The 54,411-nt window shown below is 64.9% G+C and carries 55 protein-coding genes and 1 other RNA gene (2 of these 56 running past the window's edge); 17 read left to right on the top strand and 39 right to left on the bottom strand.

Annotated features, from left to right (window positions below):
• Positions 1-618 carry the 3' portion of an AraC family transcriptional regulator gene (locus KVX96_RS15415; RefSeq protein ID WP_261195594.1) on the top strand. It extends 369 nt beyond the left edge of the window, so only the last 618 of its 987 coding nucleotides appear in the window; its start codon lies off the left edge, out of view; its stop codon occupies positions 616-618.
• A 100-nt stretch (positions 619-718) separates the two neighbouring features.
• A complete protein-coding gene (locus tag KVX96_RS15420) occupies positions 719-1,246 on the top strand; it encodes a porin family protein (RefSeq protein WP_261195595.1) in 528 nt (175 codons plus the stop codon).
• Positions 1,247-1,288: 42 nt separating this feature from the next.
• On the opposite strand, the gene KVX96_RS15425 is transcribed toward KVX96_RS15420, so the two are convergent.
• The 12 genes from KVX96_RS15425 to proS form a co-directional block, all read right to left on the bottom strand.
• On the bottom strand, positions 1,289-2,533 hold the full coding sequence (locus KVX96_RS15425; RefSeq protein WP_261195596.1) for an Hsp70 family protein: 1,245 nt from the start codon (positions 2,531-2,533) through the stop codon (positions 1,289-1,291).
• Positions 2,534-2,701: 168 nt separating this feature from the next.
• Positions 2,702-3,115 (bottom strand): 50S ribosomal protein L16, encoded by a 414-nt coding sequence (gene rplP / locus KVX96_RS15430; protein ID WP_261195597.1) that lies wholly within the window; start codon positions 3,113-3,115, stop codon positions 2,702-2,704.
• A 13-nt stretch (positions 3,116-3,128) separates the two neighbouring features.
• The gene (gene rpsC, locus KVX96_RS15435; protein WP_261195598.1) at positions 3,129-3,836 is read right to left on the bottom strand and encodes a 30S ribosomal protein S3; all 708 of its coding nucleotides are present in this window, start codon (positions 3,834-3,836) and stop codon (positions 3,129-3,131) included.
• Positions 3,836-4,216, bottom strand: coding sequence for a 50S ribosomal protein L22 (gene rplV, locus KVX96_RS15440; protein ID WP_261195599.1), 381 nt, complete (start codon positions 4,214-4,216; stop codon positions 3,836-3,838). The genes rpsC and rplV overlap by 1 nt, the downstream gene beginning before the upstream one ends.
• Positions 4,217-4,221: 5 nt before the next feature.
• Complete coding sequence (gene rpsS / locus KVX96_RS15445; RefSeq protein ID WP_261195600.1) at positions 4,222-4,500, bottom strand: 30S ribosomal protein S19; 279 nt, start codon at positions 4,498-4,500, stop codon at positions 4,222-4,224.
• Between the two features lie 3 nt (positions 4,501-4,503).
• A complete protein-coding gene (gene rplB, locus KVX96_RS15450; protein ID WP_261195601.1) occupies positions 4,504-5,346 on the bottom strand; it encodes a 50S ribosomal protein L2 in 843 nt (280 codons plus the stop codon).
• Between the two features lie 289 nt (positions 5,347-5,635).
• Entirely contained in the window at positions 5,636-7,030 is a 1,395-nt protein-coding gene (locus KVX96_RS15455; protein ID WP_261195602.1) for a DUF1214 domain-containing protein, read from the bottom strand.
• 114 nt (positions 7,031-7,144) lie between these two features.
• Entirely contained in the window at positions 7,145-7,441 is a 297-nt protein-coding gene (locus tag KVX96_RS15460; protein ID WP_261195603.1) for a 50S ribosomal protein L23, read from the bottom strand.
• Positions 7,438-8,055 carry a 50S ribosomal protein L4 gene (gene rplD / locus KVX96_RS15465; protein ID WP_261195604.1) on the bottom strand — a complete coding sequence of 206 codons (618 nt, stop codon included), beginning with the start codon at positions 8,053-8,055 and terminating at the stop codon, positions 7,438-7,440. The genes KVX96_RS15460 and rplD overlap by 4 nt, the downstream gene beginning before the upstream one ends.
• Positions 8,055-8,774 carry a 50S ribosomal protein L3 gene (gene rplC / locus KVX96_RS15470; protein ID WP_261195605.1) on the bottom strand — a complete coding sequence of 240 codons (720 nt, stop codon included), beginning with the start codon at positions 8,772-8,774 and terminating at the stop codon, positions 8,055-8,057. Before rplC ends, rplD begins: the two co-directional genes overlap by 1 nt.
• 15 nt (positions 8,775-8,789) lie before the next feature.
• The gene (rpsJ, locus tag KVX96_RS15475; protein ID WP_261195606.1) at positions 8,790-9,098 is read right to left on the bottom strand and encodes a 30S ribosomal protein S10; all 309 of its coding nucleotides are present in this window, start codon (positions 9,096-9,098) and stop codon (positions 8,790-8,792) included.
• Positions 9,099-9,432: 334 nt separating this feature from the next.
• Positions 9,433-10,770, bottom strand: coding sequence for a proline--tRNA ligase (gene proS / locus KVX96_RS15480; RefSeq protein ID WP_261195607.1), 1,338 nt, complete (start codon positions 10,768-10,770; stop codon positions 9,433-9,435).
• Between the two features lie 178 nt (positions 10,771-10,948).
• Here proS and KVX96_RS15485 point away from each other — a divergent pair, with 178 nt between their 5' ends.
• The 4 genes from KVX96_RS15485 to KVX96_RS15500 all read left to right on the top strand — a co-directional run bounded on the left by KVX96_RS15485 (position 10,949) and on the right by KVX96_RS15500 (position 16,529).
• The gene (locus KVX96_RS15485) at positions 10,949-12,016 is read left to right on the top strand and encodes an AI-2E family transporter (RefSeq protein ID WP_261195608.1); all 1,068 of its coding nucleotides are present in this window, start codon (positions 10,949-10,951) and stop codon (positions 12,014-12,016) included.
• A 5-nt stretch (positions 12,017-12,021) separates the two neighbouring features.
• Complete coding sequence (locus KVX96_RS15490; RefSeq protein WP_261195609.1) at positions 12,022-12,717, top strand: DnaA ATPase domain-containing protein; 696 nt, start codon at positions 12,022-12,024, stop codon at positions 12,715-12,717.
• Positions 12,718-12,745: 28 nt separating this feature from the next.
• The gene (locus KVX96_RS15495; protein ID WP_261195772.1) at positions 12,746-14,920 is read left to right on the top strand and encodes an RNA degradosome polyphosphate kinase; all 2,175 of its coding nucleotides are present in this window, start codon (positions 12,746-12,748) and stop codon (positions 14,918-14,920) included.
• A 64-nt stretch (positions 14,921-14,984) separates the two neighbouring features.
• Positions 14,985-16,529 carry a Ppx/GppA family phosphatase gene (locus KVX96_RS15500; protein ID WP_261195610.1) on the top strand — a complete coding sequence of 515 codons (1,545 nt, stop codon included), beginning with the start codon at positions 14,985-14,987 and terminating at the stop codon, positions 16,527-16,529.
• A 157-nt stretch (positions 16,530-16,686) separates the two neighbouring features.
• Here KVX96_RS15500 and KVX96_RS15505 read toward each other — a convergent pair whose 3' ends face one another.
• The 11 genes from KVX96_RS15505 to KVX96_RS15555 all read right to left on the bottom strand — a co-directional run bounded on the left by KVX96_RS15505 (position 16,687) and on the right by KVX96_RS15555 (position 28,345).
• Positions 16,687-17,049: a hypothetical protein gene (locus KVX96_RS15505; RefSeq protein WP_261195611.1), complete on the bottom strand. Its 363-nt coding sequence runs from the start codon at positions 17,047-17,049 to the stop codon at positions 16,687-16,689.
• Positions 17,050-17,094: 45 nt separating this feature from the next.
• Complete coding sequence (locus KVX96_RS15510; RefSeq protein WP_261195612.1) at positions 17,095-18,114, bottom strand: endonuclease/exonuclease/phosphatase family protein; 1,020 nt, start codon at positions 18,112-18,114, stop codon at positions 17,095-17,097.
• A 3-nt stretch (positions 18,115-18,117) separates the two neighbouring features.
• On the bottom strand, positions 18,118-18,798 hold the full coding sequence (locus tag KVX96_RS15515) for a molecular chaperone DjiA (RefSeq protein ID WP_261195613.1): 681 nt from the start codon (positions 18,796-18,798) through the stop codon (positions 18,118-18,120).
• A gap of 52 nt (positions 18,799-18,850) precedes the next feature.
• Positions 18,851-19,342 (bottom strand): GNAT family N-acetyltransferase, encoded by a 492-nt coding sequence (locus tag KVX96_RS15520; protein WP_261195614.1) that lies wholly within the window; start codon positions 19,340-19,342, stop codon positions 18,851-18,853.
• Positions 19,339-19,953, bottom strand: a complete 615-nt coding sequence (locus tag KVX96_RS15525; RefSeq protein WP_261195615.1) for a VOC family protein — start codon at positions 19,951-19,953, stop codon at positions 19,339-19,341. Before KVX96_RS15525 ends, KVX96_RS15520 begins: the two co-directional genes overlap by 4 nt.
• 3 nt (positions 19,954-19,956) lie before the next feature.
• Complete coding sequence (locus KVX96_RS15530; protein ID WP_261195616.1) at positions 19,957-20,700, bottom strand: glutamine amidotransferase; 744 nt, start codon at positions 20,698-20,700, stop codon at positions 19,957-19,959.
• 49 nt (positions 20,701-20,749) lie between these two features.
• Positions 20,750-21,682 (bottom strand): alpha/beta hydrolase, encoded by a 933-nt coding sequence (locus KVX96_RS15535; RefSeq protein WP_261195617.1) that lies wholly within the window; start codon positions 21,680-21,682, stop codon positions 20,750-20,752.
• Between the two features lie 40 nt (positions 21,683-21,722).
• A complete protein-coding gene (locus KVX96_RS15540) occupies positions 21,723-23,372 on the bottom strand; it encodes a GMC family oxidoreductase (protein WP_314733135.1) in 1,650 nt (549 codons plus the stop codon).
• A 355-nt stretch (positions 23,373-23,727) separates the two neighbouring features.
• Entirely contained in the window at positions 23,728-25,710 is a 1,983-nt protein-coding gene (gene rpoD, locus KVX96_RS15545; protein ID WP_261195618.1) for an RNA polymerase sigma factor RpoD, read from the bottom strand.
• Between the two features lie 128 nt (positions 25,711-25,838).
• Complete coding sequence (gene dnaG, locus KVX96_RS15550; RefSeq protein WP_261195619.1) at positions 25,839-27,803, bottom strand: DNA primase; 1,965 nt, start codon at positions 27,801-27,803, stop codon at positions 25,839-25,841.
• A gap of 92 nt (positions 27,804-27,895) precedes the next feature.
• Positions 27,896-28,345, bottom strand: a complete 450-nt coding sequence (locus KVX96_RS15555) for an Lrp/AsnC family transcriptional regulator (protein ID WP_261195620.1) — start codon at positions 28,343-28,345, stop codon at positions 27,896-27,898.
• 136 nt (positions 28,346-28,481) lie between these two features.
• Here KVX96_RS15555 and KVX96_RS15560 point away from each other — a divergent pair, with 136 nt between their 5' ends.
• Positions 28,482-29,564: a Leu/Phe/Val dehydrogenase gene (locus tag KVX96_RS15560; protein WP_409977131.1), complete on the top strand. Its 1,083-nt coding sequence runs from the start codon at positions 28,482-28,484 to the stop codon at positions 29,562-29,564.
• Between the two features lie 139 nt (positions 29,565-29,703).
• Positions 29,704-30,009 (top strand): hypothetical protein, encoded by a 306-nt coding sequence (locus KVX96_RS15565; RefSeq protein WP_261195622.1) that lies wholly within the window; start codon positions 29,704-29,706, stop codon positions 30,007-30,009.
• On the opposite strand, the gene KVX96_RS15570 is transcribed toward KVX96_RS15565, so the two are convergent.
• Positions 29,991-30,449: a low molecular weight protein-tyrosine-phosphatase gene (locus KVX96_RS15570; RefSeq protein ID WP_261195623.1), complete on the bottom strand. Its 459-nt coding sequence runs from the start codon at positions 30,447-30,449 to the stop codon at positions 29,991-29,993. The two genes, KVX96_RS15565 and KVX96_RS15570, sit on opposite strands and share 19 nt — an antisense overlap.
• Before the next feature lie 192 nt (positions 30,450-30,641).
• Here KVX96_RS15570 and KVX96_RS15575 point away from each other — a divergent pair, with 192 nt between their 5' ends.
• On the top strand, positions 30,642-31,340 hold the full coding sequence (locus KVX96_RS15575; protein ID WP_261195624.1) for an NAD-dependent deacylase: 699 nt from the start codon (positions 30,642-30,644) through the stop codon (positions 31,338-31,340).
• Positions 31,341-31,353: 13 nt separating this feature from the next.
• Here KVX96_RS15575 and KVX96_RS15580 read toward each other — a convergent pair whose 3' ends face one another.
• The 5 genes from KVX96_RS15580 to meaB all read right to left on the bottom strand — a co-directional run bounded on the left by KVX96_RS15580 (position 31,354) and on the right by meaB (position 34,264).
• Positions 31,354-31,830, bottom strand: a complete 477-nt coding sequence (locus KVX96_RS15580; RefSeq protein WP_261195625.1) for a GNAT family N-acetyltransferase — start codon at positions 31,828-31,830, stop codon at positions 31,354-31,356.
• Between the two features lie 60 nt (positions 31,831-31,890).
• A complete protein-coding gene (locus tag KVX96_RS15585; RefSeq protein ID WP_261195626.1) occupies positions 31,891-32,361 on the bottom strand; it encodes a copper chaperone PCu(A)C in 471 nt (156 codons plus the stop codon).
• 47 nt (positions 32,362-32,408) lie between these two features.
• Positions 32,409-32,756 (bottom strand): hypothetical protein, encoded by a 348-nt coding sequence (locus KVX96_RS15590; RefSeq protein WP_261195628.1) that lies wholly within the window; start codon positions 32,754-32,756, stop codon positions 32,409-32,411.
• Positions 32,757-32,857: 101 nt separating this feature from the next.
• Entirely contained in the window at positions 32,858-33,148 is a 291-nt protein-coding gene (gene rpmB, locus KVX96_RS15595; RefSeq protein WP_261195629.1) for a 50S ribosomal protein L28, read from the bottom strand.
• Positions 33,149-33,283: 135 nt separating this feature from the next.
• The gene (meaB, locus tag KVX96_RS15600) at positions 33,284-34,264 is read right to left on the bottom strand and encodes a methylmalonyl Co-A mutase-associated GTPase MeaB (protein ID WP_261195631.1); all 981 of its coding nucleotides are present in this window, start codon (positions 34,262-34,264) and stop codon (positions 33,284-33,286) included.
• A gap of 123 nt (positions 34,265-34,387) precedes the next feature.
• Between meaB and KVX96_RS15605 the strand changes: the two genes are divergently transcribed.
• Both KVX96_RS15605 and hrpB read left to right on the top strand, forming a co-directional pair.
• Complete coding sequence (locus tag KVX96_RS15605) at positions 34,388-35,128, top strand: DUF3108 domain-containing protein (protein WP_261195633.1); 741 nt, start codon at positions 34,388-34,390, stop codon at positions 35,126-35,128.
• Between the two features lie 7 nt (positions 35,129-35,135).
• Positions 35,136-37,571: an ATP-dependent helicase HrpB gene (gene hrpB / locus KVX96_RS15610; protein ID WP_261195635.1), complete on the top strand. Its 2,436-nt coding sequence runs from the start codon at positions 35,136-35,138 to the stop codon at positions 37,569-37,571.
• Between the two features lie 117 nt (positions 37,572-37,688).
• On the opposite strand, the gene KVX96_RS15615 is transcribed toward hrpB, so the two are convergent.
• The 5 genes from KVX96_RS15615 to KVX96_RS15635 form a co-directional block, all read right to left on the bottom strand.
• Positions 37,689-39,290 carry an ABC transporter ATP-binding protein gene (locus KVX96_RS15615; RefSeq protein WP_261195637.1) on the bottom strand — a complete coding sequence of 534 codons (1,602 nt, stop codon included), beginning with the start codon at positions 39,288-39,290 and terminating at the stop codon, positions 37,689-37,691.
• The gene (locus tag KVX96_RS15620; RefSeq protein WP_261195639.1) at positions 39,287-40,396 is read right to left on the bottom strand and encodes an ABC transporter permease; all 1,110 of its coding nucleotides are present in this window, start codon (positions 40,394-40,396) and stop codon (positions 39,287-39,289) included. The genes KVX96_RS15615 and KVX96_RS15620 overlap by 4 nt, the downstream gene beginning before the upstream one ends.
• A gap of 3 nt (positions 40,397-40,399) precedes the next feature.
• Positions 40,400-41,488 (bottom strand): microcin C ABC transporter permease YejB, encoded by a 1,089-nt coding sequence (locus tag KVX96_RS15625; RefSeq protein WP_261195640.1) that lies wholly within the window; start codon positions 41,486-41,488, stop codon positions 40,400-40,402.
• Between the two features lie 26 nt (positions 41,489-41,514).
• Positions 41,515-43,425 carry an extracellular solute-binding protein gene (locus KVX96_RS15630; RefSeq protein WP_261195642.1) on the bottom strand — a complete coding sequence of 637 codons (1,911 nt, stop codon included), beginning with the start codon at positions 43,423-43,425 and terminating at the stop codon, positions 41,515-41,517.
• Between the two features lie 305 nt (positions 43,426-43,730).
• Positions 43,731-44,261 carry a c-type cytochrome gene (locus KVX96_RS15635; RefSeq protein ID WP_261195644.1) on the bottom strand — a complete coding sequence of 177 codons (531 nt, stop codon included), beginning with the start codon at positions 44,259-44,261 and terminating at the stop codon, positions 43,731-43,733.
• Between the two features lie 162 nt (positions 44,262-44,423).
• Here KVX96_RS15635 and KVX96_RS15640 point away from each other — a divergent pair, with 162 nt between their 5' ends.
• A complete protein-coding gene (locus tag KVX96_RS15640) occupies positions 44,424-45,257 on the top strand; it encodes a prephenate dehydratase (RefSeq protein WP_261195645.1) in 834 nt (277 codons plus the stop codon).
• A gap of 21 nt (positions 45,258-45,278) precedes the next feature.
• Here the strand turns inward: KVX96_RS15640 and KVX96_RS15645 are convergent, their stop codons facing one another.
• Both KVX96_RS15645 and nudC read right to left on the bottom strand, forming a co-directional pair.
• Positions 45,279-45,743, bottom strand: a complete 465-nt coding sequence (locus KVX96_RS15645) for an SRPBCC family protein (protein ID WP_261195646.1) — start codon at positions 45,741-45,743, stop codon at positions 45,279-45,281.
• Between the two features lie 39 nt (positions 45,744-45,782).
• A complete protein-coding gene (nudC, locus tag KVX96_RS15650) occupies positions 45,783-46,751 on the bottom strand; it encodes an NAD(+) diphosphatase (protein WP_261195647.1) in 969 nt (322 codons plus the stop codon).
• A 164-nt stretch (positions 46,752-46,915) separates the two neighbouring features.
• On the opposite strand from nudC, the gene KVX96_RS15655 reads away from it, so the two are divergent.
• A complete protein-coding gene (locus KVX96_RS15655) occupies positions 46,916-48,889 on the top strand; it encodes a bifunctional 2',3'-cyclic-nucleotide 2'-phosphodiesterase/3'-nucleotidase (RefSeq protein ID WP_261195648.1) in 1,974 nt (657 codons plus the stop codon).
• A 133-nt stretch (positions 48,890-49,022) separates the two neighbouring features.
• Entirely contained in the window at positions 49,023-50,132 is a 1,110-nt protein-coding gene (locus tag KVX96_RS15660; protein WP_261195649.1) for a BamA/TamA family outer membrane protein, read from the top strand.
• An 8-nt stretch (positions 50,133-50,140) separates the two neighbouring features.
• On the opposite strand, the gene KVX96_RS15665 is transcribed toward KVX96_RS15660, so the two are convergent.
• Positions 50,141-51,010, bottom strand: coding sequence for an alpha/beta fold hydrolase (locus tag KVX96_RS15665; protein WP_261195650.1), 870 nt, complete (start codon positions 51,008-51,010; stop codon positions 50,141-50,143).
• 115 nt (positions 51,011-51,125) lie between these two features.
• Between KVX96_RS15665 and KVX96_RS15670 the strand changes: the two genes are divergently transcribed.
• Positions 51,126-51,683 (top strand): TetR/AcrR family transcriptional regulator, encoded by a 558-nt coding sequence (locus tag KVX96_RS15670; RefSeq protein WP_261195651.1) that lies wholly within the window; start codon positions 51,126-51,128, stop codon positions 51,681-51,683.
• Here the strand turns inward: KVX96_RS15670 and KVX96_RS15675 are convergent.
• Together KVX96_RS15675 and KVX96_RS15680 are read right to left on the bottom strand one after the other, a co-directional pair.
• Positions 51,668-52,657, bottom strand: a complete 990-nt coding sequence (locus KVX96_RS15675) for a helix-turn-helix transcriptional regulator (protein ID WP_261195652.1) — start codon at positions 52,655-52,657, stop codon at positions 51,668-51,670. The two genes, KVX96_RS15670 and KVX96_RS15675, sit on opposite strands and share 16 nt — an antisense overlap.
• Entirely contained in the window at positions 52,654-53,349 is a 696-nt protein-coding gene (locus KVX96_RS15680) for an SDR family NAD(P)-dependent oxidoreductase (protein ID WP_261195653.1), read from the bottom strand. The genes KVX96_RS15675 and KVX96_RS15680 overlap by 4 nt, the downstream gene beginning before the upstream one ends.
• Before the next feature lie 126 nt (positions 53,350-53,475).
• On the opposite strand from KVX96_RS15680, the gene ffs reads away from it, so the two are divergent.
• An RNA gene (gene ffs, locus KVX96_RS15685) (signal recognition particle sRNA small type) lies at positions 53,476-53,574 on the top strand.
• Positions 53,575-53,788: 214 nt separating this feature from the next.
• Positions 53,789-54,411, top strand: the 5' portion of a protein-coding gene (gene rsgA, locus KVX96_RS15690) for a ribosome small subunit-dependent GTPase A (protein ID WP_261195654.1). It continues 430 nt past the right edge of the window; only the first 623 of its 1,053 coding nucleotides appear in the window; its start codon is at positions 53,789-53,791; its stop codon lies beyond the right edge, outside the window.

Raw genomic sequence — 54,411 nt, forward strand, 5'->3', positions numbered from 1 at the left:
GACTGCGGGCTGCGCACCGATCGGCTGATTGCCGCCATCGCTGCGATTCTTGGGGTGGATCCCGACCCCAAGCTCCTGCCCGACATGCGCCTGAACGCACCCGAACTTGCCATCTCGGCATTTCGACTCAGGCTCGAGTCGCTGTTGGCGGAGCACCCCCGTGGCCTGCCGACAGACGCGGAGGACAAGCTCTACAGCGGCGTCGCTACCCTCATCGCCCGCTATGGGCCGACGGCGGCGGTGCTCCGGAGCGATGATCTGTCCAACCGCGCCATCCTGCGGGCCGTGGGCGCGATGGCGCGCGAGGGCGGGGCCACGCCCACGATGGCGCAGATCTGCCAGCAGGTTGGCGTCAGCCGGACCCGCCTGTTTGACTGTTTCGCCGCCGAGCTTGGCATCGCGCCGGGGCAGTTCCTGATCCACCAGCGGCTCGGCACAGTGCGGGACGCGCTTTTGCGCCGCGACGGCCCATGCCGCTCCGTGAAAGAGGTGATGCTGGCCCATGGCATCCGCAACGGCGGCCGGTTTGCCGCCACCTACCGGGCACTCTACGGCGAGAACCCGAACGATACGCTTGCGAGGGCAGGCAAAAGCTACAACGCGGCGGGAAACCGCTGAGCCACGCCTGTGCATTGATCCGGTGAGGCCGGTGGGCCGTATGCCCTTTACGTAAGCGGGCCAGCATCCCCAGGCCCTCAAAAACGCAAAGGATCGCAACATGCTACGCAAAACTCCCCTCCTCGCTGCTTTCACGACACTGCTCGCCGCACCGGCCACGGCCCAGTCGCTGGACGACTTCACCGGCTTCTACGCAGGTGCTCAACTCGGCTATGCAAGCGTCGACACAGACATTGGCCTCGACGGCAGCGACTGGATCGGCGGCATCCTTTTCGGCTACGACTACGACTTCGGCGATTGGGTGATTGGCGCCGGGTTTGATTATGATTGGGCGGATGTGGACATCGGCGGCGCAGCAACGCTGGAAGACGTCTGGCGCGTGAAGGTGCGCGGTGGCTACAATTTCGACAACAGCTTGATCTATGCAACGGTCGGCTATGCAGACGCTGGCACGGATACGCTTGGCAGCTCTGACGGCTGGCTGGGCGGGATCGGCTATGAATACCGCATCCGCAGCGACCTGAGCATCGGCGCGGAGTTGCTTCATCATGAGTTCGACAATTTCAACAACACCGGCGTGGACGTGGACGCAACGACCCTTCAGTTCCGCGCATCTTATCGCTTCTGACCATTCGCCCTGCATGTCGTCTCCGATGTGCAGGGCAACGCTTTACGCCAAGCGCGAAGCGGCCAGCGCAAGCCCGTCCACCACAGCCGTGAAGGCTTCCGAGCGCAGGATCTGCGCATTGGGGCTCACCGCCTGCATTTCCTGCCCCACGAAATCCATCAGGCTGGAGCCGCCCACAAGGATCACCCGCCCAAGCGCCTCCGGGGCGATACCGGCCATGGCAAGGGCTTCCCGCGCGGCCTCCCCAAGTGCGGCGCGCGCAGCGGAAAGCTCCGCGTTCATGGCCTCCGCCAGCAGCGGGGCAGACAGGCCCGGCTCGATCATCGCCATGTCGATACGCCCCTGCCCCGCCGCGCCATTGGCCGCGATCTTCCCGGCCTCCACCGCGAAAGCCAGATCGTGGCCCAGTTCCATCTCCAGCACGGTGGCAAATCGAGCGAGTTTCTCAGGCTCCACGGCAAGCCGCACCATCTCGTCGACCATGCGGCGGGTCTGGGCGGTGTAGAGAAAGGGGATCTTGGCCCATGTGGCCAGATCCACATAGGGCGCGCGCGGCACCGGCAGGCGGCCCGCGCCCATCTCCCGGCGCAATTCGCCCCCGAGCCCCAGCGCAGGCATGGCGAAGGCGAGCGAAAGGAGCTGGTCGAAGTCGGTGCCGCCAAGGCGGATGCCGTGATTGGCAAGGATCTCCACGCTGCCCCCCTGCCCCCGGAACACCGAGAAATCCGAGGTACCGCCGCCGATGTCCACGATCAGCGCCGGGGCGTTCGCATCCCCCATCGCCTGCGTCGCATGGGCGGCGGCTTCGGGTTCGGGCAGGAAGGCCACATCGGTGAAACCGGCGGCCTCATAGCAGGCGCGCAGATCGGCCTCGGCCTGCAGATCCTTCTCGGGCGCGCGGCTGTGGAAATGCACCGGGCGGCCCGAGAGCACGCGGTCAAACCGCATCCCCGTCTCGGCCTCGGCGCGGGATTTGACGGTGGCAAGGAAGGCAGTGATCACATCCGCAAGGCTCTGACGTTTGCCACCGAGCAGGCGCGTTTCATGCAGCAGAGGCAGCCCCAGCACGCTTTTCAGCGCCCGCATGTAGCGCCCGTCATCGCCTGCGATCAGGCTCGCACCAGCCGCCGCGCCCACGCGCATCGCGCCGCCGGTGGGGAAGAACACCGCCGTGGGCAGCGTTTCGCGCCCCGCCTCGATCGGCAAGCGCCAGACGCGCCCGCCATGAGCCAGAGCGGCGGCGGAATTGGAGGTGCCGAAATCCACGGCCAATGTTGCGCCTTGCATGATCGCCTCCCGGGGCTTGGGGGAAAGGGCGCCCGTCTAAAGAGGCCTTACGGAGAAAGCAAGAGCCGCAACGAAAAGCCCCCACCAGTTTCCCGGCGGGGGCTTCAAACTCTTAACTGGGCCGCAAGCGCGGCTGTTTGCGAACCGCTGGCGCGGTTCGCAAACCTCTTACCAGTCTTCGCGAACGATGGTGCGGGTTTTCACCGGCAGTTTCATCGCGGCAAGACGCAGAGCTTCGCGTGCGATATCTTCGGCAACGCCGTCGATCTCGAACATCACGCGGCCCGGCTTCACTTTGCAGGCCCAGTAATCCACGGAGCCCTTACCTTTACCCATCCGGACTTCAACCGGCTTGGAGGTCACGGGGGTGTCCGGGAAGATACGGATCCAGACGCGGCCTTGACGTTTCATGTGACGCGTCATGGCACGACGGGCTGCCTCGATCTGGCGTGCGGTGACACGCTCAGGCTCGATGGCTTTCAGGCCGAAGGTGCCGAAGTTGAGGTCGGAGCCGCCTTTGGCTTGACCCTTGATCCGGCCCTTGTGCATCTTGCGGAATTTAGTGCGCTTCGGTTGCAGCATCTCTCAGTTCTCCTTACCGACGGCCGCCGGCGCCACGCGGGGCCGGGCCTTCCTGGAGTTCCTGTGCACGACGATCACGCGCAGACGGATCATGCTCCATGATCTCGCCTTTGAAGATCCACACCTTGATGCCGATGATGCCGTAGGGCGTCATGGCTTCGGAGTGGGCGTAATCGATGTCGGCACGCAGGGTGTGAAGCGGAACGCGGCCTTCGCGGTACCATTCGGTACGAGCGATTTCCGCGCCGCCAAGGCGGCCTGCCACGTTCACGCGGATGCCGAGGGCACCCATGCGCATGGCGTTCTGCACGGCGCGCTTCATGGCACGGCGGAAGGACACACGGCGTTCCAGCTGCTGGGCGATGGACTCGCCAACGAGCTGAGCGTCGAGCTCCGGCTTGCGCACTTCAACGATGTTGAGGTGCAGCTCGGAATCCGTCATCTTGGCGAGCTTCTTGCGCAGGCCTTCGATATCGGCGCCTTTTTTGCCGATGATCACGCCCGGACGCGCAGTGTGCACCGTGACGCGGCACTTCTTGTGCGGGCGCTCGATGATCACGCGGGACACGCCCGCCTGCTTGCACTCTTCCTTGATGAACTCGCGGATCTTGAGATCTTCGAGCAGCAGATTGCCATAATCCTTGGTGTCTGCGTACCAGCGGCTGTCCCAGGTGCGGTTCACCTGGAGACGCATACCGATCGGGTTAACCTTCTGACCCATTATGCTTGCTCCTCGATTTGGCGAACCTTGATGGTCAGCTCGGAAAACGGCTTGATGATCTTGCCATAACGGCCACGGGCCCGGGGGCGACCGCGCTTCATGGTCAGGTTCTTGCCAACATAGGCTTCGGCCACGATGAGTTCATCCACGTCGAGGTTGTGGTTGTTCTCGGCGTTGGCGATGGCGGACTGAAGGCATTTCTTCACGTCGCCAGCGATGCGCTTGTTGGAGAAGGTCAGGTCCGTGAGGGCCTTCTCAACCTTCTTGCCGCGGATCATCTGAGCCACGAGGTTCAGTTTCTGCGGGGACGTGCGAAGCATACGGACTTTGGCCATCGCTTCGTTATCGGCCACGCGGCGGGGATTTTTCTCTTTACCCATGGCGCTTACTTCCGCTTCGCTTTCTTGTCCGCGGCGTGCCCGTAGTAGGTGCGCGTCGGGGAGTATTCACCGAATTTCTGGCCGATCATCTCTTCGGTCACGTTCACGGGGATGTGCTTTTTCCCGTTGTAAACACCGAAGGTCAGACCCACGAACTGGGGCAGGATCGTCGAGCGACGAGACCAGATCTTGATGACTTCGTTACGGCCGCCTTCGCGGACCTTCTCAGCCTTCTTGAGGACGTAAGAGTCGACAAAAGGCCCTTTCCAAACAGAACGTGCCATAGATTAGCGACCCTTCTTCTTGGCGTGACGCGAGCGGATGATGAGCTTCTGCGACGCCTTGTTGGTGTTACGCGTACGCGTACCCTTGGTGTCCTTGCCCCAGGGCGTAACCGGCGTACGGCCACCCGAGGTCCGGCCTTCACCACCACCATGGGGGTGATCGATCGGGTTCATGGCAACACCACGCACGGAGGGGCGGATGCCCTTGTGGCGGTTGCGGCCAGCTTTACCAAGGTTCTGGTTGCTGTTGTCGGGGTTGGACACAGCACCGATGGTGGCCATGCATTCCTGACGCACCATGCGCAGTTCGCCAGAAGAGAGGCGGATCTGGGCGTAGCCGCCGTCGCGGCCCACGAACTGGGCGTAGGTGCCGGCAGCGCGTGCGATCTGGCCGCCCTTGCCGGGCTTCAGCTCGATGTTGTGCACGATGGTACCGATCGGCATGCCGGAGAAGGGCATGGCGTTGCCGGGCTTGATGTCAGCCTTGGCAGCGGAAACCACTTTGTCGCCCACGGCGAGGCGCTGCGGTGCGAGGATGTAGGCTTGCTCGCCGTCTTCGTATTTCACGAGGGCGATGAAGGCCGTGCGGTTGGGGTCGTATTCGATCCGTTCCACGGTGGCCGCGACGTCAAACTTGTTCCGTTTGAAATCGACGATGCGATAGAGACGCTTTGCGCCGCCGCCTTTGCGGCGTTGCGTGATCCGTCCGGTGTTGTTCCGGCCGCCGTTCTTCGTCAGACCCTGCGTGAGGGCTTTGACGGGGCGTCCTTTCCAGAGCTCCGAACGGTCGATCAGTACCAGCCCACGCTGGCCCGGCGTCGTCGGTTTATACGACTTGAGTGCCATGCTTTCTGTCTTCCGTTTGCTGTGCACCCGGAGGTGCAGGTGAAGGCCCCCGAAGGTGCCCGAGTCTCAAGCGGCGGTGCGTGCCCGCCTGTCCCTTATTTTCCTGCCGGATTCCGGCAAAAACGACAGCCCCGGACGAATCCGGGGCTGTGGGATTGCGGCGATGTATCAGGGGTTGGCGGGGCTGTCCAGCCCGCGCCAGGAAAAAAAGGGGCAGCACTTACACGCGCTTCCGTTTACATGCCTGCCCTATCTGACAAGACACCCGGAGCATCCCCCCGAGAGCGTGCTACTGCCTCACCACATCCGGCAACTGCCAGCCGCTTTCGATCCACCCCTCCTTCGGGCCGTAAAGGCGGAAGAGCAGGAAGAAATCTTCCCCCGTCGGGATCCAGTTGCTCTCCAGGCCCTCGGGCGCTTGCGGCGCGAAATAGACATCCGCCGAGCCATCGTCGTTCACCTGCATTTCCGGCAGGTCCGGCGTGGCGAGCCCCACACGTTCGTTTCCAGCCACGAAGCCCTTGGTGTTCATGCTGTAGACGATGACAGACCAGAAATCCTCTGCCGGGGTATCGGCTGGAACGGTCAGCTTGTAGGTATCCTCGCCGTTCAGCGCAGTGCCGTCACTGTCTGTCAGCCCCGTGAGGTAGAACGTCCCGCCGCCCAGCTTCCTGGGCAGATAGGTGATCCACGAATACGAGCCGCCTGCCCGATCATCGATCAAGACCATATCTTCCGTCTCGTAAGGAAAACCGGCTTCGGGCTGGCCTTCGGCAAAGGCCCAGACACCCCACGTCCGATCCTCCCAGAGCGGCACCACGGAGCGCGTGATGAAATGCTCCTGCATCGCATCATAGGCGCATTGCAGGCCAGCGAGCATGGCCTCTTGTGTTTCGGCATCCGGCTCGAAAGCTTCGCCGCGCTTGATGCCCAGCGAAGCCAGCATCCCCATCATGACCTTGTCGCGCTCCAGCACCGGTTCGCGCTGCACCACGGTGTTGAGATCGTGGAAATAGGTCATGTCATAAACCGGCAGCGTATTCACCGGATTGACCTTCACGTCGATGAAGCGGGTTTCAGGCGGGTTTTCCATCTCGGCCAGCGGATACCATTTCAGCGTCTGCGCATAGGCCGCCTGATCGGCGGAACTGCCGCCGTTCTTGGCCACAGGCCGGAACGCGAAATGCACGCCATAGGTATTAGATTGATAGACGCGGAAATCGCCCTCCGGCGCTGCACCCTCAAAATCCGGAGGCAGGATTACGTATTTTCCGCCTTCGCCTGCATCCTCACCCGAGGTGCCCACATCGGCAATCGGCACCTGCCACGCGTTTACGATTGTTCCGAAGAACGCGGCCTTCTCCCCGGCAGGAGGCACATCGATCACGATGGGGCCATCCTTGGTCGAGAGGCCGGTGAAGGTGTAAGGCGTGACGTCATTGGCGGTCAGGAACCCATGGCGGGAGTCCATCGGCTCGGTCATATAGCCAACGACACCGGGCGCGGCCCCGGCATCACGCTGCAACGCCAGTTCGATATCGTAAACGCCCACCGCCGGCATGCCCCAGATCGCCGCTTCGCAGGCGCGCCGCTCGATCATGGCCCGCTGGACCGCGCTCAACTCGGCCGCCGCCGGAAGCGCCGCCCCTGCCATCACAGCCGAAACCGTCAGTATGTGTCGCATTTGGTCCTCCCGTTTTTTGGAAGGCTAGCAACACTGACCAAGCCCAATCAAGGGCACAAAGAAAAAGCCCCCCGCATCGCTGCGGAGGGCTTCAATCTTACCGAAAGGCGGATCTCAGAGACCGGTGGTCACGTCGATCGTGTTGCCTTCCTCAAGGGTCACATAGGCTTTCTTCACGTCTTTACGCTTGCCGAGTTGGCCGCGGAAACGCTTGACCTTGCCCTTGGTGATCGTCGTGTTGACCGCTTTCACCTTCACACCAAAGAGGCCTTCAACGGCTTCCTTGATCTGCGGTTTGTTGGCGTCGATCGCGACTTCAAAAACCACGGCACCGTTTTCGGAGGCCATCGTGGATTTCTCGGTGATGATCGGCTTGCGGATCACGTCGTAGTGTTCTGCCTTCGCGCTCATTTCAGACGAGCCTCCAGTGCTTCGACACCCGCCTTCGTGATCACGAGCGTGTCACGCTTGAGGATGTCATAGACGTTGGCGCCGATGCCGGGCAGGATGTCCAGCCCTTCGATGTTGCGTGCAGCCTTCGCGAAACCTTCGTTCACGGCAGCACCATCGATGATCAGCGCGCGCTTCCAGCCCAGGTTCTTCACCTGTTTGGCCAGAACGCTGGTTTTGCCTTCGGCTTCAGCAGCGTCGATCACGACCAGCTCGCCGGCTTTCGCCTTGGCGGAGAGGGCGTGCTTCAGGCCGAGCTTGCGGAATTTCTTCGGCAGTTCGTGGCCGTGGCTGCGGGGCGTCGGGCCCTTGTAGATACCACCACCGCGGAAGATCGGCGCGTTGCGGTCACCGTGGCGGGCGCCACCGGTGCCTTTTTGGCGGTAGATCTTCTTGGTGGAGTAGCTGGTTTCGGAGCGGGTCTTCACCTTGTGGGTGCCGGCCTGCGCGTTGTTGCGCTGCCAACGGACCACGCGGTGCAGGATGTCCGCACGCGGCTCAAGGCCGAAAAGGGCCTCGTCCAGCTCGATGGACCCGGCCTTGCCGCCGTCCAGTTTGATGATATCAGCCTTCATTATTCTGCTCCCTCAGTCGGAGCCTCGGCAGGTGCGTCTACGGCGGCGGATTTCAGCGCGGCCGGGAACGGAACACCTTCAGGCATTTTCTTCTTCACGGCATCCTTGATGGTGACCCAGCCACCCTTGGAGCCCGGCACGGCGCCTTTGATCATGATCAGGCCACGATCGGCGTCGGTACGAACGACTTCAAGGTTCTGGGTGGTCACGCGGGCAGCGCCCATGTGGCCAGCCATCTTCTTGCCTTTGAACACACGGCCCGGGTCCTGACACTGACCGGTCGAACCGTGGGAACGGTGGGAGATGGACACACCGTGCGAGGCACGCAGACCGCCGAAGTTGTGACGCTTCATGGCGCCGGCAAAGCCTTTACCGATGGAGGTGCCGGACACGTCGACCTTCTGGCCCACGATGTAGTGCTCGGCAGAGATCTCTTCGCCGATGGCGATGAGGTTCTCTTCGGTCACGCGGAACTCGGCAATCTTGCGCTTGGGCGCAACATTGGCCTTGGCGAAGTGGCCGCGCATGGCTTGGCTGGTGCGTTTTGCTTTCGCGGAACCGGCACCCAGTTGAACGGCGGTGTAGCCGTCACGCTCGTTGGTGCGCTGGTCCACGACCTGCAGGTTGTCCAGTTGGAGAACGGTCACAGGGATCTGCTTGCCGTCTTCCATGAAAAGCCGGGTCATGCCGACTTTCTTTGCGATGATTCCAGAGCGCATCTTGGGATACCCTCCTTAAACCGAAATCTGGACGTCGACGCCGGCAGCCAGGTCGAGCTTCATCAGCGCGTCCACGGTCTGCGGGGTCGGATCGACGATGTCGAGCAGACGCTTGTGCGTGCGGATCTCGAACTGGTCGCGGGATTTCTTGTCGATGTGAGGGCCACGCAGAACGGTGAACTTCTCAATCTTGTTCGGAAGCGGGATCGGGCCGCGGACCTGAGCGCCGGTGCGCTTGGCCGTGTTGACGATCTCCTGCGTGGAGGCATCCAGCACGCGGAAATCGAAAGCCTTCAGCCGAATGCGAATGTTTTGGCTTTGCATTTCGTCAGCCTTTATTGGCGTTGGAGTTGAGAGGAGGGCAAGCGCTCATCGCAAACCCTCGTCGAACCCAAACGGCGGGAATCAACCCGCCGCCATGTTCTCAAAGTGAACCCGCGCCCTCTACCGGTGTTCCGGCCGTGACGCAAGGCGTTTTTCCCAAGAAACCGCCCCACTCCGCAAGCGGTGCTTTCGGAGAGGCAAGGAGCGGGGCTGGCTGCCCCGCACCCCGCGGATATTTTCACCAAGATGATGGGGCCCCACTTTGTTCCCCAAATATCTCGGGGGAGGCCCCGCAGGGGCCGGGGGCAGAGCCCCCTTGCTTACCGGAAAGCCTTTACAGGCCTGCGTAGATCTGCGCGACCTTCTCCACGGCGGCCTCGGGTGCGAGTTCCTCGCTTTCACCCGTGCGGCGGCTGGTGAGCTCGACGACGCCGTTCTTCAACCCGCGCGGGCCGACGGTGATGCGCCACGGCAGGCCGATGAGATCCATCGTGGCGAATTTGGCACCGGCGCGCTCGTTGCGGTCGTCGTAAAGCGGCTCGAGGCCCAGCGCGGTGAAGCTCTTGTAGAGCGCCTCGCAGGCGGCATCGGCTTCCTCGTCGCCCTGCTTGAGGTTCACGATGCCCACGTGGAAGGGCGTGACCCCTTCCGGCCAGATGATGCCCTTGTCGTCATGGCTGGCTTCGATGATCGCGCCCAGCAGGCGACTCACCCCGATGCCGTGGCTGCCCATATGCACCGGCACCTGATCCTGCTTTTCGTTCACCACGGTGGCGCCCATCGGCTCGGAGTATTTGGTGCCGAAGTAGAAGATCTGCCCCACTTCGATGCCGCGCGCCACGCGGCGGCGGGCCTCGGGCACTTCGGCGAAGATCGCTTCATCGTGGGTCTCATCGGTGCGGGCGTAGCGGGAGGTGAATTCCTCCAGCACCGCCTGGCACTGCTCGACGCTGTCGTAATCGATGGCGCGGTCGCCGAATTTCAGATCGGTGATCTCGCTGTCGTAGAAGACTTCGCTCTCGCCGGTTTCGGCCAGCACGAGGAACTCATGGGTGTAGTCGCCGCCGATCGGGCCACCGTCGGCGCGCATCGGGATCGCCTGAAGCCCCATGCGCTCGTAGCTGCGCAGGTAGCTCACCAGGTGGCGGTTGTAGGCATGCAGCGCGTCTTCCTTGGTGAGGTCGAAATTGTAGCCGTCCTTCATCAGGAACTCGCGGCCGCGCATCACGCCGAAGCGCGGGCGGATCTCGTCGCGGAATTTCCACTGGATGTGATAGAGCGTCAGCGGCAGATCCTTGTAGCTGCCCACGTGGCTGCGGAAGATATCGGTGATCAGCTCTTCGTTGGTCGGGCCGTAGAGCATGTCGCGGCCGTGGCGGTCGCTGATGCGCAGCATTTCCTGCCCGTAGTCGTCGTAGCGGCCGGATTCGCGCCAGAGGTCTGCCGATTGCAGCGTCGGCATCAGCATCGGGATATGGCCGGCGCGGATCTGCTCTTCGTGCACGATCTTCTCGATGTTCTTCAGAACCCTGTAGCCCAGCGGCAGCCAGGAATAGATGCCGGCGGCGCTTTGCTTGATCATGCCCGCGCGCAGCATGTAGCGGTGCGACACGATCTGGGCTTCGGACGGGTTTTCCTTCAGCACGGGAAGGAAATAGCGGGAAAGGCGCATGGCGGGCCCCTTGTAGGAAGGATGTGGTCGGTGCGGCTGCACCGCGGATCAGCGCTGGGTTTAGGGCAATCGGCGCGCTGCCGCAATGCAGAGCATCGCCGCCGCCCGCCATGGCTTGCGCTTGAACTCCCCCTCCCAATCGGCCAGACAAACAGCAAAGCAGCGAAAGGTGAGGCCCATGGCGCTCAGCGTGAAGGAACAGACGACCTACTGGGGGCTGACAACCCTTGCGATCCTCGCCGTGCTCTGGGCGCTTGGCGACGTGATCCTGCCCTTCGTGATCGGCGCGGCCATCGCCTATTTCCTGGATCCCATCGCCGACCGGCTGGAGCGCTGGGGGCTCTCGCGCGCCGCGGCCACGGCGATCATCACCTTGATGGCAATCCTTGCCTTCGCGCTGATGATCCTGCTGATCCTGCCGACATTGATCGAGCAGACGGTGGCGCTGTTCAACGCCGCGCCGGAGCTTTTTGCCGATCTGCGCAATTTCCTCGTGCTGCATTTCCCGCAAATTCTGGACGAGAACTCCACCATCAGCCAATCGCTCGCCTCCATCGGCGACGCGGTGAAAGCCCATGGCGGCGAGGTGATTTCCACCGCCGTCAGCACGGCGTTTTCGCTGATCAACGTGGTGGTGCTGCTCGTTGTCTCGCCAGTGGTGGCCTTCTACCTGCTTCTTGACTGGGACCGCATGATCGCGCGGATCGACTCGCTGCTGCCGCGCGACCACGCCCCGGTGATCCGCAGGCTGGCCAGCGAGATCGACGCCACGCTGGCCTCTTTCCTGCGCGGGCAAGGCACCGTCTGCCTGCTCCTGGGCATCTACTATGCCGTGGCGCTGATGATTGCTGGGCTGCAGTTCGGCCTCGTGGTGGGCGTCATCGCGGGCGCGCTGACCTTTATCCCCTACGTGGGCGCATTGGTGGGCGGCGCGCTGGCCATCGGGCTTGCGCTGTTTCAGTGGTGGGGCGATTGGGTGCATATCGGCATCGTCGCCGCGATCTTTGCCTCGGGCCAGATGATCGAGGGCAATGTGCTCACACCCAAGCTCGTGGGCTCCTCGGTGGGGCTGCACCCGGTCTGGCTGCTGTTTGCGCTTTCAGCGTTCGGCACGCTCTTCGGCTTCGTCGGCATGCTGATCGCGGTGCCCGTGGCCGCCGCCCTTGGCGTGCTCGCCCGCTTCGTGATTGCGGAGTACAAGGATGGCCGTCTCTACAAGGGGCAGGCCGAGAAGGACGCGGAGTAGCGCCTGTGGCCGAACAGCTTGCCTTTGATCTGCGCAGCAAGCCCGCGCTGGGGCGGGAGGATTTCTATATCTCCCCGGCCAATGCCGTGGCCGTGGCCACGCTTGCCGTGCCGCAAGGCTGGCCCAACGGCAAGATGGCGCTGATCGGCCCGCGTGGCGCGGGCAAGACCCACCTCGCCCATGTGTTCGCCGCCGAGACTGGCGCGCGGATCGTGAAGGCCGCCACACTGGCAACCGCCGATATCGAAGCGCTTGCAAGCAGCCCCGTTGTCGTCGAGGACGTGCCCGCCATCGCCGATGACCCTGACGCGCAGGCGGCGCTCTTTCACCTGCACAACCTGACGCTGGCCTCCGGCAACGCCCTGCTCGTGACGGGCGCACAGGCTCCCAGCCGCTGGCCGCTCACCCTGCCCGATCTCGCAAGCCGCATGCAGGGCACCGCGATCACCCAGATCGAGCCGCCCGACGATGCGCTGCTCTCAGCCGTGCTGCTCAAGCTGTTCAACGACCGCCAGACACCGGTGGATCCCACCGTGATCCCCTACCTCGTCAGCCGCATGGAGCGCGCCCTTGGCAGTGCAGCCGATCTGGTGGCTGCGCTGGACAAAGCGGCGCTGGCGCGCAAGCAGCCGGTAACGCGCCCGCTGGCGGCCCGCGTCCTTGAGGACCGTTGCAGCCCGCCGCCGCCCGCGTCATCATAGCGTCACAGATTGCAGTGATATGACCCAAATGACCCAGGCCGATTTCCTTCGGGCCCCCATGCCCGCGCCCATCACCCTGCCCGAGGAGGAATTCTCCGGGCCCAAACGCTTCATGAATCGCGAGCTGAGCTGGCTCGCCTTCAACTGGCGCGTGCTGGAAGAGGCCGAGAACCCCCGCGTGCCGCTGCTGGAGCGGGTGCGCTTCCTGTCGATCTCGGCCACCAACCTCGATGAGTTCTACACCGTCCGCGTCGCGGGCCTGCGCGAGTTGAACAAGGAAGGCAACACCACGCCCGCCGCCGATGGGCTCTCACCCGCCGAGCAGTTGGAGCTGATCAACGAGAACGCCCGCACATTGATGCAGCGGCAGCAGTCTGTCTGGGGCGCATTGCAGGAAGAGCTGGACGCCAACCAGATCTTCATCCTGCAGACTGATGAGCTGACAAAGGAGGACCGCGCCTACCTGAGCGAATACTTCCTCACACAGGTCTTCCCGATCCTCACGCCGATGGCGATCGACCCGGCGCACCCTTTCCCCTTCATCCCCAACACCGGCTTCGCGCTGGCGCTGATGCTGGAGCGCGCCAAGGACAAGCGCGGGCTGGAAGCGCTGCTGCCGGTGCCGCAGCAGATCGAGCGCTTCGTCGTACTGCCTTCGGAGGCCGGTGAACATCGCGTGCTGCCGCTGGAGGACCTTCTGCTTTTGCATCTGGACAGCCTGTTCCCCGGCTACAAGACGAAGGGACATTGTACCTTCCGCGTGCTGCGCGACAGCGATCTGGAGGTGGAGGAAGAGGCCGAGGATCTGGTGCGCGAGTTCGAAGTGGCGCTCAAGCGCCGCCGCCGGGGGGACGTGATCCGGCTCAAGATGTCCGCCGGTGCGCCCGATGCGCTGCGCGAGATGATCATGGAAGAGCTGGGCGTCGCGCCCGGCGAGGTGGTGGAGATCGAGGGCATGATCGGCGTGGCCGATCTGAAGGAGCTGGTGCTGGATGACCGCCGCGAGCTGCTCTGGCCCTCTTTCGCGCCCCGCGTGCCTGAACGTGTGCAGGATCACGAGGGCGACATGTTCGCCGCGATCAAGCAGAAGGACATGCTGCTGCACCACCCCTACGAAACTTTCGACATGGTGGTGCGCTTCCTTGAGCAGGCCGCGCGCGATCCCAATGTGCTGGCGATCAAGCAAACGCTCTACCGCACCTCGCAGAACTCGCCCATCGTCGCCTCGCTCTGTGAAGCCGCCGAGAACGGCAAATCCGTCACCGCGCTGGTGGAGCTGAAAGCGCGTTTTGACGAGGCGGCCAACATCCACCAGTCCCGGCGGCTGGAACGCTCCGGTGCCCACGTTGTTTACGGCTTCGTCAACTACAAGACCCACGCCAAGATCAGCTGCGTTGTCCGCCGCGAGGGCAACAAGCTTGTCACCTATTCGCACTACGGCACCGGGAACTACCACCCGATCACGGCGCGCATCTATACCGATCTCAGCTTCTTCACCTGCGATGATGCGCTCGGGCGGGACGCGACCAAAGTGTTCAACTACCTGTCGGGCTACGCCCAGCCGGTGGGGCTTGAGAACCTCAACATCGCGCCGCTCACGCTGAAATCCACCCTGATCGAAAACATCGAACGCGAAGCGGCCTTTGCCGCCGAAGGCAAACCGGCCGAGATCTGGGCCAAGATGAACGCCATCATCGAACCCGACGTGATCGACGCGCTCTATGCCGCCAGCCAGGCCGGGGTGAAGATCAACCTCATCGTGCGCGGCATCTGCGGGCTGCGCCCCGGCATCAAGGGGCTCTCGGACAACATCCGGGTGAAATCCATCGTCGGGCGGTTCCTTGAGCATTCGCGCATTGTCTGTTTCGGCAATGGCCACGGGCTGCCCTCGAAGAAGGCGAAGGTCTATTTCTCCTCCGCCGACTGGATGGGCCGCAACCTCAACCGCCGCGTCGAAACGCTGGTGGAGGCCACGAACCCCACCGTGAAAGCCCAGATCGTGAGCCAGATCATGGCGGCCAACCTCGCCGATGTGGCGCAGAGCTGGGTGATGCAGCCTGATGGCAGCTTCCTGCGGCCCGAGGTTTCCGGCGAGGAAACGCCGTTCAACTGCCACCGCTTCTTCATGGAGAACCCCTCGCTTTCGGGCCGTGGTTCCGCAGGGGCAAGCGATGTGCCGGAACTGACCCACTCCGACGACTGAGAGACGATTGACAGAAGCCGCGACTCATTGTCATGGTGCAAGCCGGACTGAAGGGGATGAACGCATGGACGGAGGCTCCGAAGCACCCAGCGAGGACTGGGGGCCATTCGGCAGACCGCTGTTTAACGATCCGTCGTCGCGCGCGCTGTCCCGCGTGGGCGTGGTGGACGTTGGCTCCAACTCGGTCCGCATGGTCGTATTCGACGGAGCCGCACGCAGCCCTGCGTATTTCTTCAACGAAAAGATCATGTGCGGCCTCGGCTCGGGCCTGTCGGAAACCGGCAGGCTGAACCCCGAGGGGCGCGCGCGGGCGCTGGCGGCGATCAAACGCTTCCAGCGGCTGGCTGACGAATTGGAACTCGCACCGCTTTCCGCCGTTGCTACGGCTGCGGTGCGTGAGGCGGAGGACGGTCCCGGCTTCAGGGAGGAGATAGCCCGGGAGACCGGCCTCCGCCTCTACGTTATCGATGGCGAGGAAGAGGCGCGGCTGTCCGCGCAGGGCGTGCTTCTGGGCTGGCCCACGGCGCGCGGGCTTGTCTGCGACATTGGCGGCTCCTCGATGGAACTGGCCGAAGTGGGCAACGGGCAGGTTGGCACGCGCCGCACCTCCAAGCTCGGCCCGCTCAAACTGCGCGACATTCCCGGCGGCAAGAAAGGTCGTGCCGAATACATCCGCGAGATCATCGAAGGGCTGCGCGCCGATTTTCCGGCGGATCAGAAGCGGCTCTTTCTCGTGGGCGGCAGCTGGCGCGCCATCGCCCGGCTCGACATGCAGCGCCGGGGCTACCCGCTGAAGGTGCTGCACGAATACCGCATGCGTCCGAGCGACGTGAAGGCGACGATCAAATGGATCGGCAAACAGGATCTTCAGGTGCTGCGCAGCGAGGCCGGCATTTCCGAGGCCCGGATGAGCCTCGTGCCGCTGGCCTGCGAAGTGCTCAAGCGGCTGCTGATCACCTTCACGCCACAGGAAATCGCCGTCTCCTCCTACGGGATCCGCGAAGGGCTGCTCTATGAGCAGATGCCCGATCAGCTGCGCCACCGCGATCCGCTGATCGAGGCCTGCCGCTTTTCCGAGGCCAAGGACGCCCGCACGCCGGGTTTCGGCAAGGCGCTCTACAATTTCGTAAAGCCCTTGTTCAAGACCGAGAAATACGAAGATCTCCGCCTGCTGCGCGCGGCCTGTCTGCTTCATGACGTGAGCTGGCGCGCGCACCCCGATTACCGCGCCGAGGTCTGTTTCGACAACGCCACCCGCGCCAACATGGGCGGGCTGAAGCATTGGGAGCGCGTCTACCTCGGGTTGGCGCTGCTGCACCGCTACAAGAACAGCCGCGCGGGCAGCAGCTTTGAGCCGCTCTTCTCGCTGATGACGGAGAAGCGGATGCGCGAGGCCGAGGTTCTGGGCAAGGCAATGCGCTTTGGCGCGATGTTCAGCACGACAAACCCGGAGCACCTGGGCAAGCTGAAGTACTACCCGAAGAAACAGGTTCTGGAGCTGCGGCTGTCGCATGAGGCGGAAGATCTGTTCGGCGAAGTCGCGCAGGCGCGCTTTGCCTCGCTCGCGGCGGCGCTGGGGGCCGAGACGGAAGTGATCCACCCGGTCTAAGGCCCTCAGACCTGAAGGAATGGACCAAGATGTGAAACAGTAGCGCCGCCCGTTTTGCCGTAGGCAAACCTCCGGTTTGACGGGGGCGGGACGGCGCGGCCCAACAGTGCCTGTTGGGCAATATCTCTTCGACGTCAGGCTGCGGGCTTAAGGCCACTCAAATCTCGATCTCGCCCTCTTCCAGCGGCCGCTCCAGCTGCAATTCCTCCGGCGTCTTGCGGCGGATCAGGATATCGCCGTTCTCCAGCACTTCCGGCGCGTGGTATTCGCTCAGATCGCCGAGCCGCTGCATCAGCTCTTCCAGCGCCGGGCCCATGTCCTGCTGGAAATCCCGCTGCAGATCCTGCAGATCGCGCAGCGCGGGCTCCATATCCTTCAGAAGCTCTTCAAAGAGCAGCGAAAGCCCCTCCTGCATGAGGGAGAGCCCCTCGTCTTTCCGCGAGTCATCGGCCTCCTGCGCCATAAGCGGCGCGGAGAAAGCAATGAGAGCGGCGAGCAGGCAGGCGGACAGCTGTTTCATACCCCCAATATACGCCTTCCGGCGTGGCGCTGAAAGAGGCCGCGCCTAAAGGTCGATGTCAAGCGTGACGGGGTAGTGATCGGAGGCCGTCAGCAAGGCCTGCCGCAGCTCCGGCGTGCGGTAGCAGGCGGGATCGTCGAACGGATGCCAGATGCGCCAGCGCGGGGCTTTCTCCCGCAGGTCTGGTGAGATCAGGATGTAATCGAGCAAAGCCGAAAGGTAGCGGTTTTCCTCGGCGATGAAGAAGCGCGAGGTGGCCGGCTGCGCGCCCATCTTCTGGGTGGCGGCCTGCCGGGCGTGAGGATCAAACAGCGGCGCGGCATCGGCCTCGCCCATCACGATCTCCACGCCGGAGCGGCCGAAGAGTTTCTCGTATTCATCCAATCCGGGGCCGTCGTTCAGATCGCCCAGCACGATCAGCGGATCGCCCGCTGCCAGATGCGCCTCCACCCGGCGGCGCAGCCAGACGGCCTGCGCGAGCTGCTTGCGGCGGTTGGCGATGGAGATGCGGATCACCTCGTCGCGCGTGCGCGCGCCGTGAGGGGCCTTGGATTTCAGATGCACCCCGATCATGCGGAACTCACCCCCCGCTGCACTGCGAGCGGCCACCTCCAGCGGCGGCTTGGAGAAGCGGATGGTTTCCGGCGCGGCGTCCACGTCCAGATCCAGCGGGAATTCCCCGTCAAAGCGCGGCACCCAGCCCCTCTGCGCCTCTAGCCCGGACTGGGGATCATGCCGCGCGGTGAGCGCGTCGGGATCATAGAGCAGCGCCAGTTCCTGCTGGGTGTCATTGGTGAAACCGGTGAGCGCGGCGCGCGTGCGCAGCCCGTAGAGCTGGGCGAAATTTTCCAGCGCGGCGACAGTGGAGCGGTGGCGGTTGGTGTCCGGCGCCTCAATGATCATCACCGCATCGGCATCCATCGCGGTGAAGACGATGCCCAGCGCCTCAAGCTGCTGTTCGCGCGTCACATCGCGGCGGCCCGACCAGCCGCCATCAGGCTGTGGCCTGTCCTTCTCATCGAAAAGATTGGTGAACCACTCGACGTTATAGGTGGCGATGCGCATGGCTCAGGCCGCCGACTGGCTGATCTCTTCCCAGGCGCGATTGACGGCGATCAGGCGCTTTTCGGCCAGTTTCACGGCCTCCTCCGGCACCCCGCGCGCCATCATGCGATCGGGGTGGGTTTCGCGCACCAGCGCCCGCCAAGCGGCGCGGGCTTCTTCCGGCGTGGCCTCGGGCGTGATCCCGAGCACCTCGTAGGGGTCCGGCTCGGCATCCGGCACGAAACGGGTGCGCAGAGCGCGGAACTCGCGCTCGCCCATGCCGAAGATCTCGGCCACGCGGTGCAGGAAATCATCCTCGCCCGGGTGGTACTCCCCATCGGCCATGGCGATGTGGAAGAGCCCCTCCATCAGATCGCAAACCGCGCCGCGCTCCTCGCCGAACATGCGATTGATGCGCTCGGCATAAAGCTCGAACCCCGCCACGTCCTGCCGCGCCATGTTGAAGACGCGCGCGGCGTTGGCCTCTTCTTCCTTGGGGATATGAAAGACTTCCCGGAAGGCGGTGACCTCATCGCGCGTCACCAGCCCGTCGGCCTTGGCCATCTTCGCCCCCAGCGCGATCACGGCGATGGCGAAGGCCACGGAGCGTTCGGGCGGCGCGCGCAGTTTGTCGAAAACCTCGGCAAGGCTTTCGCCACTGGTGAGTGCCGCGAGGGCTTCGGAGATGCGGGTCCAGATCGACATGGGGGAATCCTATCGCCTTCGGCACGCCCTGTCAGCGCGACGATTGTACCTTTCACAGGAACTTTTGCATCAGGACGAGATCAAGCCACTGATCGAACTTGCGCCCGACCTGCGAGAGCCGCGCCACTTCCGCGTAACCAAGCCGCGCGTGGAAGGCGACACCCGCCGGATTGCCGGAACTCACCCCGGCAAACATGGAATGCGCGCCGCGCGCGCGGGCGTGATCCTCCACCCCCGCCATCAGCGCCCGACCCAGTCCTTTGCCATGGGCCTGCGGCGCGAGGATGATCGTGTGCTCCATCGTATGGGCATAGCCCACGCCACCGCGAAACTGGCCGTAAGTGGCAAAGCCCGCCACCTGCCCCGGCGCGGCTTCAGCAACGAGGAACGCATAGCCCGAGGCGGCCTTCTCGGCGATCATCGCTTCCAGATCGGCCACGCTGCGGGTGACACTGTTGAACGTCACCAGCGTGTCCCGGATCATCGGTGTCCAGATGGCTTCGAGGGCGGGGCAGTCGGCTTTGGTGGCGGGCCGGATCGTCATGTGAGGGTTCTTTCACCATCGGGGCCCTCGAAACGGGCCGAAAACCCGGCAGGCCCGCTTAGGAAAGCCACACGGGGGTCGGAAAAGCCGGGCAAGTAGAGCGTATCGATTTCGGGGTGGCGTACGTCCAGCCGCGAAAGCCGCAGCCCGCTCGGGGCCAGACGCTGCGCCGGATGCGCCGCGCTTTCCCATTCGATCAGGGCGGGGAAGATGCCATCCAGCGGCAGGATGCCCGTCTCCGGCACCGCCATCTGCCAGCGCAGATCGCCCCGCGCCAGCGCAACCGGTGTGCCCGCTGCCGGGCCAAAGGCGGCGAAGGCCGCCGCAAGATCCGGCGTGCGCAGGATCCAGTTCGCAATGCGCGGCGGGCCGGAAAAACGATCCAGATCGAACCAGCGGGCGTGGGGCGGCTTAGGCGCGGCCGGATCGACGGCGATGACCTCAAAATAAAGCCCGTCGGCCAGCCCCAGCAGCCTATTGTGCGTGCCCATCAGCGGGTGCTGGCCACCGGGCAGCATCTGCACGCCCAGCCGCTCTTCGACCCAAGCCACGCCCTCTTCCAGCGTTTCCGCGGCGACGGCGATGTGATCCAGTTCCAATCCAAGGCCCATGGCTCAGCCCTCCCGGTATCGGGACACGAAATTGGCAAGGATGCGCGCGGGTTCCTTTGCCGGCGTGGCGCGCACCCGTTCGGTGAGCGCCTCGGCCTCCTCGGGCGGAAAATAGCCTTTGTTGCGATAGATGCGGATGCGCAGCGCGAAGCCCTCGGCATCGGCCTCCGGGTGGAACTGCGTCGCGTAGACGTTCTGCCCAAAGCGCACCATCTGGAATGGGCAGGAGGGCGCGGAGACAAGATGCACACAGCCCTTCGGCAGCGCCTGCATCGCCTCCTTATGGCCCACGAGCGCATCAAAGCGTGCGGGCATCCCGGCGAGCAACGGATCCGCCGCGCCGGCCTCGGTGAGCGTGCAATCGGCGGCACCCACCGGCTCGCCAAAGCGTTCCTTGGAGACATCGCCGCCCAGATGCGCTCCAAGAATGCCGATGCCGTAGCAGCAGCCAAGGAAGGGTTTGTCCTGCGCGGTGATGGCGGGCATCAGCGCGAGGATGGCGTCTTCGATCTTCTTTTCGGTCGGGGTCTTTTCGCTTTCGGCATCGCTCACGCAACCCGGCCCGCCGCCGACAATCACGCCGGAATACTCCGCCAGATCAAGGCTTTCAGGCAGGTCCTCGCAATCCAGCCGGATGCGGTGCACCTCGGCCTCCGCGAGCCCGCCCTTGGCGAGGAAGGCGGCGTATTCGTCGTCAGCGGCTTCCGCCTCTGGACGCAGTTGCAGGATCAGGAAGGGTTTCGTCATCGGCTGTCCTTTCGGGGCCGCCAAGATGTGCCGCAGCCGGGGCGCGAGGTCAATCCGGCGCGCCGCCGCCCGGCAGGCATGCGCGGGCAAAGGTGCCCATGCGGGCCACGGCGGCATCGGCCTCGGGGCTCTGGCCAAAGCGCAGGTGCCAGACGTGGTGGACGTCCGGCACTTCCTCGTAGGTCACCGCCACGCCCTGCGCTTGCAGGGCATCGCGCATCCGGCGGGATTCATCGCGAAACAGCTCCCCCGCGCCGACGGTGAGGAACACAGGGCCCGCGCCCTCGAAATCGCCAAACAGCGGCGAGGCGCGCGGATCTTTCGGGTCCGCCCCGGCCAGATAGCCGTCAAGCGCGATGCCGAGCCACTTCTCCGGCAAGAGCATCTCGCTTGCGGCGTTTTCACGGAGCGAGGGGCTTTCCCCGCTCAGATCCACGGCGGGCGCGATGGCCATGCATCCGGCAGGGCGCGGCAGGCCGAGGCGCTTGGCCTCCGTCAGCAGCGAAAGCGCCAGATTGCCGCCCGCGCTGTCGCCCGCGATCACGATGCGCTCGGGCAGCCAGCCTGCGGCCAGCACGGCCTGATACGCCTCGACAACGTCCTCGATGGCCGCCGGGAAAGGGTGTTCGGGGGCAAGGCGATAGGCCACCGCCAGCCCTTTGAGCCCCGCCGCCCCGGCCAGTGCCGCCACGAGTCGCCCGTGGGTTTTGGGCGAGCCGATGCAGAAGCCGCCGCCGTGGATGTAGAACAGCAGCCCGGCCTGCGCGCCCTCGCCGCGCGTGCACCAGCGCCCCCGCGCGGTGAAACCGCCGGCCTCGATCAGGGCCGGGGCGAAGCGCATGTCCTTGAGGCGGCGGTAGCTGATCGGCGCGAGCCTGTCGTACAGCCGGCGCAGCGCGGCCTGATTGGTGACGAGCCGCAGCACCTGCTTTTCAAAGCCACGCGCGTTGAGGTTCCAGAAGCGTTGAGCCAGCGATGTCATGGGCGCAGAGTGGCCCCCGCGCCCGGCCCGCTGTCAAGCCTCATGCGCTCTTGCGGGCCTGCTTGATCATGTCGGCGGCCTTCTCGGCCATCATGATCACCGGCGCGTTGGTGTTGCCGGAGACGATCTGCGGCATGGCCGAGGCATCGACCACGCGCAGGCCCTCCACGCCGCGCACGCGCAGCTGCGGATCCAGCACAGAGGCCGCATCGCTGCCCATGCGGCAGGTGCCGACGGGGTGATAGACGGTATCGCTCTTCTCCCGCACCACGGCCATCAGATCGGCGTCATTGGCCACATGGGCACAATCGTGATCCTTGGTGATGTGCTGTGCCATCGGCGGCGCGGCCATGATCGCGCGGGCCTGTTTGACGGCGGCGAGTAGCAGCTCCGCATCGCCCTGCCCCTCCAGAAAGCCCGGATCGATCATCGGCGCATCTGCGGGATCGCTCGTGCCCAGCCGCACCCAGCCCCGGCTCTTGGGGCGCAGCAGGCAGGTGTGCAGTGTGACACCATAGCCCGGCTTCACTGTCCGCGCGTGGTTGATCAGGCGGCCAATGACGAAATGCATCTGCACATCGGGCCAGCCCTCGGCCTGCGCCGCCTTGCCGACGGACAGAAACGCCCCGGCTTCGGCGAAGTTCGAGGCCGCCATGCCGCGCCCCTCCTTGCGCCAGCGCCGAAGTGCCTTGATCAGCCGCCCGCCGCCCTTCAGCCCGACGCCGAAGAGATCGGTGGTGTTGACCTCATAGCCCAGCACGGTGTCCACGTGATCCTGCAGGTTCAGGCCGACCTCCGGAAGATCCTGCACCACATCGATGCCATGGGCGCGCAGCTGGTGGCCATTGCCGATACCAGAAAGCATAAGGAGCTGCGGCGACTGCAGCGCGCCGGCGCAGAGGATCACCTCGCGCCGGGCCTTCACCTGCCGGATCTCTCCGCCCTGGGAAAACTCAACGCCGCAGGCTTTTTGGCCGTCAAACAGCACGCGGCGGCCAAGGGCGTGGGTGATCACTTCGAGGTTCGCGCGTGTCATCACCGGATGCAGGAAGGCGGCCGCCGCCGAGCAGCGCTGGCCCCGGCGGCGGTCATGGAACTGGGTGAGCTGGAAGAGCCCCGCGCCCTCCTGTTCCGCGCCGTTGAAATCGCCGTTGCGCGGCACGCCCGCGGCCACGGCGGCCTCCACGAAATCACGGCTGATCGGGCGCGGGCTTTGCGGGTCTGTCACCTGCAACGGGCCACCTTCGCCGTGGAAGTCATCCGCGCCGCGGATGTTGTCTTCGGACTTGCGGAAGTAGGGCAGCACATCGGCCCAGCCCCAGCCGTCGCAGCCCATGGCGGCCCAGCCGTCGTAATCCTTCGCGTGGCCGCGCGTGTAGATCATCGCGTTGATGGCAGAGGAGCCACCCAGCGCCTTACCGCGCGGCTGGTAGCCCCGGCGGGAATTGAGCTCTTCCTGCGGGATGGTTTCAAAGGCCCAGTTGTGCATCGGCACCGGATGGCCGGGCACCATCATCGCCGCCCCGATGGGCAGGCGGATCAAGAGGTTCTTGCCATCACCGCCGGCCTCCAGCAGGCAGACCGACACGTCGCGATCCTCGCTCAGGCGCGCGGCCAGCGTGGCCCCACCGGAGCCGCCGCCCACGATCACGTAGTCGAATTCCATGTCGGCTTTCCTATCGGCTGTCATGGGCCTGCCTTTCGCTTGTCTCTCGCGCGTTTGACCGGCAAGCGACCATGGCGGCGCGGGCTTGTCAAACGGTTGCGGCGCTTTTGGGAACATTCTCGCCCAGCCGGGCAGCCCTCGCCCGGGTCGGGGCAAAAGCCCCCGCCGTGCCAGCGCCGGACCGGGGGGCGGCGCAGCACCCGGTTGAGCGGCGTGCTTTATGACAGCCACGCACATTCCAAGTTGATGCTAAACGCCAACGGCAGCCAAAGCGCCGGCCCATGGGGCCGGTCCGGCGCTGGCACGGCGGCGGCCAAGGGCCGCCTTAATTCCGTGCCTAAACAGGACAAGAAAAAAGCGCCCCGGAGGGCGCTTTTCGTTACTGATCGAGGAAGCTGCGCAGTTTGCGCGAGCGGCTCGGGTGCTTGAGCTTCCGGAGCGCCTTGGCCTCGATCTGGCGGATCCGTTCGCGGGTCACGCTGAACTGCTGGCCGACCTCTTCCAGCGTGTGGTCGGTGTTCATGCCGATGCCGAAGCGCATCCGCAGAACCCGCTCCTCGCGCGGAGTGAGGCTCGCCAGAACGCGCGTCGTGGTTTCCTTCAGGTTCTCCTGAATGGCGGAATCCAGCGGCAGCACCGCGTTCTTGTCCTCGATGAAATCGCCCAGCTGGCTGTCTTCCTCGTCCCCGATCGGGGTTTCGAGGGAGATCGGCTCCTTGGCGATCTTCATCACCTTGCGCACCTTCTCAAGCGGCATCTGCAGCTTTTCGGCCAGCTCTTCCGGCGTGGGCTCCCGGCCGATCTCGTGCAGCATCTGGCGGCTGGTGCGCACCAGCTTGTTGATCGTCTCGATCATATGCACCGGAATACGGATCGTGCGCGCCTGATCGGCAATAGAGCGGGTGATCGCCTGACGGATCCACCACGTCGCATAGGTGGAGAACTTGTAGCCCCGGCGATATTCGAACTTGTCCACCGCCTTCATCAGGCCGATGTTGCCTTCCTGAATCAGGTCGAGGAACTGCAGGCCCCGGTTGGTGTATTTCTTGGCGATGGAGATCACGAGGCGCAAGTTGGCCTCGACCATTTCCTTCTTGGCCTGACGTGCTTCCTTCTCGCCCTTCTGCACCTGTTGCACGATGCGGCGGAATTCGGGGATGTCGAGGCCCACGTATTGGCCGACCTGCGCCATGTCGTTGCGCAGCTCCTCGACCTTGTCTGATGAGCGCTCTACGAAGGTCTGCCAGCCACGGCCGGGCTTCTCGGCCATGCGATCCATCCAGTTCGGATCCAGCTCGTGATCGCGGTACTCTTCGATGAACTCGCGGCGGTTGATGCGGGCCTGATCGGCCAGTTTCACCATGCCGGAGTCGATCGACATCACCCGGCGGTTGATGCCGTAAAGCTGGTCGATCAGCGCCTCGATCCGGTTGTTGTGCAGGTGAAGCTCGTTCACCAACTCAACAATCTCACTGCGCAGCTTCTGATAGATCGCCTCGTCGTTGTCGGAGTATTCTTCCTCGTTCAGCGTCGCCGAGATCCGCTGATCCTGCATCGCCGAAAGCTGGGCGTAATCGCGGGCGACGCGGTCCAGCGTTTCCAGAACGCGCGGCTTGAGCGCGGCCTCCATCGCGGCGAGCGACATGTTGGCCTGTTCGTCCTCGTCGTCGTCGTCGTCGTTGTTGCGCAGCGGGTTGCCGTCGGCGTCGAGCTCCTGCTCGGCTTCCTTCTTGGGTGCGGACTGCACGTTGGCCACGTCCACCACATTGCCCTCGCCGCCCTCTTCCATCGAGTTGCCGAAGGTGGCCTCAAGGTCGATCACGTCGCGCAGCAGGATGTCTTCGCTCAGAAGTTCCTCGTGCCAGATGGTGATGGCCTGAAACGTGAGCGGGCTTTCGCAGAGCCCGGCGATCATCGTGTTGCGCCCGGCTTCGATCCGCTTGGCGATGGCGATCTCGCCCTCGCGGCTCAACAGTTCGACGCTGCCCATCTCGCGCAGGTACATACGCACCGGATCGTCGGTGCGGTCGAGCTTTTCGGTTTCACCCGACGAAACGGCCACTTCGCGGCTGTCGGCGGTGGTGGCCACGGCGGTGGATTTGTTCTCGGCTTCGGCTTCCTCGGCCTCTTCGGCCTCGATCACGTTGATGCCCATTTCCGAGAGCATCGACATCACGTCCTCGATCTGCTCGGAAGAGGCCTGCTCGGGGGGCAGGGCTTCGTTGAGCTGATCGTAGGTGATGTAGCCTTTTTCCCGGGCCTCCGCGATCATGCGTTTGATCGCGGCCTGGCTCATATCGGTCATCGGCTCGTTATCGCTGTCGTCCTGCTGCTTGCGGTCGTCGGTGTCTTTGGCGGCCATGCGTTGCTCCTGATTCAGGGCGGGAATTCCGGGCGGTCTGGTGCGAATCACGCTGGGCGAATCGATGATTCGCCTCCATGTCTACCCGTTTTCCACATCCTCTTCCTTACGAAAGCGCGCCGGAGGCCCTATCCTTTGCCCTTCGTGTACTTAATGCCCTGCAACAGCTTGTCGAAGGTTTCCCGCTCCTCGCGGCTCACCAGCGCGCCATTGCTGCCTGTTTCATATTCGGTGGTGTCTTCGGTTTCGCTGCGTTCGGCCCGGTTCAGGGCTTCAGCCGCCTGCTGCAAACGCCACGTCAGCCCCTCGTCGGCCACGCCGGTCAGATCCTCCATCGCCTCGGCGATCTCGCGCTGCGCGCCGCGCCGGGCCTTCAGCTTGGCCATGGCCTCGGCCACGCACATCGCGGCGATGGTGGTATCGCCCGGAGTGCGCACGGTCGGGGAGATTTGGACATGGCGGGGCGCGAAGAGGTTTTCAAGGGCGTCCGGCCCGAGCGCCGTGGCGATGGCCTCTTTCGCGGCATCAGAGCTTGCCGGGTGTGCCCGCAACAACACATCGCGGATGCGGGCGTGATCGGGATCGGAGAACTCCAACATCTCGAGCGCGCTCTCAAAGCGCGCCAGCACATCGGGGTGCAGCACAAGGCTCGCAAGGATCACGGCTTCGCGCAGACGATCCTCGGTGGCGGGGTCTGCCGTCACCAGCAGAGAGTGTTTGGTGGAGGCGCGTACCGGCTCCGGCGTGCCTCGCGCACGCCAGCTGCCTTTCCCACCGCTTCCCCCGCTCCATTGGGCACGCGGGCGCTGCGGGAAGAACAGCTCCTGCCGCATCCGCTTGATCTCTTCGCCATAGTGGCCGCGGATGGAAGGGTCGCGGATCAGTGACACCGCCGCACGCAGGCGCTTGTCCAACGCGGCGCGGCGTTCGGGGCTGTCAAAAACCTGCCCCTCGGTTTCGCGCTCCCACAGGAGGCTCACCATGGGCCGCGCCCCATCAAGCACCGCCTGCATGGCGTCCGGGCCCTTGGCTTTGATCAGATCGTCCGGGTCCTGTCCTTCCGGCAGGATCGCAAACCGCAGGGAATTGCCCGACTCAAGCAACGGCAGAGCAAGATCGATCACGCGACGCGCGGCGCGCAGGCCGGCTGAATCGCCATCCAGCGCTATGATCGGCTCCGGCGCGATGCGCCACAGCAGGCGCAGCTGATCCTCGGTAATGGCCGTGCCCAGCGGCGCCACCGTGGCCCCGAAGCCCGCCACCGACAGCGCGATCACGTCCATGTAGCCCTCGGCCACAACCAGCGTCTGCCCCTTGCCCGCCGCCTCGCGCGCCGGGGCGTGGTTGTAGAGGCTGCGGCCCTTGTCAAACAGCTCGGTTTCCGGAGAGTTCAGGTATTTCGCATTGTCCGTCGGATCCATCGCGCGCCCGCCAAAAGCGATGCAGCGCCCGCGCGCGTCGCGGATCGGGAAGATGATGCGGTTGCGAAAGACGTCATAGGGCTTGCCGCCCTTGTTTGAGGCCTTCGCCAGCCCTGCGCCGATGATCAGCTCTTCCGGTACGTTCTTGCCGCGCAAATGATCGTAGAGCCCTTGCCAGCCCGCCGGGGCAAAGCCGATCTCGAAGCGCTCCCGCGTGGCCTGCGCCATGCCGCGCTGGTCCAGATATTCCCGTGCGGCGAAACCGCCCCCGGCTGCAAGGTTCAGGCGGAAGAACTGCACCGCCTGTTCCATCACCTCGGCCAGCTGCGTGCGACGGTCGGCCTTCTTCTGCGCCTGCGGATCGCGCGCGGGCATCTGCATCCCGGCCTCACCCGCAAGGATGCGCACGGCTTCCATGAAATCCACATTCTCGGTTTCCCGCACGAAGGAGATCGCGTCCCCCTTGGCGTGGCAGCCGAAGCAGTAATAGTAGCCCTTGCGGTCATCCACATGGAAAGACGCGGATTTTTCCTGATGGAAGGGGCAAGGCGCCCACATGTCGCCCTTGCCCTGATTGGACTTGCGCGCATCCCACATCACCTTCCGCCCCACCACTTGGGAGAGCGAAACGCGCGTGCGCAATTCATCCAGAAAACCGGGGGGCAGACTCATAGGTGTCAATATCAGCCGCCGCGCCGGGCATGACAAGCCCTGCCCCCTGTGGATAACTTACGCTTCCTGTGGAGAAGCCGCCGCTGATGGCCTTACGGGCGCACGTCGCGCTTGATCATCGTGCGCAGGGTGAAGCTTGAGTTGAGGTTGCGGATGCCCGGCACCCGCATGAGGCCATCTTCCATGAAGCGATCGAAGGCGGCCAGATCGGCGGCCACGACGCGCAACAGGATGTCGCGCGAGCCGGTCAGCAGGTGGCACTCCACCACTTCCGGAAAGCGCGCAATGGCGGTTTCGAACACACCCAGATCGGCGCTGTTCTGCCGTTCCAGCTCCACCGCGATGAAGACGGTCAGCGGCAGGCCCAGCTTGGCCGGGTTCACCTCGGCCCGGTAGCCGGTGATCACACCGCTTTCCTCCAGCTTGGCCACCCGCCGCGCGCAGGGCGTGGGCGAGAGCCCCACCCGCTCGCTCAGATCCGCGATGCGCAGACGGCCATCCGCCTGCAAGGCGCGCACAATCTTGCGGTCCAACTCATCCATGGCGATTTCCTCCAATATTTGATTAATTATGAGCCAAAACCACCAAGCAGCCAACCCTCCGCGAGAATCTTTGGTGAGAAACACTCCGGTAGGCTCCTTATTTTAGGATGAAGGGAGTTATTCAGGAGCGCGCGCCGTGACCGACCAAGTTAGCCAGACCATCCAGCCCACCGTGACCGAAATCGCCACCGACAGCCATCAGGCCGTCTACCGCGTGGAGGCCCCCGAGGTGGGGCTGACGGGCTTCATCGCCCTGCATTCCACCACCCGCGGCCCCGCCGCCGGTGGCCTGCGGATGCGCCCTTATGCCAGCGAGGCCGAGGCGCTCACCGATGTGCTGCGCCTGTCCGAAGGCATGAGCTACAAGAACGCGGCCGCCGATCTGCCGCTGGGCGGTGGCAAGGCTGTGATCCTCGGCGATCCGGCCACGCAGAAATCCCCGGCCCTGCTGAAAAGCTTCGCCCGCGCCATCGAAGGCCTCGGCGGCAGCTACTGGACGGCCGAGGACATGGGCATGACGACGGCCGACATGGCCATTCTGCGCTCCGAAGCGCAGTATGTGGCCGGGCTGGCCGATGGAGCCTTCGCCTCGGGCGACCCCTCCCCCGTCACCGCGCGCGGCGTGTTCAACGCGATCCGCATCGGCGCCAAGCACCGCTTCGGCTCCGACGATCTGGCCGGCAAGCGCATCACGGTGCAGGGGCTGGGCAATGTCGGCTGGAACCTCTGCGGCATGCTGGCCGAGGCTGGGGCCAAGCTGATCGTCACGGATGTGGACGCCGCCCGCGTGGCCCGGGCTGTCACCAATTTCGGGGCCGAGGCCGTGGCGCTGGATGCGATCTATGGCGTTGAGGCCGATATTTTCGCCCCCTGCGCCATCGGTGCGATCCTGAACGCGCGCACCATTCCGCAGCTGAAGGTGAAGCTCGTGGCGGGCGGTGCGAACAACCAATTGGAAGAGGCGCGCGATGCGGGCCTGCTGGCCGCGCGCGGCATCCTCTATGCGCCCGATTACGTGGCCAACGGCGGCGGCATCATCAACGTCGCCTCAGAGATCCTGCGCGTCCACAACACTGGCCCCTGGGTGGCAGGCCGCCTGCAGGCGCTGGAAGCCACGATGGACAGCCTGCTCACCCGTGCCGCGCGTGAAGGCAAGAGCCCGGCCGTGATCGCGGATCGCATGATGGCCGAGATGCTCGTGCCCATGGCGGCCGAGTAGGCCCGCTGCAGGCTCAACTTTGAGCCGAAATGTTCAATCACAGTTGAAAAATGCCCCGATTCGGGGCATTCTTCTGCCCGTTCAGAGTAACGCGGAAAGAACTCCGAAAACGGAGCGCCGCCAGGAGCGAGGCAGACCCATGAAACATATCGCGTTGGCCGCAATCGTGCTGGCCCTCTCCACCCCCACCCTTCACGCTGGCACCATCGAGCGCGCCTGCCTGAAAAGCGATCGCAAGAGCGCCTCGCGCGCGCTGTGCGGCTGCATTCAGGACGTCGCCGATCTGACGCTGACCCGGCAGGATCAGAAGCTCGCCGCGAGCTTCTTCAAGGATCCCCACCGCGCGCAGGAAATCCGACAGTCCGACAGCCGCAGCCATGAAAACTTCTGGCAGCGCTACAAGTCCTTCGGCGCGACGGCGGAAACCTACTGCCGCAACAGCTGAGCGATCAGGCCGCGGCTCGCGGCCTCGATCAGGGTGATCGGTGTTTCAAAATCACGGGTGTAATAGGGATCCGGCACCTCGCGGGGGCCGGTCCCTTCGGCATGGTCGAGGAATAACTGAACGGGCGTTTTGTTGCCTGCCGGGCGCAGCGCTTCCATCGTGGACCGGTTCTTTTCATCCATCACGCAGATCAGATCGAAATCGGTGAAATCCCGCGCGCTGGCCTGCCGGGCGCGCAAAGCCGACAGATCGTAGCCCCGCCCCTTGGCCGCCAACTGCATTGGCCCATAGGGCGGATCGCCCACGTGCCAATCGCTGGTGCCGGCGGAGTCCACCTCCACCTCTAGGCCGCTTTCTTCAGCCAAGGCGCGGAAGACGCCTTCGGCGGTGGGGCTGCGGCAGATGTTGCCAAGGCAGACGAATAGGATGCACTGTGTCATGGCCCAAGGGTTGGCAAAGCGCCTGCGGCCTGTCAATCCTGTCAGCATCCGCGGAAAGCCTCTTCTTGTCGCCTTGCCCGGTAGCACGCCGGGCTGCCCCCGGCCGCCCCCTCGTGCGGGAGCAGCCCTCTGGGATTCCCACAAGCGTTTTGGCTAAACTGGCAAAGGCAACATCACAGATCGGGGCAGCCCATGAACATCGTCATCCTCACCGGGGCCGGGGTTTCCGCCGAAAGCGGCCTTGGCACCTTTCGCGAAAAGGACGGGCTTTGGACGAAATACGATCTGAACGAGGTCGCCACGCCGCAAGGCTTTGCCCGCAACCCGGCACTGGTGCACGACTTCTACAACGCCCGCCGCGCCAACTGCCGGGGGGCCGCCCCAAACGCCGCGCACCACGCGCTCGCGCGCCTGCAGGCGGGCTACACGAAGGGCAGTGTCAGCCTGATCACCCAGAATGTGGACGATCTGCACGAGCGCGGCGGCGCGACAGGCGTGATCCATATGCATGGCGAATTGTCCCGCGCGCTCTGCGCCGCCTGCGGTCATCGCTGGGATGCGCCTCAAGCCATGGCCCCGGAAGATCCCTGCCCGGCCTGCGGCGCGCAGGCCACTCGGCCCGACATCGTCTGGTTCGGCGAATTTCCCTATCACATGGAGCGGATCGAAACCCTGCTTGCGGCGTGTGATCTCTTCGTCTCCATCGGCACCTCGGGCAATGTCTACCCGGCGGCGGGCTTCGCCGAGGAGGCCCGGATCGCAGGCGCACGGACGTTGGAGTTGAACCTTGAACCGAGCGAGGGGATGATCCCCTTTGACGAGGCCCGCTATGGCCCGGCCACGCGCATCGTGCCCGACTGGGTGGAAGAACTGCTGGCAGGGCAGGCCTGAACGTCGCTGCGGCTCAGGCGAGCGTTTTCTCAAATCGCCAGACAGTCAGCGGAAACCCGGCCTCGGCTGTTTCCACCTCGATCTCCACCTCGCCCACATTGCGCCAACCCGCCTTCTCATAGAAGGCGGCCGCCCGCGCATTGCCCACCGAACAGGCCAGCCACGCCGCCTCAACGCCATCCGCATGCAGCACCGCCTCGGCCTGCGCCATCTGGCGCGTGGCGAGCCCGGTGCCTCGGGCGGCGCGAGCCACGTAGAACTGGTAGACCTCCGCCCCTTCGATAATGAAAAACCCCAACAAACGGCCTTCCGTTTCCGCGATCCATGTGCCGCCCAGATGGGCCGCAACGCGGGGTGGGAAGCTTTTCGGGGTGCGGGCGGCCAAGAGCGCTGCGGGGACGATCCCAGCGTGGGCGTCCTGCCAGCCCTCGGCCCAAAGCGCGGCGATGGCGGCGGTGTCCTGCGGGGTGGCCTTGCGAAACGTCTCCATGCGCGCAGCCTAGCGCGGGATGGCCCGGGCCTCCAGCCGGAGGCCCGGACTTAAAGGCGTTTAGTGCTTGTGAGTGCCGTGTGCGGCTTCACGCTCGTTGTCCACGGGGATCTGCACGGCAATCTCACCGGCGTTTTCGAACACCAGCGTCACGTCCAGCATCTTGCCCTGCTCGAAGGGCGCGGTGAGGCCCATGAACATCACGTGGTTGCCGCCGCGTTCCAGCATGACCATGCCTCCGGCGGGCACTTCAAAGCCCTCTTCGACGTGCATCATCTTCATCACGCCGTCGCCCATGTCCTTATGGGTGTGCAGTTCCACCTTGGCGGCGGCATCCGAGCGCGCATCGATCAGGCGGTCAGCGGCCTCACCGGTGTTGGCGATCTCCATGAAGGCCGCGCCGGCCTTGGCGGTTGCCCCGGCGGCGCGGGCGTAGGCGTCGCGCACTTCGATGGTGGCGTCAGCGGCGAAGGCGGGAACGGCGAGAAGCACCGCGGTGGAGGCGGCGAGAAGGGTTTTTGCGAAGGACATCTGTGTCTCCTGTCTGTCTGCGTGTCTGTTTTCGGGAAGGAAAGGGGTCAGACAACGGCCGGCGGGCCGCGCGTGCGCGGCTGCGGCTGGCAAAGCGAGGCAAGAGACTGCGGCGGGACTGCAAGATGTTGCGATTCGGGCGCGGAATGGTGGAGACCAGCGCCCCCCTCCGGCAGGAGTGCGGCGAGGCCTGCAAGCGTGCAGTCCGGGCAGTGGTGCTGGCTGACGGGCTTGCCGTCTGCATCCACCGCCATGACCTGCGGCACAAGGCCGACGCAGAAGACAGCACTGCCTGAGGCCTCCGCCTGCCCGCGCAAGGCGCCGGTGGCCACGCTTGCGAGCACAAGCGCGATCAGCAGCAGGCCGCGGAAAACATATGGCAGATGCCGGATCATACCCTGCTTCTACGCCTGCCCGCGCGGCCCTGCCAATGGACAAAAGGAAGCGGCCCCGCCGGATGGCAGGGCCGCTTGAAAATCAGAACGATCCGAAAGGCTTAGGCAGCGGCTGCCTGGGCTTTCGCGATGTCTTTTTTCACTTTGCGCGCATTGGCGGACAGCTCTTCGTCCTTGGCTTTCGCCAGGAAGGCGTCCAGACCACCGCGGTGGTCGACAGAGCGCAGGGCGGCAGCCGAAATGCGGAACTTGAAGCCGCGGCCCAGCGTCTCAGACTGCAGGGTCACGTCGTTCAGGTTCGGCAGAAACCGGCGCCTGGTTTTGTTGTTGGCGTGGCTGACATTGTTGCCAGACATCGGGCCTTTTCCGGTCAGTTCGCAACGGCGCGACATGGCTTTTTCCTCATCTCGTGGTCGGCGTCGGGCGGATCCCTATCCGACTCGACAATCAAAACGGGCGCCGCACGGGCAGCACCCAGAAATTCCGTTCGCGGGGTTTACGGCCAAAGCCGGGGGACGTCAAGCGATTCATTCCGCCTTCTTGAGCACGTCCAGAAGCTGCTGTGCCGCCGCCCCCGGTGCCAGGGTTCCGGCCATCACGGAGGCCCCCAGATCGGCCATTTGCGCGCGGATCGCTGCATCCTCGGAGAGCCGTGCAAGCAGGCCGTGGCGCACCTCTTCCTCGAACCAGTGGCGCGCCTGCGCGGCCCGGCGCGCCTGCCAGTGGCCCCGCGCCTTGCGCCACTCGGCCAGCGCCTGCATCTCACCCCAGGCCGCCTGCAGCCCTTCCTCCTGCAGCGCCGAAACCAGCATCGCCTTGGGGAAGCCCTCCGGATCCTGCACCCGCTTGCGCAACAGCCGCAGCGCGCCGGTGTAATCGGCGCAGGTGCGGGTGGCGGCGGGTTTCAGATCGCCGTCGGCCTTGTTGACGAGGATGATGTCGGCAATCTCCATGATCCCGCGCTTCACCCCCTGCAGTTCATCACCGCCTGCGGGGGCCAGCAGCAGCAGGAAGAGATCGCTCATCTCCGCGACCATGGTTTCGGATTGCCCGACGCCCACCGTCTCGATCAGCACCACGTCAAAGCCTGCGGCCTCGCATAGCATCACCGCTTCGCGCGTGCGCCGGGCAACGCCGCCCAGATGGCTCTGGCTGGGGGAGGGGCGGATGAAGGCATTGGGATCGCGCGACAGCCGCTCCATCCGTGTCTTGTCGCCAAGAATGGAGCCGCCGGAGCGCGTGGAGGAGGGATCAACCGCCAGCACCGCCACTTTCAGCCCCTGCCCCGTGAGCATCATGCCGAAGCTTTCGATGAAGGTGGATTTCCCCACGCCGGGCGTGCCGGAAAAGCCGATGCGCAGGGCCTCGGGGCCACCGCGCAGAGCCTCCAGCAGGGCACTTGCTTCAGCGCGATGATCCGGGCGGGCGCTTTCGATCAGGGTGATGGCACGGGCCAGCGCGCGGCGCTCCCCGCGCTGCACGCCTTTGGCGAGGTCTGAAACATTCATCACGGGTTCTCGGCAACCTTTCGCTTCCTGCGCCGCCCGCCGGGTTGACGGCTTTACGGGTTTCTTGCCTTGATCGGGGCAAGGTGTCCAGCATCCGGGCCCGCGAGCAGAAGGTTTTTCAGCATGTGTTTTCCCCGTTCCCGCCGCTTTCCCGGCCTGATCCTTGCCGCTTCCGCCATCGCCCTAGGCGCTTTCGCGCCCGCCCTCGCGCTGGCCGAGGAGGCGGTCTTCGACGTCTCCCTGCGCGGCATCAAGGGCGGCACGCTGACGCTCTCGGCGGTGGAAAACGGCAACGCCTATGCGGCCAGCGGGGTGGCGCAGACAACCGGGCTCGTCGGCACGATCGCAAGGTTTCGCTACACGGCCAAGGTGAAGGGCAGTCGCTCCGGTGAACGGTTCACGCCGCAGAGCTACGAAGAAGTGGAATCCACCAGCCGGCGGGAGTCCACCTCCACCATGGAGTACCGGCGCGGCGTGCCCGTTGTCGTGTCGGGGCGCGAAAACCGCAAGCCGCGGGACTGGGACATCGACCCGGCCACACAGGGCGACGCGGTGGACCCGCTCACCGCGCTCCACATGACCCTGCGCGCCGTACCAGAGGCCCGCGTCTGTGAACTTGCGGTCTTCGTCTTCGACGGCCACCGCCGCAGCAAGGTTACCCTGAGCAACCCGAAGCGCACGGAGACGGGCTTCACCTGCAAAGGCGAGTACCGCCGCGTGGCGGGCTACAAGCCGAAGGACATGGAGGAACGCACCTCCTTCCCCTTCACCGCCGAAATGGCCCCGGCGGGAGGCGGAACTTACCACGTGCAGCAGATCACCGCCGCATCGCTCTATGGCACTGTGACGATGAATCGCCGATAAGGGCGGCGTGACACAGACAGAGCTTCCCATTGAAGAGGCCCTCCCGGGCCTGATCGCCGCTCTCAAGGCCGAGGGCCGCGCCGTGCTGCAGGCCCCGCCTGGCGCGGGCAAGACAACCCGCGTGCCGCTTGCGCTGCTGGAGGCAGGCCAGCAGGGGCGTATCCTGATGCTGGAGCCGCGCCGCCTTGCCGCCCGCGCCGCCGCCGAGCGCATGGCCGCCACGCTCGATGAGCCCGTAGGCCAGACGGTTGGCTATCGCATCCGGGGCGAGGCCAAGGTGAGCAAGGCGACCCGCATCGAAGTGGTCACCGAAGGCATCCTGACGCGGATGATCCAGTCCGATCCGGAGCTTTCCGGTGTAGGCGCGGTGATCTTCGACGAATTCCATGAACGCTCGCTCAACGCCGATCTCGGCCTCGCGCTCTGCTGGGAGATCCGCGAAGCCCTGCACGAGGATCTGGTGCTGCTGGTGATGTCGGCCACGCTGGACGCCGAGCCGGTTGCGCACTTGCTGGGCGATGCGCCGATGATCACCTCGGAAGGGCGCAGCTTCCCGGTGGAAACGCGCTGGCTGCCGAATCCCCTGCCCGCCCGCAGCCGCTTCCCGGAAGCGATGGCCAATCTGATCCGGCAGGCGGTGGCAGAGACGGAAGGCAGCCTTCTGTGCTTCCTGCCCGGCGAGGGCGAAATCCGCCGTGTGCAGGCGCTGCTGTCGGATCTGCCAGGCGATGTGGCGGTGCATCCGCTCTTTGGCGCGATGGAGTTCAAGGCCCAACGCGCCGCCATCGCGCCCGCACAAACGGGGCGCAAGCTGGTGCTGGCCACCTCCATCGCCGAAACCTCGCTCACCATTGAAGGCATCCGCGTGGTGGTGGATGGCGGCCAGGCCCGCCGGGCGCGCTTTGATCCGGCCTCGGGCATGTCGCGGCTGGTGACGGAGAAGGTGACGAAGGCCGAGGCCACCCAGCGGCAGGGCCGCGCCGGGCGCGTCGCGCCGGGGGTGTGTTACCGGCTCTGGACAAAGGGCGAGGAAGGCGGGCTGCAGCCCTTTCCGCCGGCGGAAATCGAAAGCGCCGATCTGGCAGGCTTTGCGCTGGAACTCGCGCTCTGGGGCGCGAAGGACACCGGCGATCTGGCCCTGCTCACCCCGCCGCCGCCCGGTGCATTGGCGGAAGCGCAGGCGCTGCTGCAGCGGCTCGGCGCGCTGGATGCGGCGCTGGCGATCACCGATCACGGCAAGGCCATTGCCCGCCAGCCGGTGCACCCGCGCCTTGCCCATATGCTGCTGACCGCCGGCAAACAGGCCGCGCCGCTCGCGGCCCTTCTGGCAGAGCGCGACCCCTTGCGCGGCGCGCCCGTAGATCTGGACCTGCGCCTGCGCGCACTGCGCGATCCGAAGTCCGTCTCGCCCCCGCCGCACCCCGCAGCGCTGGCCCGTATCCGCGAGGAAAGCCGCCGCCTTGCCAAGGGGCTGCCCGAGGCTGCGCGCCGGAGCACCGGCGAAATGGCCGCGCTCGCCTACCCGGACCGCATCGGCCTGCGCCGCAAGGGCGAAGCCCCGCGCTGGGTGCTCTCCGGCGGCAAGGGCGCGCATATGGACGAAGGCGACCCTTTCGCCTCCGCCCGGCTGCTGGTGGCCACGGATCTGGACGGCGACGCGCGGGAAGCAAAGATCCGGCAGGCGGCGCTGATCAGCGAGTCCGAGCTGCGCGGCCTCTTTGCCGACCAGATCCATTGGGTGAGCCTCTGTGAATGGTCCCGCCGCAGCCGCAAGATCGAGGCCCGGCGGCAGGAGAGGCTCGGCGCCCTAGTGCTGGAAGACAGGCACTGGCCCGACGCCCCCCCCGAAGCCCGCGCGCTGGCGGCGCTGGAAGGGCTGCGCGACATCGGCCTGCGCCTCACGCCCGCCGCAGACCGCTTCCGCGCCCGCGTCACCCTGCTGCGCGACGGTGGAGCGGATCTGCCCGCGATGGAGGATGAAAGCCTGCTTGCCTCGGCGGAAGACTGGCTGCTGCCGCACCTGACGGACGTGCGTTCCGAGGCCGATCTGCGCGCGCTCGATCTGCTGGAACCCCTGCGCCAGCGGCTGGACTGGGACCAGATGCAACTTCTGGACCGCGAAGCGCCAAGCCATTTCACCTCTCCGCTCGGCAACCGCATCCCGATCGACTACGCGGGCGAAGCCCCTGCAATCGAATTGCGTCTGCAGGAGATGTTCGGCACCACGCGGCACCCGACGGTTGGCCCCCAACGCCTGCCGCTGCGCGTCACCCTGCTCTCCCCGGCGCGCCGCCCTGTTCAGACAACGATGGACATCCCCGCCTTCTGGGCGACCTCCTACGCGGATGTGCGCAAGGACATGCGCGGGCGTTACCCGAAACACCCCTGGCCTGAAGATCCGACGCAAGCGGACCCGACACTGCGGGCCAAACCGCGCACCTAGCTTTCATCTTGGCAAACCTACCCCCGCCGGAGGCATGAAGTCTCTGGCGCTTCGCGCCAGACCGGGGCGGGGGCTCTGCCCCCGCACCCCCGAGGTATTTACAGCGAGAGGAAAGGGTCAGGCGCTTTTGTCGGTGATGTCGAAGGCCGCGGCCATGAGGGTGCGTGTGTAGGGATCTTGCGGGTTTTCGAAGATCTCATCCCGGCTGCCGGTTTCCACCACATCGCCCTGTTTCATCACGATCACCTTGTGGCTCAGCGCTTTGACCACTTTGAGATCGTGGCTGATGAAGAGATAGGCCAGCCCGTATTTCGTCTGAAGGCGGCGCAGGAGATCGACGATCTGCACCTGCACCGTCATATCGAGCGCGCTGGTGGGTTCGTCCAGCACCACCATCTTGGGGCGCAGGATCATGGCCCGCGCGATGGCGATACGCTGGCGCTGGCCGCCGGAGAATTCATGGGGGTAGCGGTCCATCGTGGCCGGGTCCAGCCCGACCTCGGCCATGATCTCTCCCACCTGATCGCGGAAGGAGCGGCCATCTTCGGTGCCGTGGATTTCGAGGCCCTCGGAGATGATCTGCTCCACCGTCATGCGGGGTGACAGCGAGCCGTAGGGATCCTGGAAGACGATCTGCATGTCCTTGCGCAGATCGCGCATCTGTTTGGAGGAAAACCCGTCGATCCCTTTGCCCTGGAACACGATGCGCCCCTTGCTTCCGATCAGCCGCATGATGGCGAGCGCCATCGTCGTTTTGCCGGAGCCGCTCTCGCCGACGATGCCGAGTGTTTCGCCCTGCCGCACCGAGACGCTCGCCTCGTTCACCGCCTTCACGTAGCCCACAGTGCGTTTCAGCAGGCCGCGCTGGATCGGGAACCAGACGCGCATGGCCTCGGTGGAGACGACTTCAGCCGCACCAGCCGGGACCGGATCGGGGGCGCCGGACGGCTCGGCCGCCAACAGCTTCTGGGTGTAGGGGTGCTGCGGATTGGCGAAGATCTCGGCCGTGGGGCCGGTTTCCACGATCAGCCCGTCTTTCATCACACAAACGCGGTCGGCGAATTTGCGCACGATGCCCAGATCATGGGTGATGAACAGCAGGCTCATGCCTTCCTGTTTCTGCAAGTCCGAAAGCAGTTCGAGGATCTGTGCCTGAATGGTGACGTCGAGCGCCGTGGTCGGCTCATCGGCGATCAGCAGTTCCGGCCCGTTGGCCAGCGCCATGGCGATCATCACCCGCTGGCGCTGCCCGCCGGAGAGCTGGTGCGGATAGGCCGAGAGCCGGCTTTCGGCATCACGGATGCCCACTTTATCGAGCAGATCGAGGATCTTCGCGCGCGCCGCCGTGCCGGAAAGCCCCTGATGGATCAGCAGGCTTTCGGCAAGCTGCTTCTCGATCGTGTGCAGCGGGTTGAGCGAGGTCATCGGCTCCTGAAAGATGAAGCTGATATCGTTGCCGCGCACCCGCCGCAGGGTGGCCTCGTCGGCCCCCACGAGTTGTGCGTCGCCATAGGTGACGCTGCCCTCGACCGTGGCCGAGGACGGCAAGAGCGAGACGGTTGAGAGCGCGGTAACGGATTTGCCGGAGCCGGATTCGCCCACCAGCGCGACCGTCTCGCCCTTGCCGACCTCGAAGGAGACGCCTTTCACGGCTTGTACGGAGCGTCCGTCCTGCCGGAAAGAGATGGTGAGGTCCTTGACGGAGAGAACGGAGCTCATTGGAACGTCTTTCGCGGGTCAAAGGCATCGCGCACGCCTTCAAAGATGAAGACAAGCAGCGAGAGCATGATCGAGAAGGTGAAGAAGGCGGTGAAGCCGAGCCAGGGGGCCTGCAGGTTCTGCTTGGCCTGTAGGGTCAGCTCGCCCAGCGAGGGGGCGGAGGACGGCAGGCCGAAGCCGAGGAAATCCAGCGAGGCCAGCCCGCCGATGGCACCGGTGATGATGAAAGGCAGGAAGGTGAGCGTAGCCACCATGGCGTTGGGCAGCATGTGGCGGAACATGATGGTGCGATTGCTCACGCCCAGCGCCCGCGCCGCGCGCACGTATTCGAAGTTGCGCGCCCGCAAGAATTCAGCCCGCACAACCCCCACCAGCGCCATCCAGCCAAACAGCACTGTCACGAAGACAAGGAGCCAGAAACTTCGCCCCAATATCGCGAACAGGATGATGATGATGTAGAGGCTCGGCGAGGAACTCCAAATCTCGATGAAGCGCTGGAAGAACAAATCCAGCCAGCCGCCGAAATAGCCCTGCACCGCCCCGGCGGCGATGCCGATGACGGACGACAGCACTGTGACCACCAGCGCGAAGAACACCGAGAGGCGGAAGCCGTAAATCACCCGCGCCAGCACATCGCGCTTGGTGTCATCGGTGCCCAGCCAGTTGGTGCTGTCAGGCGCGGAAGGCGCGACGCCGGGTTTGTCCACGATCGTCTTGTAGCTGAAAGGGATCAGCGGCCAGAGCACCCAGCCCTGCTCCACGGCTTCGCCCGCGAATGCCCCTGTGCTGCGCACTTCGGCCATCACCGCTTCCGGATCATCGTAGCAATCTTCAAGCCCGCCGGAGACGATCAGGCATTTGACATCCTCGTACTGATACTGCGCCTCGATGGAGAGATCCCCGCCAAAGGTCGTTTCCGGATAGAAGCGGAAGATTGGGGAGAAGAACTCGCCCTGATAGCGCACGAGGATCGGGCGATCGTTGGCGATGAACTCCGCCATGCAGGAGAGCCCGAAGAGGATCGAGAAGATGATCAGCGACCAGAAGGCCCGGCCGTTGCGGCGGAAGTTGCGCCAGCGGCGCTGGTTGAGAGGAGAGAGCGCCATAGATCAGGTCTCCCGCGAGTCGAAGTCGATGCGCGGATCGACGAGCACATACATGAGGTCGGACAGGATGTTCACCACGAGGCCCAGCAGGCCGAAGAAGAAGAGCGTGCCGAAGATCACCGGGTAATCGCGCGCCACGGCGGCCTCAAACCCAAGGCGGCCCAGCCCGTCGAGCGAGAAGATCGTCTCGATGATGATGGAGCCACCGAAGAAGACGCCAATGAAGAGGCTCGGGAAGCCCGCGATCACGATCAGCATCGCGTTGCGGAAGACATGGCCGTAGAACACGCGGCGGTCCGCCAGCCCCTTGGCCTTGGCGGTGATCACATATTGCTTGCCCAGCTCGTCGAGGAAGCTGTTCTTGGTCAGAAGCGTGAGCGTGGCGAAGCTCGATATCGTGATGGCAATCACCGGGAGCGTGATGTGCCAAAGGTAGTCGAAGATCTTTCCGAAGAAGCTCAGCTCGCTGAAATTGTCGCTCGTCAGCCCCCGCAGCGGGAAGATCTGGAAGTAGCTGCCCCCTGCAAAGACCACCAGCAGCAGGATCGCGAAAAGGAACCCGGGGATCGCATAGGCCACGATGATAATCGCCGAGGTCCATGTATCAAAGCGGCTGCCGTCTTGAACCGCCTTGCGGATGCCCAGCGGGATCGAGATCAGATAAGCCAGTAGCGTGGACCACAGCCCCAGCGTGATCGAGACGGGCATTTTCTCCAGCACCAGATCGCGCACCGAGACAGAGCGGAAATAGCTCTCCCCGAAGTCGAAGCGCATGTAATCCCACATCATGTTGAAGAAGCGCACCACAGGCGGTTTATCAAACCCGAACTGACGCTCCAGATCCTCGATGAACTCCGGTGGCAGGCCGCGCGCGCCCTGATAGGAGCTGTCGCCCCCGGCGTTGGTGTCGATGCCCGCATCGCCTGCCCCGCCCGAGATCGACTGGAACACGTCGCCCTCGCCTTCCAACTGGGCAAGGATCTGTTCGATCGGCCCGCCCGGCACGAACTGCGTGAGCGCGAAGTTGATCACCATGATCCCGAACAGCGTCGGGATCACGAGGAGCAATCGCCTGAGGATATAGGCGCCCATCTGCCTGCCCTATTCTTCTTGTTGGCCTATTTCAGCGCGCCGGCTGCGCGCAAGGCGTCTGCTTTGTCCTGATCGTACCACCAGAAATCGAGGTATCCCAGACCGTACGGCGGCAGCGGATCGGGGTAGGCGTATTGATCCCAATAGGCCACCGTGTGGGTGTCCTTGAACCACTGCGGCACCCAGAAACGTTCGGCCCGCAGCACGCGGTCCAGCGCGCGCACGGCGATCGTCAGTTCGGCTTGCGTTTCTGCGTCCACAACGTGTTCGATCAGCGCGTCCACGGCCTCGCTCTTGATCCCCATCGTGTTGAAGACGGAGGTGTCGGCGGTCTCGGAGCCGAAATACTGCTGCAGCCCGATCCCCGGCTCATAGCCCATGGGGAACTGATCGGTGATCATGTCGAAATCGAAATTGCGGGTCCGGTCGGTGTATTGCGCGAAGTCGATCCGGTTCAGGCTGGCGTCCACGCCCAGCGCACGAAGGCTCTCCACATAGGGGTTGATTACCCGATCCCAGGTGGCGTCATCCTCGAGGAACTCGACCTTCAGCGTCTCGCCCGCAGCGTTGCGGCGCAGCCCATCGTCCCCCACGGTCCAGCCGGCCTCATCCAGCAGGCCCGCCGCACGGCGCAGGTTGCGCCGGTCCAGCCGCCGCTCGCCCGACATCGGCGCGCGCAGGGCTTCCTCAGTCAGCACGCCTTCGGGCAGCTTGTCGGCCAGTGGCTCCAGCAGCGCCAGCTCTTCCGCGCTCGGCAGGCCAGAGGCGGCAAGATCGGTGTTCTCCCAGAAGGAATTGATCCGCTCATAAAGGCCGTAGAACAGCGTTTCATTGGACCATTCGAAGTTGAACATCAGCCCGATGGCTTCCCGCACGCGCGGATCCTGAAACTGCGGGCGGCGCAGGTTCATCACGAAGCTCTGGCCCGAGGCGATGGTGCCATCGGGAAGCTCCGCCTTCACAACGTGGCCATCGTTCAGCGCCGGGAAATCATACTGCGTGGCCCAGCTCTTGGAGGAGTTCTCGTTGCGGAATGTATAGGCCCCGGCCTTGAACCCCTCGAAGGCGGCATTGCCATCGCCGAAATACTCGATGCGGATCTTGTCGAAATTGTTGCGCCCGATGTTGATCGGCAGATCCTTGCCCCAATAGTCGGGGTTGCGCTTATAGGTGATGCGGCGGTTGATGTCGAAGCTGTCGAGCACGTAGGGGCCCGAGCCCAGTGCAGGCTCCAGCCGGCTCTCATCAAGCCCCGCCCCGGTTTCCTCGAACCACGCCTTGGAAAACACCGGCAGGCCACCGACGCTTTCGATCACATCGCGGCGCGGCGCGTCTTCCTTGAAGGTGAACTTGATCTGCTTCGGCCCCAGAACCTCGGCACCCTCCACCTGCTGGCCCAGCACCGCGCGGAAGGAGGGCAGCCCCTCTGTCAGAAACAACTCATAGGTGAACGCCACATCTTCCGCCGTCAAATCGCTGCCATCGGAGAAGGCGGCCTCGGGGCGGATGTTGAAAATCACCCAGTCCCGGCTCTCGGGGAACTCCATGCTCTCGGCCAGAAGCCCGTAGGAGGTGCCGATTTCATCGGAGGTGGTCGTCAACAGGCTTTCGAAGAAGGAGGACGACAGGATCCCCGCGCGCCCCTTCGTGGTGTAGGGGTTCATGCTGTCAAACGTGCCCACCCAGTTTATCGAAATCTCGCCACCCTTCGGTGCTTCCGGGTTCACGTAATCCAGATGCGCGAAATCCGCGGCATATTTCGGCTGGCCGAACGTGGAGATCGCATGGGTCTTGGTGATCGCCTCTTGCGAAAACGCCTTGGGCGCGCTCAGCAGCAGCGCCGCCGCGATCAGCGGGGCAGAGACCAGAAGGCCAAATCGGGCACGTTTCGTGCGGGTCTCGCTCAGGGCAATGGCGCGCGGGTGGCGGGTCTGCATATGTATCCTCCGAGGCTGCTTCGACGCAGTTTGTGCCTATATGCGAATACACTAGCGCAGTTTTCACCCCATCACAGGGCCAAGTTGCGAATTTGTGACCCTTCCGTGAACCGCCGCCGTTCTTTTCGGCAAACAAGCGCCACCGGCCCCCTTTCCTCTTGCCCAAAATACCTCGGGGGAGCCGCCCGCGAGGGCGGTGGGGGCAGCGCCCCCGCACCAAAAATACAGAAAGCCGCCCCGAACAGGGGCGGCTTGCAATTGAATTCCCGTTCAGGCGCCGGCACGGAGCCCGCGCCGTCCATCCATCACTTGATGGTGTCGAGATAGGCGATCAGGTCGGCGCGCTCTTGCGCTTTCTTCAGGCCGGCGAAAGCCATCTTGGTGCCCGGCGCGTAGCCTTTCGGGTTTTCGAGGAAGCCGTTCAGATGATCGTTGTCCCACACGCCTTCTAGTTCTTCCAGCGCGCCGGAATAGCCGAAACCGGCAACAGAGGCGATGTCACGGTTCACAACACCAAACAGGTGCGGACCGGTGCCATTGGCGCCGTCTTCCAGCTTGTGGCAGGCCTTGCACTTGCCGAAAGTCTTCTCGCCCTTGGCGACGTCGGCCGCGGCGAGCAGTTCTTCGAAGCTCACCTCTTCCTCGGGTTCAGCGGAGCCGCCATCTTCGGCCACTTCGATCACATATCCGCCAGAGGCGTGATCGTCGCCATGGCCCTTGCCATGGCCGCCGCCTACGTGGAAGAGCGACTCGGAAACCCAGCCGCCCAGCATGAACACCAGCAGCGAGCCACACAGGCCGGCGGTGATCTTCGTCAGTGTCATTGTGTCGAACATGTCGCGGTCCATATCGTCGGAATTTTCGCGCTTACTACCCGCTTCCACTCCCCGACTGCAAGGTGTAGTTACCGCGACCAATCGCCCACCGGGGCAGAAACAGCCAATCAGGGGGCTGCAGCGGCCTTCCGGGGCCGTCCGGCAGCAGGGACGGAGAGTTTGATGAGCGGACGTATTGCCTTCCAGGGAGAGCCCGGCGCCTATTCGGATCAGGCCTGCCGCGAGGCGCGCCCCGACATGGAATCAGTGCCTTGCCGCACCTTCGAGGACGTGATCGAGGCCGTGCGCAAGGGCGATGCCGATCTCGCCATGCTCCCCGTTGAAAACACCACCTACGGCCGCGTCGCCGACATCCACCGCCTGCTGCCCGAATCCGGCCTGCACATCATCGACGAAGCCTTCGTGCGCGTGCATATCAACCTGCTGGGCGTTCCAGGCAGCACCATCGACAGCGTGAAGGAAGCCTATTCCCACCTCGTGCTTCTGCCGCAATGCGCCAGCTTCCTGCGCGAACATGGCATCTCGGGCCGCGTCAGCTCCGACAACGCCCGCGCCGCGCGCGATGTGGCGGCAGAAGGCGATGTCACCAAGGCCGCGCTCGCCAGCGAGTTGGCCGGCGAGATCTATGGCCTCAACGTGCTCGCCCGCCATATCGAGGATCAGTCCAACAACACCACGCGCTTCCTGATCATGTCACGCGAGCTGGATCTCAAGCGCCGGGGCAAGGCCGGGATGATGACCTCCTTCGTCTTCCGCGTGCGCAACATTCCGGCGGCGCTTTACAAGGCGATGGGCGGATTCGCGACCAATGGCGTGAACATGACGAAGCTGGAAAGCTACATGGTGGATGGCTCCTTCTCCGCCACGCAGTTCTACGCCGACATCGAGGGCCACCCGGACGACCGCAACGTCCAGCTTGCCCTTGAAGAGCTCGATTACTTCACCTCTCAGGTGTCGCTTCTAGGGGTCTACCCGGCCGATCCGCGCCGCCGCTGAGGCCGGCGCTCAACGATCCCGTCAGGCGGAGTGCATCGCCCCACCGCCAAGGCGCTTTTCCACATCGGCGGCAAAGCTGCCCACGCGTTTCTTGTAGCGCTTGGTGATCTTGGTTTTCGCCAGTTTCAGCGATTGCAGCAGCAGCTTGCCGGTCAGGCTCTGGGCTTTCAGGTCCGTCGCCACGCTCAACCGCGTGCGGTTCTTGGACAGCGGCACCAGTTCCACGTCCAGATCGCCGAAGATCCCGCCCATCTTGCCGCGAAACTTTACCGTGCTCGGGGCCTGAAGCTCCAGAAGATCGGCCTCCAGCGTGCGCGCCTTTCCGCGATACTCAAAGCCAAGCTTCCAATGGGGCATCGTCCCTTCGGTCCGGCTCACCTCCACCCCGCGCCGCAGGGCGGTCCGTTCGAAAAAGTCGAAATCGGTGACAGCGCGGAACACCGCGTCGATGGGGGCTTCGATGTCTTCGTTGGCGGAGAGTTTCATCTGGTCCGGGCCTTCGCTGCAGGTATTCCTTTACTGGCGTCAATCCAGACGGTCCGCAAGCCAATTCCTGAGAAGAAAATGCGCAATCGAGCCCGCGCGCGCCGGTTTGACCGATTTGTTGGCACCCGAAAAACTGTCCGCCACCTCCTCGCGAGTCATCCATAGGGCGTGCTCCAGTTCCACCGGATCCAGCGTGATCTCGGTGCTTTCCGCGATGCCTTCGCAGCCGAACATCAGCGAGTTCGGAAAGGCCCAGGGCTGACTGGCGAGGTAGCGCACCGCGCCCACTTTCACCTGGGTTTCCTCCAGCACCTCGCGGCGCACGGCGGCCTCCAGCGTTTCGCCCGGTTCCACGAAACCGGCGAGCAGCGAATACATGCCCTCCGGCCAGCCCGGGCTGCGCCCCAGTAGCACACTGTTGCCGGAGGTGATGAGCATGATCACCACCGGATCGGTGCGCGGGAAATGCTGCCCACCGCAGGATGCGCAACTGCGCTGCCAGCCCGCGTTGATCACCTCGCTTGCTGCGCCGCATCTGGCGCAGAAGCCGTGGCTGCGGTGCCATTCGAGGATCGCCTTGCCGGTGGCGGCCAGTTCGGCGTCTCGGGGCGACAGCTCCATCATCGCGCCGCGCATCTCGGCGAAACGCTGCGCGTCAGGCAGGCCCGGCACGCCATATTCATTGGGATCGAAAAACCGCTTCAGCGCTTCTTCATCCACGCCCGTGGGCCGAAACCGCGAGACATCGCTGGCGAAACGCGGGCCATGTTCGTCCAGCCCCAGAAACACCGGCGGCTCCATCGCCTCGGCGAAAAGCGGATGATCCATCGGCAGCCAGACAAGCCCCTGCGCCCCGTCGCGGTGCATCAGAAGCTTGCCGCGCCAGATCGCGAAACAGCGGGCATCCGACCGCGCAGCCAGCGCCGCGATGGCCTCCGGCTGGTTGCGCAGATGCGCCGCCCGATCCAGCCCCGAGCCGCCAAAGGTCACGGTTTCAGCGATTTTCATGATCTGCTCCCTGTTTCAGCGGCCCACCGCCAATTTTCGACCATACAGTCAAAAAACTGTCTTGGAATCCCCTGTAGTGCTGTAGCCTGTACCCGAAGGGCCCAAGACTCTGCCCCCGTCTTTCGCCTTTCCTTCCATCAGGGACAACCAAAAGAGGCTCCGAAATGGCATTTTCATCCCATCCCCTCAGCCGTCGCGGCTTTCTGGCAGGCACCGCCGCCGGGAGCGCGCTGATCGCGCTGCACCCCTATTCCGTTGCCGCCGCCACCAATCAGGCGCATCTGCGCATCCTCGAAACCACGGACCTGCACGTCCACGTCTTCCCTTATGATTATTACGGCGACAAGCCGGTCGACACTGTCGGGCTCTCCCGCACCGCCTCGCTGATCCAAGCGATCCGCGACGAGGCCACCAACACGCTGCTCGTAGACAACGGCGATTTCCTGCAGGGCAACCCGATGGGCGATTACATCGCCTATGAGCGTGGCATGAAGGAAGGCGACATGCACCCCGTCATCACCGCGATGAACGCGGTGGGGTTTGATGCCTCCACGCTGGGCAACCACGAGTTCAACTACGGGCTCGATTTCCTCTCCAAATCGCTGGCCGGGGCCAATTTCCCCGTCGTCTCCGCCAACGTCGCGCTGGAAAAGGGCGCCTCACCGCGCGAGGACAAGACGCTGGTGAAGCCCTATGTCATCCTTGAGCGCGAGCTGGAAGACGGCGCGGGCACGAAACACCCGATCAAGATCGGCATCATCGGCTTTGTGCCGCCGCAGATCATGAACTGGGACCGCCGCCATCTGGAAGGCAACGTGGAAGCGCGCGACATCGTGGAGACCGCCCGCGCCTATATCCCCGAGATGAAAGAGCAAGGCGCCGACATCATCGTGGCGCTCTCGCACTCGGGCCTTGGCGCTGCGGAAGGTGAGGGGCTCGAAAACGCCTCTGTCGCGCTCGCCGGGATCGACGGCATCGACGCGCTTGTCACCGGCCACCAGCACCTTGTCTTCCCCGGCCCGGCCTTCGCCGATGTGCCGCTGGTGGATGCCGAAGCGGGCACCATTCAGGGCAAGCCCGCCGCCATGGGCGGCTTCTGGGGCAGCCACCTTGGCGTGATCGACCTGATGCTTCAGATCGACGGCGGGGAGTGGTCTGTCGTCACCGCCACGTCGGAGGCGCGCCCGATTTCCAAGCGCAACGAGGATCGCTCGATCACCGCACTCGTGGAAGATCAGCAATATGTGCTGGATGCGGTGCAGAAGGATCACGACGAAACCCTGGCCTACGTGCGCCGCGCTGTGGGCAAGACCAGCGCCCCGCTGCACAGCTACTTCGCGCTGGTGGCCGATGATCCGAGCGTTCAGATCGTCTCCATCGCGCAGAAATGGTACGTGGGCGAGATGCTCGCGGGCACCGAGTTCGCGGGCCTGCCGATCCTCTCCGCAGCCGCGCCCTTCAAGGCCGGTGGCCGGGGCGGCCCGGAGTACTACACCGATGTTCCGGCCGGTGACGTGGCGATCAAGAACGTGGCCGATCTCTACCTTTACCCCAACACCGTGCGCGCGGTGAAAATCACCGGCGCGGAAGTGAAAGACTGGCTTGAACGCTCCGCCGGGATGTTCAACCAGATCGAGGCGGGCAAGGCCGATCAGCCGCTGCTGAACCCGGAGTTCCCCTCCTACAACTTCGACGTGATGGATGGGGTGACCTATGAGATCGACCTCACCCAGCCGTCGAAATTCGGCCCCAAGGGGGAGCCGCTGAACCCGGACGCGAGCCGCATCGTCAACCTGATGTTTGACGGCAAACCGCTGGATCCGGCGCAGGAGTTCGTCATCGCGACGAACAACTACCGCGCTGGCGGCGGCGGCAGCTTCCCCGGTGCCGATGGCTCCACCATCATCCTCGAAGCCCCCGACACCAACCGCGACGTGATCGTGCGCTATATCGTGGATCAGGGCACCATCAGCCCCGCCGCCGATGCGAACTGGACCTTCAAAGCCACGCCCGACACCTCGGTGCTGTTCCAGACCGGCCCGAAGGCGAAGGACTACATGGGCGATGTGAAGGGCGTCTCCATTGAAGAAGCCGGCGAAGGCCCCGATGGCTTCGCGATGTTCCGCATCGGGCTTTGATCGGCTGATGATTGGAAGGGCAGCGCTGTTGCCCTTCCTCCCCACCTAAAAGCGCGCTGTGCGGCCTCGCGTTGAAAGCAGGCCCACGCCCCCCTAGGATTTGCCAAGATCTGAGCAATCCGGGCAGGGCAAAATGGCAGGCCACATTCGCAGCATCTTATCGGCGTCCGCCTTTGGCCTTCTGGCCGCCACGTCGGCCACGGCCCAAAGCAGCATCCCCGAAAATACACTCTCCGGCATCACCTCCGCCCAGACAGCCGATTTCGGCATCCGCTCCGGCTCTTTCGTGGCCGCCCCGATCCCGCTCTCCAACCCTACCATTGGCTCCGGCCTCGTCGTCGTGGCGGGCTACCTGTTTGATTCGGACTCCGAGAGCGACACGTCCTTCTTCGGCCTCGGCGGGATCCGCACCGACAATGGCACCGAGGGCTATGCGCTCGCGGGGAGCTTCGCCCTGAGCGACAACCGCTGGAAATTCGGCTTCGCCGCCGGGGCGGTGGATGCGAATTACGATCTCTTCGTGCTCGGCGTTCCAATCCCGCTGAACCAGACGGGAGAGCTGTTTCAGGCCGATCTGGCCTATGGGATCAGCCCCGATCTCAGCTTCGGCATGCATCTGCGCTACATCGAAACCGACATCGCCCTGCGCACCGGCGGCGCGCTGCCCACGGATATTCTCGACGATCAGGCGCTCGGCATTTTCACCTTCGGCGCGACGGTGGATTACGACACCCGCGACGACACGATCTTCGCCACCTCCGGCAGCCACGTGGCGCTGCGCACCAGCCATGGCTTCATGGAAGGAAGCAGTCGCGAATACACCAAGGCCACGCTGCTGCTGGATCACTACCGCCCGATGCCGCTCGAGGGCGACGCGCTGGCGGTGCGGCTGGCCTTCTGCGGCGCCTCCGACAGCGCACCCTTCTACGATTCCTGCGGCCTTGGTGGCGTGGATGGCTTCCGGGGCTACCCCTCCACCCAGTTCATCGACGACGCGCTGGTCTCAGCGCAATTCGAATACCGGGGCGCTCTGAGCGAGCGCTTCGGCTATGCGATTTTCGGAGGCGTCGGCGCTGTCGGGACCACCCTGAGCGCCGCCTTCAATGGCGAGGCCCGCGTGGCCGGCGGCATCGGCCTGCGCGGCCGCATCAGCAAGCAGTTCCCGCTGGATTTCGCGGTGGACGCCGCCTGGAACACGGAGGGCGAGGCCTCAACCTATGTCTACATCGGCCAGCGCTTCTGACCACACGTTCAGGCGATAATCGCGGGCCATGTGGCGGCGTTCTTGCCGTTGAACATCCCGATATGGCCGATTTTCTTGAGCCCGAAATCCGCCGGGCGCAGAGTGAGCTGGCTTTTGTGCGCTTCGGGGTAAAGCTGCATGAGCCGCCAGACCGCAGGCGGTGGCACCATGACATCATCGGCAACGGCCACCACCTTCACCGGGCAGCGCACGGCGTTGTCGTCAGGCGCGGGCAGGTCCGCCCCCACGTCGCAGGCGTTGAAGCCAGGCGTCGTGCACCAGCGTCGCCATTGCCAGTAGACGCCAGCGGGCAGGTTCGGCCCCAGCCCCAGCGCCTTGCCTGGCAGATACCCGCAAATCGCCGTGGCCGCCGGCCCGGCCCCGTACCAGAAGGCCGCCGTCACCGGTTTGTAGCGCAGGGGGTGATCGGAGAAATGCACCGGGCCCGAGGCCACGGTGATCACGCGCGAAAGCCGCCGGGCGGCATCGCCCTGAAACGGCAGCATGAGCCCGCCCAGCGAATGGCCAATGGCCCAGACGGGCGCGCCCGGCACGGCGGCCTCGAGCGCGGCCTGTGCGGCTGGCTGATCAAGCCGCCCCCAGATCGCCATCGTCGCCTTGGACTCCTTCAAGGGCCCCGAGGCGCTTGCGCCGAAATCGCGGTAATCGTAGGTCAGGCAGGCGTATCCCTCGCGGGTGAGCCATTCGGCAAAGGGCTTGTAATAGCCCTGCGGCACCCCGGTTGCGCCGTGGATCACGATGGCGGCAGTGGGCGCATGGGCAGGGCGGTACAGGCGGCCCGCAAGCACGGCCCCGTCTGCCTCAATCGTCAGCGGCTCCTGCGTCGCGCGTGTTTCTGCCAGCCTCAAGTGTTTCATCCCGCCCTCTTCGCGCTGCCAAAGGCCCCTCGTGACGCGGCGGCACACCGAGTCTGGACCGATTGGTCTAATAGCAGGTATAGACCACTCGGTCTAGCCTCTGTAGACTCACCCCATGACGACAGCCCCCGCCCCCACCAAAGCCCGCCTCACCGAAACCGCCGCGCGGCTGTTTCGCCAGAAGGGCTATCATGGCACCGGCTTGAGCGAGATTCTTGCCGAAAGCGGCGTGCCGAAGGGCTCGCTCTATCACCACTTTCCCGATGGCAAGGCCGATCTCGCCGTGGAGGCCGCCCGCTGGGCCTCGGCCGGGATGCTCGGCATCGTGGATGACGCCTTCCGCGAGGCCGTAGATTTCCGCGACGGGGCCACCACGCTCTGTTTCAAACTCGCCAAGCTTTTCGATCTGCACCCCGACTGGCGCGGCTGCCCGATCTCCTCGGTGCTGTTTGACGGGCCGGAAAACGAAAGCTTCCGGCAGGTGGCGGCAGAGATTTTCGAAAGCTGGCGCGCCCGCGTCGCAGACCACGGCGCCCGGCTGGGGCTAAGCCCAGAGGAGGCCCAACGCCGCGCCCATCACCTGATGTTCCTCGTGCAGGGCGGCTGGACACAGGCCCGCGCCCAGCAAAGCGGCGACGTGCTGCGCGGCCTGCCCGCCTATTTCCTGCCCTGATCCGAAAGCTGCGCCACGGCCCGGAAGGCCGCTGGCGTCATGTTGCTCATCCGTTTGAACTCGCGCTGGAAATGCGCCTGATCCGCATAGCCCGCGCAGAAGCCGATCTCGGCCAGCGGCTGCATGGTCTCCGCCAGTGCCCGCCCGGCGGCCTCGACGCGGGCGCGGCGCAGGCAGGCGGTGTAGCCCTGCCCCTCCGCTGCGAGCCCCCGCTGCAGGGAGCGCGTCGAAAGCCCAAGCGCGCGGGCCGCCTGCGCCAGCGTCCACCCCCGCGCCAGATCGCTCGCCAGCAGCGCTTCGAGCTGCCCGGCAAGGGAGGCGGCGTCTCCAGACGGGTTCGGCGTGAGAACCGCTATCCGCCCGGGCTCCGCCGCCCATGTCAGGGCAAACCCGGCAATGTCACCGTGAATGATGCCACGCCAGTTTTCTGAGGTGATGGGCAGCGCAACCTCGGCCCCGCCGATCTCCAGCCGCACCGCCCCGCCGCCGCTCGCCGCCAGAAGCCCCGCCATCACCCCGGCGATCAGAGCCGTCTCCTCGGGCGTCACATCGCCAGAGAGGCTGTAGCGGGCCACCTCGGCCCGGGTTGGGCTTGCAAGCGTGATGCGGGTGCGGTTGCGGGAATGAAAATAGCGCTCCAGCCGCGCCCATTTCTGCAAGGCAACTGCGGGGGACGGCGCGGCGGTCAGCGCGGCAAACAGCCCCGAGGGCTCGCCGGACTGCGCCTGCGCAAACCCGATGCCAGCCGCGATCAGGGCTCCCAGCCCCGCCTGTGCGGCGATCTGCTCCAGCAGTCTGCGCTTGGTCTCCGCGGCGGCCTTGCCACCGGTCAGCGCGCCAGCGCCAGACGGGGCGGAGACCTCCGGCAGATACCGCCCGGCCCATTGCACGACATGGGCCAGAAGCACCGCACTGGCGAAATCGCCTGCTTGATCCTTGGCCTGATCCTCCGCCGGATCGCTCCCCGTGCTCATGTGCGGGCGAGGATCCGTTCCACGGCTCCGGGCAGCACCCGGTGCAACCGCCGCACGGCGCGCGCCTTGCCCGGCGCGATCACGCGGTCGCCGCGCGCAAGCCCCGCGCAGATCTGCCGCGCTGCCGCATCCACATGCATCGTTCCCCTACGCCCTTCCGTCATCGCCGTTGCCACCAACGGCGGCACGATCTCTACCACTTGCAGCCCACGGCCTTCCAACTGGTGCCGGGCCGCGCGCGCGAAGGCGGCAAGCCCGGCCTTGCTGGCAGAGTAAACCGGTGCGGAGGGTTTGGCATAGAGCGCAACCAGTGAGGTGGTGAAGGCGATCACCCCACCGGGGCGGCGCATCACAGGCAGCAGCGCCATGGTGAGCGCCACGGGCGCGGCGAGGTTCAGCGCCATTTCCTGCGCCCAGACAGCACGCTCCGGTGGCGCATCCAGATCCACCGCCCCCTGCTGCCCGGCATTATGGATCAGCAGATCCAGCGGCTGCCCGATGCGCGAGAGCCGCTCGGCAATGACGGCAGGCGCGCCGGGTGCGGTGAGATCGACGGCCAGATCGTCCGGCCCGCTGCCCGCCTGCCGGGCCACCCGGATCACCCGGTAGCCCTCCGCCGCGAGCCGCTCCGCCACGCCCGAACCAATGCCCCGGCTTGCTCCCGTCACTAGCGCCAGCTTTCCCTGTTCCATGGTTCTGCTCCTGCCTGTTGCCACTCTCGCCCGCCAGAACTAGCCCGCGCTGGCCACGCGGTATTGAACAATCACGCCAATCCAACCGCCCCTTGCACTTTGCCGCCAAACCTCATATCTGGGGCGTGAGAGGTTGGCGCGGGCAAGCGCCTCGCCAACCCGGTCAGGTCCGGAAGGAAGCAGCCGTAACGAGTCCCGTTTGGGTCGTTGTCCAGCCTCTCACCTGCTTACGCCCCATCGGAAACCCACTAGAGAAAGGGATGTTCATGACTGTTTCGATGCCCGCTCAGGCCGGGAACCGCTGACGCGTCAGCACCGCTGAGGCCGCGCAGAAGCGCCGCCACCGCCTTTCGCGCCCCACCCATCGCCTGAGCCACCCGCGTCTTGCGCGCGTGATGCCGCGCCTGTCGCGTTTGATGATCAATAGTCAGGCAGAGCGATGCTTATTCATACCCTTGCCGACCTCGGATGGTCGGCCCCTTTTCTGCAGCAACTCGACATCGAGGAGCTGGAAAACCTTGCCCCGATGCGCGTGAGTGCTGTTCACCGCGACAGGCTGGAGGCGCTTGGCCTTGAGGGCCCCGCAAGCCTGCGCCTCGCAGGCGCCGAGGAAACCGGCGATTATGCCGTTGGCGATTGGCTTCTTGTAGCGCCTGAAAGCCAACGCGTGATGCGCCGGCTGGAGCGCGCGAGCGAGTTGGCCCGCCGCGCAGCAGGCACCGACGCGCGGCGGCAGTTGCTGGCCGCCAATGTGGACGTGATGTTCATCACCTCCAGCTGCAACGCCGATTTCAACGCCCGGCGGCTGGAGCGCTACCTCGCGCTGGCCGAGCAGGCCGCCATCACGCCGGTTCTGGTGCTCACCAAGGCCGACACCTGTGAAAGCCTTGACGCCCGCGAAGACTGGCAGGCGCAAGGCGAAGCCCTGATGCCCGGCCTTGCGGTGCTGCTGCTGGACGCCCGCGCGCCCGATCAGGTTTCCGCGCTCACCGACTGGTGGCGCAAGGGCCAGACGGCGGTGCTGCTGGGCTCCTCCGGTGTGGGCAAATCCACTCTGGCGAA

The organism is Pseudoruegeria sp. SHC-113, from assembly GCF_025376885.1.
Classification (GTDB): Bacteria; Pseudomonadota; Alphaproteobacteria; order Rhodobacterales; family Rhodobacteraceae; genus Pseudoruegeria.

Excerpts from the sequence above, each read along its gene's own strand:
- KVX96_RS15425 (WP_261195596.1), bottom strand. The coding sequence starts at position 2,533 with ATGCAAGGCGCAACATTGGCCGTGGATTTCGGCACCTCCAATTCCGCC.
- meaB (WP_261195631.1), bottom strand. The coding sequence starts at position 34,264 with ATGAATGTTTCAGACCTCGCCAAAGGCGTGCAGCGCGGGGAGCGCCGC.
- KVX96_RS15460 (WP_261195603.1), bottom strand. The coding sequence starts at position 7,441 with ATGAGCGCGAAGGCAGAACACTACGACGTGATCCGCAAGCCGATCATC.
- proS (WP_261195607.1), bottom strand. The coding sequence starts at position 10,770 with ATGCGCCTTTCCCGCTATTTCCTTCCCGTGCTGAAGGAAAACCCGTCC.
- KVX96_RS15575 (WP_261195624.1), top strand. The coding sequence starts at position 30,642 with ATGAACATCGTCATCCTCACCGGGGCCGGGGTTTCCGCCGAAAGCGGC.
- KVX96_RS15570 (WP_261195623.1), bottom strand. The coding sequence starts at position 30,449 with ATGACACAGTGCATCCTATTCGTCTGCCTTGGCAACATCTGCCGCAGC.
- rplV (WP_261195599.1), bottom strand. The coding sequence starts at position 4,216 with ATGGGTAAAGAGAAAAATCCCCGCCGCGTGGCCGATAACGAAGCGATG.
- KVX96_RS15485 (WP_261195608.1), top strand. The coding sequence starts at position 10,949 with ATGGCGCTCAGCGTGAAGGAACAGACGACCTACTGGGGGCTGACAACC.
- KVX96_RS15615 (WP_261195637.1), bottom strand. The coding sequence starts at position 39,290 with ATGAGCTCCGTTCTCTCCGTCAAGGACCTCACCATCTCTTTCCGGCAG.
- KVX96_RS15645 (WP_261195646.1), bottom strand. The coding sequence starts at position 45,743 with ATGAAACTCTCCGCCAACGAAGACATCGAAGCCCCCATCGACGCGGTG.
- KVX96_RS15580 (WP_261195625.1), bottom strand. The coding sequence starts at position 31,830 with ATGGAGACGTTTCGCAAGGCCACCCCGCAGGACACCGCCGCCATCGCC.
- KVX96_RS15455 (WP_261195602.1), bottom strand. The coding sequence starts at position 7,030 with ATGCGACACATACTGACGGTTTCGGCTGTGATGGCAGGGGCGGCGCTT.
- KVX96_RS15655 (WP_261195648.1), top strand. The coding sequence starts at position 46,916 with ATGGCATTTTCATCCCATCCCCTCAGCCGTCGCGGCTTTCTGGCAGGC.
- rplD (WP_261195604.1), bottom strand. The coding sequence starts at position 8,055 with ATGAAGGCTGATATCATCAAACTGGACGGCGGCAAGGCCGGGTCCATC.
- KVX96_RS15530 (WP_261195616.1), bottom strand. The coding sequence starts at position 20,700 with ATGACGAAACCCTTCCTGATCCTGCAACTGCGTCCAGAGGCGGAAGCC.
- KVX96_RS15515 (WP_261195613.1), bottom strand. The coding sequence starts at position 18,798 with ATGTCGATCTGGACCCGCATCTCCGAAGCCCTCGCGGCACTCACCAGT.
- rpsJ (WP_261195606.1), bottom strand. The coding sequence starts at position 9,098 with ATGCAAAGCCAAAACATTCGCATTCGGCTGAAGGCTTTCGATTTCCGC.
- KVX96_RS15620 (WP_261195639.1), bottom strand. The coding sequence starts at position 40,396 with ATGGCGCTCTCTCCTCTCAACCAGCGCCGCTGGCGCAACTTCCGCCGC.
- KVX96_RS15500 (WP_261195610.1), top strand. The coding sequence starts at position 14,985 with ATGGACGGAGGCTCCGAAGCACCCAGCGAGGACTGGGGGCCATTCGGC.
- KVX96_RS15505 (WP_261195611.1), bottom strand. The coding sequence starts at position 17,049 with ATGAAACAGCTGTCCGCCTGCCTGCTCGCCGCTCTCATTGCTTTCTCC.
- rpmB (WP_261195629.1), bottom strand. The coding sequence starts at position 33,148 with ATGTCGCGCCGTTGCGAACTGACCGGAAAAGGCCCGATGTCTGGCAAC.
- rplB (WP_261195601.1), bottom strand. The coding sequence starts at position 5,346 with ATGGCACTCAAGTCGTATAAACCGACGACGCCGGGCCAGCGTGGGCTG.
- KVX96_RS15640 (WP_261195645.1), top strand. The coding sequence starts at position 44,424 with ATGAGCGGACGTATTGCCTTCCAGGGAGAGCCCGGCGCCTATTCGGAT.
- KVX96_RS15535 (WP_261195617.1), bottom strand. The coding sequence starts at position 21,682 with ATGACATCGCTGGCTCAACGCTTCTGGAACCTCAACGCGCGTGGCTTT.
- rpsC (WP_261195598.1), bottom strand. The coding sequence starts at position 3,836 with ATGGGTCAGAAGGTTAACCCGATCGGTATGCGTCTCCAGGTGAACCGC.
- KVX96_RS15565 (WP_261195622.1), top strand. The coding sequence starts at position 29,704 with ATGAAACATATCGCGTTGGCCGCAATCGTGCTGGCCCTCTCCACCCCC.
- KVX96_RS15675 (WP_261195652.1), bottom strand. The coding sequence starts at position 52,657 with ATGAGCACGGGGAGCGATCCGGCGGAGGATCAGGCCAAGGATCAAGCA.
- KVX96_RS15585 (WP_261195626.1), bottom strand. The coding sequence starts at position 32,361 with ATGTCCTTCGCAAAAACCCTTCTCGCCGCCTCCACCGCGGTGCTTCTC.
- KVX96_RS15510 (WP_261195612.1), bottom strand. The coding sequence starts at position 18,114 with ATGCGCATCGCCACCTATAACGTCGAGTGGTTCACCAATCTTTTCGAT.
- KVX96_RS15635 (WP_261195644.1), bottom strand. The coding sequence starts at position 44,261 with ATGTTCGACACAATGACACTGACGAAGATCACCGCCGGCCTGTGTGGC.
- rplC (WP_261195605.1), bottom strand. The coding sequence starts at position 8,774 with ATGCGCTCTGGAATCATCGCAAAGAAAGTCGGCATGACCCGGCTTTTC.
- KVX96_RS15605 (WP_261195633.1), top strand. The coding sequence starts at position 34,388 with ATGTGTTTTCCCCGTTCCCGCCGCTTTCCCGGCCTGATCCTTGCCGCT.
- rpoD (WP_261195618.1), bottom strand. The coding sequence starts at position 25,710 with ATGGCCGCCAAAGACACCGACGACCGCAAGCAGCAGGACGACAGCGAT.
- KVX96_RS15630 (WP_261195642.1), bottom strand. The coding sequence starts at position 43,425 with ATGCAGACCCGCCACCCGCGCGCCATTGCCCTGAGCGAGACCCGCACG.
- KVX96_RS15670 (WP_261195651.1), top strand. The coding sequence starts at position 51,126 with ATGACGACAGCCCCCGCCCCCACCAAAGCCCGCCTCACCGAAACCGCC.
- KVX96_RS15680 (WP_261195653.1), bottom strand. The coding sequence starts at position 53,349 with ATGGAACAGGGAAAGCTGGCGCTAGTGACGGGAGCAAGCCGGGGCATT.
- rpsS (WP_261195600.1), bottom strand. The coding sequence starts at position 4,500 with ATGGCACGTTCTGTTTGGAAAGGGCCTTTTGTCGACTCTTACGTCCTC.
- KVX96_RS15525 (WP_261195615.1), bottom strand. The coding sequence starts at position 19,953 with ATGGGCCTTGGATTGGAACTGGATCACATCGCCGTCGCCGCGGAAACG.
- KVX96_RS15520 (WP_261195614.1), bottom strand. The coding sequence starts at position 19,342 with ATGACGATCCGGCCCGCCACCAAAGCCGACTGCCCCGCCCTCGAAGCC.
- rplP (WP_261195597.1), bottom strand. The coding sequence starts at position 3,115 with ATGCTGCAACCGAAGCGCACTAAATTCCGCAAGATGCACAAGGGCCGG.
- KVX96_RS15660 (WP_261195649.1), top strand. The coding sequence starts at position 49,023 with ATGGCAGGCCACATTCGCAGCATCTTATCGGCGTCCGCCTTTGGCCTT.
- KVX96_RS15555 (WP_261195620.1), bottom strand. The coding sequence starts at position 28,345 with ATGGATGAGTTGGACCGCAAGATTGTGCGCGCCTTGCAGGCGGATGGC.
- KVX96_RS15590 (WP_261195628.1), bottom strand. The coding sequence starts at position 32,756 with ATGATCCGGCATCTGCCATATGTTTTCCGCGGCCTGCTGCTGATCGCG.
- KVX96_RS15665 (WP_261195650.1), bottom strand. The coding sequence starts at position 51,010 with ATGAAACACTTGAGGCTGGCAGAAACACGCGCGACGCAGGAGCCGCTG.
- KVX96_RS15625 (WP_261195640.1), bottom strand. The coding sequence starts at position 41,488 with ATGGGCGCCTATATCCTCAGGCGATTGCTCCTCGTGATCCCGACGCTG.
- dnaG (WP_261195619.1), bottom strand. The coding sequence starts at position 27,803 with ATGAGTCTGCCCCCCGGTTTTCTGGATGAATTGCGCACGCGCGTTTCG.
- KVX96_RS15540 (WP_314733135.1), bottom strand. The coding sequence starts at position 23,372 with ATGACAGCCGATAGGAAAGCCGACATGGAATTCGACTACGTGATCGTG.
- KVX96_RS15420 (WP_261195595.1), top strand. The coding sequence starts at position 719 with ATGCTACGCAAAACTCCCCTCCTCGCTGCTTTCACGACACTGCTCGCC.
- nudC (WP_261195647.1), bottom strand. The coding sequence starts at position 46,751 with ATGAAAATCGCTGAAACCGTGACCTTTGGCGGCTCGGGGCTGGATCGG.
- KVX96_RS15495 (WP_261195772.1), top strand. The coding sequence starts at position 12,746 with ATGACCCAGGCCGATTTCCTTCGGGCCCCCATGCCCGCGCCCATCACC.